Origin of the sequence: Streptomyces sp. NPDC051913, from assembly GCF_044593635.1 — a bacterium.
In the GTDB taxonomy this organism is placed as follows: domain Bacteria; phylum Actinomycetota; class Actinomycetes; order Streptomycetales; family Streptomycetaceae; genus Streptomyces.
Map to the genome: position 1 here is coordinate 627435 of NZ_JBIUCI010000005.1, position 56467 is coordinate 683901.

Sequence of the window (56467 nt, forward strand, 5' to 3'; positions counted from 1 at the left end):
GACGGCGGCGTGGTTCAGGCGCCGGCGCAGGAGCTGCAGGGAGTCGCCGTGATGCGGAACGAAGGTGACGTCTTCGAAGCGGCCCTGGATCTTTGCCCATTCGCGGATCTTGAGCTCACTGGAACGTGACGCGTAGTCCATGAACGACAGGTGCTGCAGGGTGACCAGGAAGACGGGCAGGCCGTTGGGCCCGGCGCTGTGCTCGGCGAGCTCCTGCAGGAGGAAGAGATCGTTCTCTGCGCCGGAGAATTCGTTGTGTCCGGCAAGGTGCTCCAGGGTCTTGCCGAATTCGTCGATGATCAGCAAGAGAGGCTGCTGATTGTCGGTCAGGGCCTTGATGGCGGCCATGACCTGCTTCGTCTTCGGCCCGGTCGTCGTCGGGTCTTCGCAGGCCGCGAGTGCTGCAACGACGTTCTTCGGGATGCGCTTGCCCCAGCGGCGCCTTGCCGCGGTGTCCAGTGCACGGGTCACGGTGGCGACCAGTGGTTCCCGCCGCGCGGTAGCCACGGCTCCGAGGAACCCGGTTCCCGTCCGCTCAGCCCGAGCTGTGGCGAGACGCTCGGCGAGGGCTGGGCTGGTGTCCGCAAGGATCCGGTGAGCCTCGTCGCGGCGGTCCTCGTCACGGCCGAGTAGCGCGTCGATCAGGTTAGCCAGTGTGGACTTCCCGGAGCCGTAGGGTCCGGTGAAGGACCAGGCTCGGGGACGCCGCAGGTCGCTGACAGCGTTGGCGATGCGCTCCAGTACGTCAACTGCCTTCGCGCCGACATACGGTCCGTGCAGTTCGTCCTCGACGTCGCGTTCGAGGTTGGTCGACCGCATCTGGGTGCCGACCAGTTCGATTCCGGCCGGGAACTGAGGGGTTGCCTCGTCCTGCGGGATGCGGGAGGTCCGCGTGGGAGCTGCGGTGGTCACGCGTTCTCCTGAGTCGTGAACTGCTGCTGGTGGTCCTGGGGCTTGCGTTCAGCCTTCTCGGCCTTCTCGGCCTTTTCTGCTTCGGCCAACTGCGGGTACTGCGCGCTCCATTCGTTCCGGGTGGGGAAGCCGGGGCGCCGGGTGACGTGGTCGTACTGCTCGTCGAGGATGTCCCAGGCGAGCGCCATCGGATCGCTGGAGAAGGACATGGTCCGCTGGCCGACGGCGTCCACCCGGTTGAGTTCCGGACGACCCGCGGCGACCTTGTCCAGGGCGGCGACGATCTCAGGCTCGCGGACCCGGAAGGCGCGGCCAGGCGCTCCGGGCTCGTTGGCAAGCCGCGCCAGGGAGATCGAGCCGGAACCCTCGGTGTCGCGGGCGGCGTAGTCGAGGCAGGCGTAGACCAGAACGTGGGCGGGGAGAGAGGTGCGCGTGCCAGTGGTGAACTGCCACTCCTGCTTGCCCCTGGTGCCCACGGAGGTCAGCAAGTCCAGCTCACGGAAAGGGCAGGCCAAGAGGTCTTCATAGGTGGCGCGGGAACCGCTTTGTTCGACCGGCGTGCGCGCGTACATCTTGGTCAGGCACTCGACATCCCGGGTGATGGACGCCTCCACCGGTCCATCGCTGAAGGAGAAGTTGACATGCCGCGTCACGACTTGCGTCATGTCCGCGACGGTGAAGCGCGAGAACGGGGCAAGGTGAAACGCCGTGTACCACGCGGGGGCCCAGCATTTGGCGCCCGGCCGCGACGATACGAGCCACCAGTGCAACAGCCACAGGCTGCCAGGTTCCTCAAGGTAGGGATCGGCGCCATCCTTCTCGTCGAGCAGCCATCGCGCTTCCCAAGTCGGGGACGCGTACTGGGCCTTCGTCTTACCCGCCGGGTCGGCGTGCTCACGGGTGAGCTTGAACGCCTTTGACCAGTACCGCATGGCATGGACCATGTTCTTACCCACGCCGAGCAGGACCGGGGCATCTTCGGCAAGGAAAGCAGCCGGATTGTCCTTGACCTGCATGTACGCCTTATGCAGCCAGCCGAAGCGGGGGGCGAAGGTCTCATGGCGCGCGAAGCTGGAATGTGCGGCTTCCGCGAGCCTGCTGTCTGCCATACGAAGGGCCTCTCAATGCAAGAAGAGATAAAGGGAACTGCTGGAGTCAGTGAGCAGCCGCGCCGGCTGTCGCTGCCATGGCGGCGCGCACCTGGTGGACCGCACGCACCACCGCCTCGGCGGCTGCGGCGGTCTCGTCTGCGGTGGTGGCGTAGCCGAGGGAGAAGCGCACAGTGCAATCTGCTTCCTCCCGGCTCAGCCCCATGGCGAGTAGGACGTGGCTGGGAGTTGGGGCTCCCGAGGCGCAGGCGCTTCCGTCGGATGCGGCTATGTGCGGCATGGCGGCCATGACTGCGTCGGCGGGGGCACCCGCGAAGGTGATGCTCGCCACACCGGGCAGGCGGGGGGCTTGTTGCCCGTTGATGCGGCATCCGCCCACAGCCGTAGTCACCATGTGCTCGAGCTGATCGCGCAGTTGGGTCACGCGGGCGACGTCATCGGCAAGGTCACGGCTGACGGCCGCTGCGGCAGCTCCGGCGCCGGCGATCCCGGGCACGTTGAGGGTGCCGGCCCTCCACCCCTTTTCCTGCCCGCCACCGGTGATCAGTGGCTTGAACGGCAGCGGTGTGCCGCGGCGGACGAACAGTGCGCCAACGCCTTGAGGGCCGCCGAACTTGTGGGCTGACAGCGACAGAAGATCGACGTCCACTTCGGAAAGGTCTAGGGGCAGCCGGCCGATCATCTGTGTGGCATCCGTGTGGACCAGCGCGCCTGCGGCATGCGCCGCCTTGACCACCGGCGTGAGGTCGGTGAGAACCCCGGTTTCATTATTGGCCGCCATCAGGGAGACGAGACCGACGTCGCCCCGGCCGAGCTCTTCCTCCAGGGCCACGGTTTCCACCAGGCCGTCCGCCCGCATCGGCAAGACGGTCAGTGATCCCGGCTCACTTTGGGCCAGATCCCGGGCTGTCTCCAGCACCGCGGGGTGCTCTGCACCACTCGTCACGATCCGGGCCTCGCGGCGGTGAGCCGCGCGCAGCGCGAGATTGTTCGCTTCGGTTGCCCCCGACGTGAAGATGATCTCCCCGGGCGAGCAGTTCAGCAGGTCAGCGAGGTGTCGGCGAGCGACGTCTACACGATGGGCGGCGTCCCGGCCGGGGTGATGCACACTCGACGCGTTACCGACGGCCTGCAGGGCTTCCACCACGGCCGCCAACGCCTCAGGCCGAATTGGCGCCGTCGCGTTGTAGTCGAGATACGCCGAAACCAGCCTATCTACCCCATCCGTCATGCCCCACCTCGTCTCGCTCAGCACCGCAGACAATCTACTCCTGGTGGAACCCGGACGTGCGCACCGGGGGCACCACCAGGAGTGAGTCGCGATCGTAACGATCGAGATCGATCAGTCAGCGAAACCGACACTCAACCCGGAACGCAAACTGCAACTCGAACTAATGTTCCCTATTGCTTGAGTGCCTGCAACCCATATCGGGAAAGGGCATCGACGCAGAGGCCGTACGAGAACCTCGGCGGAGCCTGCCGCACCCTCATCAACATCTCTGAGCTGCGAATATCAAGCGCTGAGACCCGAGTGTCAGTGCGTGGGTTTATGGTGATCAGGCACTGTAACCCTGGGGCGACTCAGAGTTGCGGGCAGCTCTGCATGCACAGAACTGAGGCGGGGGATCCGCAAGTTGACGGTCATTCAGACATCGAGGGGAAATCCCCCCTGTCCCGCAGGGGTGGTGAATCGATGACAGCGTGGTCGCCCGGCCTGTCCTTCCAAGCCGTGCTGGACAGCGCTCCCATGCCGTACATCCGCGAGCGGCTCGGCAAGCACATGTGCGCTCTGCTCGACCTCATCGACGGCGGAAGCGCCGGCGATGAGCGGCTCCGAGCAGTCGCCGCCGTGGCGGTGGACGCCGAGAAGCTCGTGTCCGATCAGACGGACCGCGAGGAGCTGCTGCGGCTCCTGCCCGCCGACAAGCAGACAGAGCTTGCCCAACGTCTTGGAGCGGACGGCGCAGGCACCGATGCCCTTCTCTACCTGAACGGTCTGAAGTGGGCGAGTGAGCAGCAGCGGCAATTGCTCGAGTTCTTCGGCTTCAGCGTCGACAGGGCGCCTGCGCTGCCCCCGCTCTTTCGGCAAGACGCCGAACCGGAGTACGGGCTGTTCCCCCACCAACGGCGCGCAGCCGCACGCGTGAAGGAGTTGCTGTACGACGGACCGCGGCGGGTTGTCCTTCACCTACCGACAGGCGTGGGCAAGACCCGCACCGGAATGAACCTGATCGCTGACCATCTGCGGCAGCACGAGCCCACCCTCGTGGTCTGGCTGGCGCGTGGGCAGGAACTGCTGGAACAGGCGGCTGCGGAGTTCGAGCGCGCATGGTCCAAGCTCGGCGACCGTCCGATTACGGTCGTCCGGATGTGGGGCGAGGCGCCCACCGATGTGCAGGCGCTGACAGACGGCCTTGTCGTCCTGGGGCTGGAGAAGGCCGTCTCCGCGGACAAGAGCGATCCGGAGCTTCTCCGCAAACTCGCATCGCGCAGCACTCTCACAGTCTTCGACGAGGCTCATCAGATCATCGCGCCGACCTACCAGCGAGTGGTGGACGCCCTCACCATCCGCCCCGATGCCAGCTTGCTGGGCCTGACGGCCACACCTGGCCGGACCTGGGCGGACGTCACGCAAGATGAGCGACTGTCGGACTTCTTCGCCCGCCAGAAGGTCATGCTGCAGATCGACGGATACAGCAACCCGGTCACTGCCCTCATCGAACAGGGCTACCTGGCCAAGCCCATCATGAGGACCGTCGCCTCTGAAGCCGGCCTGCAGCTGTCCGCGCGCGATCAGCAACTGCTCGCGAAGTCCTTCGACATCCCGTCGGACATCATCGCGTCGCTGGCCAGCGACGAGCAGTGGAACCTCAAGGTCGTCCAGACCGTGCTGGAGCTACTGGAACGCCAGCACCGCAGGATCCTGGTATTCGCGGCCTCCGTTGACCACTGCCGCCTGATCGCCGCCGTCCTGTCGGCCCTCGGCCTCGACGCTGACTTCGTCACCGGCGAGTCCACCCCCCGGCACCGCAACGACGCCATCAGACGCTTCAAGGGCGCCGGCCGACGCCCCATGATTCTGTGCAACTTCGGGGTCCTGACCACAGGCTTCGATGCCCCGGCAGCCAGTGCTGCCATCATTGCCCGACCGACCAAGTCGCTGGTCCTGTACAGCCAGATGGTCGGCCGGGTCATCCGCGGGCCCAAGGCCGGCGGAACCGCCACCTGCGAGATCGTCACCGTCGTCGACCCGGAGCTGCCCGGGTTCGGAGACGTGGCCGAGGCATTCACCAACTGGGAAGACGTATGGGAGACCGCGTGACCGGCGAGGGAAGCAAATACCGGATCGTCAGCCCTTCGCTGACCGTCAAGGCCATGCGCGACAGCGGCTACAAGAACACCGCCTACGCGCTCGCCGAGCTGATCGACAACAGCATCGACGCGGAAGCCACACTGGTACAGGTCTTCGCCTGCGAGAGCCCAGTGCAGGGCGCCACCCAGACCAGGCACCGGGTGGACACCATAGCTGTCCTTGACAACGGCAAGGGCATGGACGCCGAACGCCTGCGGCGCGCCCTGAAGTACGGCGACGGCCTCGGGGGCGACCGCAACCGCATCGGACGCTTCGGCATGGGGCTGCCCAACTCCAGCATGTCCCAGTGCACCAAGGTCGAGGTCTGGTCCTGGACCAATGGGTCCCCGAACGCCATGTACACCTACCTCGACCTTGAGGAGATCAACGGCGGACTCGACGACGTCCCCAGCCCCGTACACCACCCCGTGCCGGAGTACTGGAGCGACCTCAGCGAAGCGCCCCTGGGCACCACCGGCACCCTCGTGGTCTGGTCAGACCTCGACCGGGTCAAATGGCACGGCGCCGGCGCCACCCTGCGCAACACTGCCGAGCTGATCGGCCGTGTGTACCGGCACTACCTCCACGACGGCAGGGTGGAGATCAAGATGGCGCCGGTCCGCGAAGCAAAGGTCCTCGAAGGAGACAACGGAGCATACTTCGCCGAGCCCAACGACCCCCTGTACCTCATGGACTCAACGGGGACGCCGCCCCCGTTCGGGAACAAGCCCATGTTCGAGCCCTTCGACATGGGCAACGAGAAGGAACCCGGGGTCGCCTACTTCCCGATCACGGTCGAGGGGACGAAGCACAACGTGAAGGTGCGGGCATCCATCGCCCGGCCCGAGGCCCGCCGCGCCGACATCGAAGGTCACCCGTGGCCCGACAACGCGAACCCCAACGGGAACCCCGGTTTCCACCCGTGGGGTCAGCATGCTCGTCGCAACATCGGGATTTCCCTGGTCCGGCAGGGGCGCGAACTTGACCTCGATTCCAAGTGGGCCATCGGGTACGACCCCGTCGAGCGCTGGTGGGGCGTCGAGGTGGAATTCCCCCCGGAGCTCGACGACATCTTCGGCGTCACGAACAACAAGCAGACCGCCACGGTCTTCTCGTCTCTCGCCCACTTCGACTGGACGGCCGAGGCCGAGGGGGACGAGACGCCCAAGGCGTTCAAGGACCGCATCGCCGAGTTCGGCGACCCGCGTCTGCCCCTGATCGATCTCGCGGTCTACCTGGAGAAGAACCTCCTGCCCGCAATGCGGCGGAAGCTGAGGCAGCAGACGCTGGGCAACCGGGGAGGCAAGAAGCGCCACGACGACGTCGTCACGTCCAAGGCCACGGACGCGGTGAAGCGCCGGCAGGAGGACGGTCATACGGGAACGACCGACCGCCTGGCAGAGGAGGCCACCGAGAAAGACAAGCGCCAGGAGCAGTTCGCGGCGCTCACCGAGCGGCATCACCTCGACAAGGACACCGCCCAGTCCATGGTCGACGAGGCACTGGAGAAAGACTGGCGTGTTCGCTGGATTTCCAGCCCGCAGGACTCCACGGCGTTCTTCAACATCGACCTCATGGCCGGCATGCTGCAGGTGATCTTCAACACCGAACACCCGCTGCACAGCGAGCTGATGACCGTCCTTGAAGACGTGCCCGAAGACGCGAGCGAGACCGAACTCCGCCAACGTCTCGCCCGCGCCTCCGACACCTTCAAGCTGCTCGTCTTCTCCTGGGCCCGCATGGAGGACGAGATCCCCAACAAGCGGGACCGCGCCAGGATCTCGGACGCCCGGCGTGACTGGGGCCGCTACGCCCGCGACTTCATCGAAGACGGGAGCGATGACGAGTGACGCAGCCGGACCACGTCTGGCAGCAGATAGCCGACCTGATGAAGGGTGCCACCACGCGAGTGACCCTTGTGGCGCCCTTCATCAAGAAGACCGTCTTCAAGGAGACCCTCGCCTCGGTGCCGTCCTCGGTGGAGACGATCGAATGCGTCACGCGCTGGACTCCGGCGGAAGTAGCCGCCGGAGTCTCCGACCCCGAGATCATCGAGGCGGCGGAGCGGGACGAACGCGTACAGATCACTCTCTGCCCGTCGCTGCATGCCAAGATCTACGTCGCCGACGACCGATGCCTGGTCGGATCCGCGAACCTGACCGGCAAGGCCACCGGCCGAGTCCCCAACGCCAACGTGGAGCTCTTGCTGGATGTACCCCTCACGCACCCCGAAGTGCAGCGCGTCCTCAGCTTGATCGAGTCCCGCTCGACAGCTGCCACACCCTTGGTGGCCGCCCTTGTCCGGAAGCAGGCAGAACTTCTGAAGGAGGAACGCATCCCGCCTCCGGCCGAGAGCGAACCCGCCCCCCTTTGGTACCCGGAAACGAGACGCCCGGAGAACGTGTTCGCGCTCTACAGCGGGCGAACACGATTCACCTCCCCGGTTGAGGCCGGCATCATCCAGGACCTTGCCATGCTCGATGTCCCGGCAGGTTTGGCGGAGCACGACTTCAACACGGCGGTCGAGGCTCGGCTGCACGCCATCCCAGAACTCCACAAGCTGCTCGTCGGCGAGCGCCTCAGCAACATCGAGCTCCAGGAGGCCATCGTGGAACGGACAGGAGACCCGGAAGACCAGGCGCGGAGGACGACGGAGACCCTCGCGGCCTGGCTGCAGCACTTCGGCCGCTATTACACCGAGGTGGGCTCGTGGGAGCTGCGGCCAGGACGGGAGCACACCTAAGATCTGCGTGCACGGCGTAGAGCGGCGGAGCAACTCCCCCGCTCATCGCCACCCCCCGGAGACGAAGGTGATGGGAAGGCCCCCTCATGGCACAGGTGCGGGTCCCGTTCCTGCTGGGCCATGCCGAAATCGCCTCCCTCTATCAAGTGGAGCGCCAGACATCGCAGAAATGGCGGACGGAGGGCGCCCTCGCCGCACCTGACCTGGTCGCGTCCGGCAACCCGTACTGGCTACTGGCGACGGTAATGCGGCTCAACGGCGCCGGCGACCGCCACGTGGCGCAAGACCAGCTGACCTCCTACAAGACCAGCATCCCCCGCGGCTACGAGGTCCAGGACAAGCAGGACTTGCCCGTCGTCCTCGGCATCCAGGAGGTCGCCCGCATCCTCGCGAGGGACGCGCAGGCGATCTCCCGATGGCGTAACCGGCGACAGATCGCCGAGGCTGACCTGACCCTGTCCGGCTCCCCTCTCTGGCTGCTGGAGACCATCCTGGATGATGCGCAACAGCGGCAGCGCATCATCCTCCCGGCCGAGGTCGAGCTGCTACGTACAGGTCACCGCGCCCCGCAGAAACCACGTGGCCGCAGGCAAAGAGCGCCCCTCCCGCAGCCGCCGCACAAGGCCCCGCCCACAGCGCGAACGTTCACCGGTGCCGACCAGGCGGCAGCGGTCGAGTTCCTGGCAGCAGTCCTGGCAGAGGGACACTCTGTGGTCATCGAGCCGCGACCTTAGCCGGCCTTTCCCGTCCTGACTGGGACGGAACCCAGGACGCGATATCGCCTCTAGGCAGTGTTCGCCGACAGCTGTGAGAGAAACACTTGATACCCCACCCTTCAATCCATACTGTCTCTCACATGCCGATCTTGTCACGCACCCCCGGAGCCCACCACGACAACCCGACGAAAACGGGACCACAAGCCGACCTCGGCCTGGCCGGTCACCAGTCAAGTGAATGCCCGATGAGAGTCATCTCCTACGGAGGCGGGGTCCAGTCGACCGCGCTGCTGGTGCTGGCCGCCCAGCGCGAGATCGACTTCTCCACCTTCCTCTTCGCCAATGTCGGGGACGACAGCGAGCATCCTGCGACCCTCGCGTACGTTGGCGAGATCGCCATCCCTTATGCCGAGCGTGCGGGCCTGGACATCCACGAGCTCAAGCGACGCCGCCGTGACGGGGCCACGGAAACTCTCATGCAGCGGCTGAACCGGCCAGATACCCGGTCGATCCCCATCCCGGTCCGTATGGCCAACGGCGCCCCTGGCCGCCGCAACTGCACCGCAGACTTCAAGATCAAGGTGGTCGGGCGGTGGCTTCGAGAGCATGGCGCCACCGCGAAGGCGCCGGCGGCGGTCGGCATCGGCATTTCGCTCGACGAAATCCATCGCGCCAACCGTCGGCGGAGGGAAGCCCACGAGGTCATCGAGTACCCCCTCCTCGACCTCGGGCTGCGCCGAGACGACTGCGAGCGCATCATCACCGAGGCCGGCCTGCCAGTACCCCCCAAGAGCTCCTGCTTCTTCTGCCCCTTCCGAACCGTCGACGCCTGGCGTCACCAGCGCAGGCACGAGCCCGAGCTGTTCGCTCGGTCCGTCCAACTCGAGGAGACGATCAACCGCCGACGGGCCGCGCTCGGCCGGGATGACGTTTATCTCACGAGGTACGGCGTCCCGCTCAAACAGGCCATCCCCGATGAGAGCCCGGGGGAAGGTGACGTCGATGAGGATGAGGGAGCGTGCGACTCCGGCTGGTGCATGACCTGATACGTACCGAGCAAGCCACGATGGGTGGGGCCCGAAGCCATGGCGTCGGCCCCACCCATCGTTTGCCCCTGGGATGCCGGCGTGGCCACCACAGGGCACTGCAGATGCCGGAATCAGAGCTCAGGCGGCTCGCCGGGCTGGAGGTGGAGGACGGCGAGGTATTCGCCGTAGGGCATTTCTTCGTCCACCCATCGGTTGCCGCCTGCGGAGTCGGGAATCCACATGCCGTCGAGAAGGTACTTGTCGTCGAAGACGGCGACACGGTCTTCCTTCACCGCTGCCGCCATCAGCAGCTGCATCCCCAACAGCAGCACCGTGGAGGCTTCCTTGACCGTGCAGACCTCGGTGCGCCCCGTGGGAAAGACCTTCCCGTCCGCGTCGCTGCCCGGCTCGGGGATGGGCGCATGGCCCCGGACCGCCATCTCGTGCAGGGCAATCGCCTGAGTCACCGCTGCCGCCACCGGCGTGCCAGCGCCCGGCACGCCGTCCGGGGCATGCATCCGCAGATGGTTGGCGACCGCATGCGAGTGCACAGGCCATGTGTCAGGGTGTTGTTGCAGCCGCTGCTCAGCGGCCTCGACGGCGAGGCCGGGCTCCGTGGTGTCCGGGTGCAGCAGCCGGACGAATCCTTCGAGTGCTGCGCGCAGGTAGCCGAGACGGACCTGGTGCTGCTGCCACTCCTCCATCATCTCGGTCCAGACGGCGTCGAAGTCGAGGCCCGCTGAGCACATGCCGCCGTCGTCGTAGGACATGTCGAACGTCACCGTGCGCAGGCCCTGGGCGAGACGCAGCCACTTGTAGGCCGTGTCCCAGCCGTTCTGCGCCCCGGGGACTCCTGTGACGGCGGAGGCATGCTCCACCCAGTCGGTGAGCTCACGGACATGGTCCTCGGGCTCGGACAGCGCGAGGGTGGACAGCGTTCGGTATGAGGGCAGGCAGGAGCCCTCCAGCCGGGTGGTGGTCATGGGTGGAGCGTGGCACACGGCACTGACAATCACTGCGGTGCCGAGAGCCGGGGCGAGGCTCAGGTGCTGGTGGTGCGCCGTACGAGCCTGTGGCCTCGCAACTCCCGCTCGCAGCGAACGAGTTCGCGCTCCCATCCCTCTTCCGTGCCGATCAGGTGCGGGCTCTCGTAAAGACCGGCACGGACTTCGGCTTCGGTGAGCCGCCGGTACTTGGGTGCGTCGGGATCATCCTCGGCAAGAAACTCGTGCTTTCGGTGCAGCAGGGGACGGTTGGTGGAGTCCGCGTACGAGGTGAAGGAGGACTTGAGGGTCTTCAGGTCGACGGCGTACGAGGCGGCGATTCGCGGGTGGGGATCCGTGTCGAACTCGGGGTAGTCGAGCCAGCTGACGCCGCGGCCCTGGTGGCGGAGCTTGACGACGGACCACTCGCCAGGACGGCCAGCGGCAATGCTCGCGCACTGCTCGTACAGGCGCAGCACGGCCGGGATCCGGTGGAGTGCGCGGCGGTGCACGTACAGGGCGGTCGCGGTGAACTTGCCGGCGATCGATCCGTTCATCGCACGGCGGACGTAGGCGTCGTCGCGCAGTTTGAACAGCAGCCGATCCGCTCGGTGGCACGCCTCGGTGTACGACGGGAAGAAGGCACGGATGTCCAGTTGAACCGGCAGGGGCAGACTACTCACCGGGCCTCGGCCGTGAAACAGCTCCAGCGCGAGGAACTGCAGTGTGTCGAGGGCTCCGCGCTCGGCGCTTCGTTCTACCTTCGCGGGGTCGGCCTCCTGTTCGGCAAGGCGCTTGAGTTCAGCGGGGCGCAGGTGGCCAAGGAGGCTGATGATGGGTTGCGGCATTTCCTCCAGCTGAGGCATCCTGCCGCGCTGTTCGAAATGAGCGACGACTGAACTGATCGCCGAGGCGGTGTCCTCGGACGCCAGCCACCCCCCGTCAGGAGCCACCTGGCGGGCGAGATAACTCAGGCGGGCCACATCGTCCTTGAACGCGTAAACGATGCCGGGCGCCGCCGACACGCAGCGGACGCCGGTGGCCTCCTCGACGTAGTCGCGCAGCTCGCCAGCGGCGTAGAGGCGCTGGAAGGTGCGGCGCTGCGTGAGAATGCCGTCGCCGTACTCCGCGCCTTTGATCTGGTTGCGCTCCCACCTCAACCGCGCGGACACCACCAGCACGGATTTGGTGAGGTCCCAGGCCCGTAGGAGCGTCTCGCGTCGTTCGGTGGGATTCTCAATGACGTTCAGGACATAGGTGAGAAGGACGACCTCGGCCGGCCCACGCCGCCCGTCCGGGAAATGGACAGGGTCCCATCCCGCGGCATCGAGGCCGAGGTGCTGCAGTGCCCGTACATCGCCGCCGCGTCCGCACCCGTAGTCAAGCACTCCCGTGTCGGGTACCAGCTGGAGGTCGCCGACTGCGCGACGAGCCGGCAGTGAGAGGCCAACTCGGCCGATCGCCGTCCGATGCCTCTGGCTGCTCCAAAGCTGCTGTGTCATCGGTGTCCCCTGATTCCACGGACAGGCCAGCATGCGACAGCACCGAACCTTACGTGACGCCCGATCCGGTGACCCGGCTTACGCGAGTCGCGCCTCCCAGCTGACCTCGGGCGCCCCTGCTCTTCGTGATGGCCACGGGCGTGGCAGTCGTCCGGGCGACGATGCCGAGAGGTCCGCTCGGGTTACCCCTGCAGTCGGCAGGAGGGCAGGGCTGCCGCACAGGGTGGCTCCATCTCCGAAGATGTGTGCGATCGCTTCAGCGCAGGGTGATGGGGCGCCTGGGCACGCCGTTGGCGAGTACCCCAGTAATCAGGTCGAGGAGGCCGACGGGATAGATCGTCTCTGCGGTCTCCCGCAGTTCTTGCAACGTCCACCAGCGGTGGGCCTGGATGTTGTCGGGCTGAGTAGCTCGGGCAGAATCAGCATCCGCGGGCTCAAGGTGGGCTAGGAAGTACTGCTCAACCTGCCGGACTGCCTGTCCGCCGATGGTTTGGTCCTGGCTGCGCTGGGCCAGCTGCGTGCCCAGGGCGACGTTCTTTTCATCGACGCCGAGTTCTTCGTGGAGTTCGCGGAGCACGGCGGCAGCATGATCTTCCCCTGCCTCCAGGGCGCCCCCAGGGGTGGCCCAGTAACTTTCGCCCTCGCCGTGGTGGCGCAGCAGCAGGACCCGCTGGGCATCGTCGAGAGCGATGACGCGAGCGGCTTCCCGCACAGGTGGGCTGATCATGTTGCCCATTGTGGCGTTCAGACCCGCTCGGCGAGGCATTCACCAACCCACCTGGTGTCCTGATCTCTTGCCCGGAAGGGCGCGAGTGCATGGGCAGGTGCGTGCAGCCCGGCCACCCGGAGAGCGTCAGCCCTCGGCGCCGCCGGACAGAACGAGGTGCCCGAATACCTCGGGAACCGGCCCTGCGTGGTTGCTACGGTCCCCTGCATGATGCTGCCCGCGCCTCGTGCTGTTGATCTCCGCAGGGAATCACTCGATGGAGTGCTGGACCGTGTGGAGCGGTCGCTGCAGGTGCGTCTCAATCGGGAGACGGTGGTACGCAAGCGCCGTACGGTCGGGGCTAACAGTCCATCTCATTTGGATTGTTCGATAGCCTGCCGAGGTGGGGATCGTTGAGCGGCTGGTGCCGGATGAGCTGTGGGAGTTGTTCCAGCGGGTGGTGCCGGAGGCGCCAACGCGTCCGCAGGGAGGTGGCCGGCGCCGGCACGGCGATCGGGAGGTGCTGGCGGCGATCGTGTTCGTCGCGACTTCGGGGTGCACGTGGCAGCAGTTGCCGTCCTCCTCGTTCGGACCTTCTGGTGCGACAGCCCATCGGCGGTTCGCGGAGTGGTCGAAGGCCAGGGTGTGGGCGAAGCTTCACCGCTTGGTCCTCGACGAGCTCGGCGCTCGCGGCGCGCTGGACTGGTCTCGCTGCGCGATCGACTCCGTGAACATGCGGGCCCTGAAAAGGGGGGACTGACAGGCCCGAATCCTGTCGACCGGGGCAAGTACGGCTCGAAAATCCATTTGATCACCGAGCGGACCGGTCTGCCCCTGTCCGTCGGCATCTCGGGCGCCAACGTTCACGACAGCCAGGCCCTCATCCCGCTGGTGCAAGGCATACCGCCGATCCGGTCCCGTCGCGGCCGACGGCGACGCAGACCCGGCAAGCTCCACGGTGACAAGGGCTACGACTACAACCACCTGCGGCGTTGGTTACGAGCCCGCGGCATCACACCCCGCATCGCCCGCAAGGGAACCGACTCCAGCCAGCGGCTCGGCCGGCACCGCTGGACCATCGAACGCACCATGGCCTGGCTCGCCGGATGCCGACGCCTGCACCGCCGCTACGAACGCAAAGCCACCCACTTCCTGGCCTTCACCAGCATCGCCTGCACCCTCATCTGCTACCGCCGACTCGCCAATTGAGATGACTTGTAAGACGGACCGCGATAGCTGGGTACGCGTCGAACGGCGGGGATTCGACCGGATCGGGGCCCAGGGATGGAACGGCCCTGAATCCGCTGCTGTCCTGAGCGGGGTCGTCATGCCCTCGTGGTACGCAGGGTTGGCATGGCGCGAGCCGGGTGAACCAGTGATATGGCGGGCAGACGAGATGGAATTGGTCAACGCCGCTCCTGTAGGGCAAGCCGCCCTCGTGACCGAAGACGCTCGTCTCCCGGATGCATGGTGGTCCGCTCTGAACGCTTCCTTGGACGCGCTCGCTACTCAGTCCGCACCCCATGTCGCCACGCCGGACACCGAAACCATCACGCAGGAGCTGTTGACGGCAACCCTCGGGGAGGTCTTTCCCGAGGTGACCGAAACCACGGTCGAGGAGTGGCGGCCGGCCCATGCCGACCTGACGTGGGCGAACGTGACCGGCCCGGCCTTCTGCATGATCGACTGGGAGGACTGGGGTATGGCGCCACGCGGGCTGGACGCGGCAACGCTCTGGGGCAATTCCCTCGCCGTCCCGGCCTTGGCGGAGCGTGTGTGGAGCGAGCGTCGGTCGGACCTGGAGAGCAGGTCCGGCCTGCTGATGGCGCTGTTCTTCTGCGCGAAGGTCGCAGGGCCACACGCGCACTCCGAGGATCCCCGGCTGGAGCAGGCCAGGAAGGAAGCTGCGCGACTCATTGCTGAGCTTCACAACGCCGGGCAGCGCACCCACTGCAGCCGCCCTCACTGACCATCATCCCGCCCCTGGCCAGCCGTCGAACGAAAGGATCGGACCCCCGTCCAGGTACCGCTGCACGGCGACCAGAGTGGTGTGCGTAAAGGGTTGCGGAAGGTCGTTCGAAGGCACCCAGGCGATGGTGTCGTGCTTGTCCGGTTCCGCATTGTGGGGCGTACCGCTCCACCGGTCGGTATGGAAGATCAGGGCCATGAACATTCCTGGGGCCTCCGCGCCCCAGGAACCATGGACGACGTGGACGAGGCGCAGGTCTGCCTCGGCGACCACGACGCCCGTCTCCTCCTTCAGTTCGCGTACCGCGGTCGCGGTGATCGGTTCGCTGGGCTCGCCCTTGCCGCTGGGGACATCCCACTCGCCGGGCGCGAAATCTAGGTGGCTGCTCCGGCGCAGAATGAGGAGTCTGCCGCTGTCCGGATCCGTAACGAGTACGGCTGCGATGAGTCGCGTCGTCATCGGTTCGCTCTTCCACCTGGCCACTGGCTGGTCGGACTCAGTCAAGCGAAGTTCTCCAAACAATCTCGACGTCGTGGGAGCGATACGCTCTGCGTAGGGGACGTGCCAGTCTGACGCAGAAGCCGTACTCTCCGCCTCGTCTTTTCACAGCACGAACCACGCTGGCCACGCAACACGAGCAGCCCTCGCCCCATGGCTGCGTGCCGGCACGAACTGACACGCCGTCTCGGACACTTGAGGGGCCTCAGCCGTTGGAGCAATGATCCGCACGCATACGCCACGCCTTGGTCGCGGTCTGCTTCATGCTGGGGCCACCGGGTGGGAGATCCTGTCGCCGCATAGCGGCACTCCGACCCGGTGTTAGCCGCACTGCAACCAGAAGGAACCCAAGCCATGTCCGACGTCGTAAGGCGCAGCGCCCGCGCCATCCTCCTCGACGGTGACGAACTTGTGCTGATCAAGCGCACCAAGCCGGGCCGGGAACCATACTGGGTGACGGTCGGCGGCGGCGTGGAAGCCGACGACGACACCATCGAAGCGGCCCTACACCGCGAGGTGTTCGAGGAACTCGGTGGCACAGTGGGCCGCACTGAACTCGTCTACTTGATCACCGACAAGCTCGACGGCGGCATCGGCGTCCAGTACATCTTCGCCGCCCGTCTACTGACCATGGACCTGGCCGCGCGGACTGGCACGGAATTCAGCAACCCGGAACGAGGCGACTACGAGGTCGTCCGGGTCCCGTTCACCCCCGACGCCCTCGGCGAACTGAATCTGATGCCACCGCAGTTGGCCGATTTCATCGCCATCAACACCCAGGCACTCGCCTCCACTCTGGTTACGCCAGTACGAATGCCATGAGGATCGGCACCTACCTTTGTCAATCTCAGCGGCCCTGAGGATGAGCAAGACAATATAGCGGCGGAGTCCCGGTTACCGAAACCGGGACTCCGCCGCACCATTAGTAGTCCACCGCCACGTCCATTGCCGCCACTGTGAAGGGAAACCAACAACGACGACTCACAACCGAATACCTGACGTTGCTGTCTTTCCCGTCATGAAGCCGCTACGCCGCGGCATAGCTGAGGCGGAACAGGTCCTGGGCCCGCTCCAGATCCCGCTCCGTACGCAGCTGCACCTCCAGGTCACCAGTGCCGTGGTGGCCGAGCCCCGTCACGTCCCGGGTGAAACCGGGGACGATGTCGACCGCCTTCGGGTCGGCCTTGAGGTAGACGAGGAGCTTGGTCTGCTGCGGCGGGCAGACGCAGGCGAAGTTCCGCAGCCGCTGGTACGCCGCGTACTGCTTGCGCTGGACCCGGGTGATGCCATCCCCGAGGCCGAGCAACACCTCGTCGACCGCTCCGGCCAGCTCCGCCAGGACGCCGCCCTGCACACGGGCGGACCTCGCCCCGGCCACGCGGCGGCGGCCCCGCCTCCCCATGGCCGAATGTCCGGTGACGGAGGCCACGGTCTCAAGGCCGATGTGGTCGGTGCCGAAGTACCGGTAGCGGACCAGGTCGATCGAGCGCCGGTGCTCACGCACGGCGTGCGCGTCGTAGCGGGTGAAGTCGCCGGCGACACAGATCAGACGGGGTGCGCTCCACAGGATCTGGGACGCGGCCGACGCCCCGAATCGGTCGCGGACCAGGTTCCGGAAGGCGTCCTTGTGGGCCATGAGCCACGCCATGTAATAGAGACCCTGGTGAATCACCCCCGGATCAGTGCCGCGCTTGTACTCAACGACCACCGGTGCGAAATTCTCGTCGACTCCTAGTGAGTCGATCCGCCCGCCGTCAACACAGTCGATGACGTACTCGCTCGCCAGAAAGCGGACGCCCAGCAGCGTCTCCATATGTGCCTCGATGAGGCTCTGTACATCCGCCTCGATGCCAGCAAGACGCGGAGTGACCTCGCTCACACCGCTATTCGTCGTGTGGAACAGCTTCAGCCCCGACACCTTCCCCTCCTCGGCTCGAAGATCGAGAACGCCAGCGAGGGGTGCGATTGTTTCCATAGTAGCCTTCGAGCGCGTGAAGAGGGTGTGAAAGGCTACCGACCGAGCCACTGGGGCGCTGGCGTCCCACGACTCCCACGAGTCACCTGATCCCACATACGTCCCACAAAACGACTGACATCACGTCAGGCACCTGGAAAGCAGCAGGTCAGACCAAGTGGGCCATGGATGCAGCAGGCGCCTTCTAAGCGCTTGGCCGCAGGTTCGAGTCCTGCCGGGGGCGCCCTTCCTCGTCGTACGAGGCCTCGTCGCACCGAGGTGTTCAGGCCACCCGCCGGTAGATCCCCGCGCTCCGCCGCAGATGCTCCAGGTCGACCAGATAGCGCCGCAGCGTCACATGGTCGATGTCGCCGTCCTCGCACCAGCCGCGCAGCTTCTCGTCGACCGTCCGTTCCGGGTACTCGACGCCCGGCTCGAAGGTCTGCTCGGCGATGTACCTCAGCACCAGCTTCTTACGGCTCCACTGCGCGGGCAGCCGCACCAGCCGCCGCCCGTCCCGGACGAAGTTCCGCAGGACCAGGTCGGTGTCGGCGTCTCCCGACCCGGGGTTCCCGGCGTCCTGCGCCGCCCCCTCCCGGCTCGCGCGCGCCTCCCGCCGGAACAGGTCGTAGGCGACGGCGAGACCACTTCCGTCCTCGGCCGTCACCACCCCCTGCTCCCGCAGCTTCAGCAGTGCCAGGGCCGTCTCCTTCGCGGGCACCCCGGCCGCCCGGGCGACCTCCTCCGGAGTTCCGGCCCCCAGGGCGACCGCGGCGAAGACCCGCACCCGGTACTCGTCGGTGAACAAACGGATGAGTCGGTCGGTATCCATGCCCGGAGAGGCTAGTGGCATCCCCACACCCCGGCTGAGCGATTTTCCACCCCCGCCCTGTGTCCCCCTCTTCAAAAAGGGTGATCCGCACATGATCGCCGTTACCAGCCGTGAGCGGCGGCGTTGAAGGGGAAGTGCGGTGGCGCGTCCTGCCGCCGCGCGGTCATCGATCCAAAAGGAGAACGTGATGTCTCGCATCGCGAAGGCTGCCGGAGTCGCCCTCGGCGCCGGCGCCATGGCGCTCGGCGGCGCCGGTCTGGCCATGGCGGACGCGGGCGCCCAGGGTGAGGCCGTCGGCTCGCCCGGCGTCCTGTCCGGCAACCTCGTCCAGGTCCCGGTCCACGTTCCGGTCAACGTGTGCGGCAACACCGCCAACCTGATCGGTCTGCTGAACCCGGCGTTCGGCAACACGTGCGCCAACATCAGCGACGGTATCGACGACAAGGGCGGCTACGGCTACGGCGACTGACCTCCCGTCAGTCCCGAAGAGCCCCGGCACTCCGAGCGCCGGGGCTCTTCCCCTGCCCGCCTCGGGAAGGCGTCACGCGTACCGGTAGATCCCGCTGACGTCCTCCAGCGAGTCCGGCGTCACGCCCCACGGCGGCAGCTTCTCGTGCCGCGCCACGATCCGCCGGTACTGCGCGCTGCCCGGCGCGGCCGGCTTCGCGGGCAGATAGCGGGCGCCGCGGTGCCGAAGCTGCCAGCGGTACCACTGCAGGTCGACGAAGGCGTGGTGCATCCAGAAGACCGGGTCGTTGACGGACGCGCCACCGACCATGGCACCGCCGACCCAGCGGTGCACCCGGTTGTGATTGCGCCAGGCGACGGAGCCGCGTCCGCTCCCCCAGCCCTCCAGCCGGTTGCGGAACCCCTTCGCCGACGTCGAGTCCCAGGGCGAGACGTCGTAGACCGGGTCGGCGAGCGCCGACTCCAGCTCGGCCTTGGTGGGCAGCTCGATCGGGTCGCGGACGCGTCCGAGGTCGCGGGTGAGGAACTCCCCGTCGGTGACGCCCTCCTTGAGCGTCCAGTTGCCCGACGCGTAGGCGAACGGTCCGGTCGTCACCTGCCGGTCCGCGCGCCGTCCGGTGCCGCCGAGCAGGTCCTTGGTCCAGGGCGTCGCGCCGGCCCTGCGGTCCTTGGTCCAGTCCCAGTACGGCACGGTCACCGACGCGTCGACCCGGCGCAGCGCCCGCTCCAGGTCCAGCAGGAACCGCCGGTGCCAGGGCAGGAACGAGGGCGCCATGTGAGCCGTACGGAGTCCGCCCTCGCCGTCGGTGACGTAGTAGTCGATGTGCGTCCGGACGAACTCGTCGTACTCACCACGCCGTTTGATCTCCAGCATCGCCTTCACGAAGCGCCGCTTCTCCGCGCTCGTGAGCGTGCTCGCGTCCTTACGGACGTACACCATGACGTCCCCCCATATCACTCATACCGCCCATACCCCATGTGTCATCCAGGCCCCCCGTGTGCCCCATGTGCGTCTCGCGCAGCTGCTGCCCCGGGCCCAGTTCGTCGACGGCGGCGCGAGCGGCTTCGAGCGGGGTGTCGTACGACCGGTAGTGGTCGACCATGCTCAGCCAGGTGCCGTCGGCGCGGCGCATGAGTTCCAGCTGGCGGCCGTCGACGGTGACGTGCCACGAGTCGGCGCCGAAGGTGCGGCCCGCCGAGGTCTTGATGCCGCGGATGTGGCGGCCTCGGTAGGTCTCGTCGAAGGCGATCTCGCCGGGGTTGTCCGCGCTGTGCGGCGGCCGGGAGGCGGCGACGAGCGGCGCGAGCGCCAGCGCCCCGGCCGCGGCGAACAGCCCGCGCAGGACGTCCCGTCGGCCGCCACCGCGTACGGCGCCCCGTACGGCGTCCGGTACCGGGCCGGGTCTGGCCTGACCGCCCGCCACGGGATCGGCCCCCACGGCCACGCCGCTCGCCACGCCCCCGGCCACTCCACCGACACTGACGACCATCCTGTGCTCCTCCCGGTTGGGTTGATCCGTAGCGGTAACCGCGAAGGAGCCCGCACGGTCACCGTCCGGTGGTCCGGACGGAGCCGTACGGGCTCCCGGGGAGGGTGGATTTCCGCGCCGGTCTGCGGGGTTGAGGGTGCCGCGCCGCCGCTACAGGCCGGGTCCCGTCACCAGGTTCGCGCCCGGCACCGTCTGAAGGACCGGCGTGAGCACGCCCACCTGCGGCAGCTTGGGCTCGGGCAGGCCGAAGTTGTCTGCGTTCGGCGCCGTCAGCGGGGCGTCGAGGGTCAGGCCCGGGGCGAGGGTGCGCAGGTCGGAGGCCGGGGCGCCGACGCCGACGTGGTCGAAGTCGTCGCCGAGGAGGTGCGGCAGGGGTGCGTGCAGACCCGCGCCGGGCAGCCCGCCGGTGACCGGGAGCTGCGGGATCACGCGCTCGGGGATGAGCCGCCCCTCGACATAGCGCGGGCCTTCGGGGGCGCCGGGCATCGGCAGCGGGATCTCGCCGCCGATCTTGGGCAGCTCCACGTTGAGGGACTTCTCGACGCCGTCCAGCGGCACCGGGACGGGGACCGTGTCCACCGCCGCGGCGGGGGTCGCGGTGGCGCCCACCGCGGCAGCGACGCCCGTGATGACGGCGGCAAGGGTTCCTCGGGTGGTCGACTTCATGTCAGGTACGGTCCCTTTCAGGATTCGGTGGGCTCAACGTCCGTACCGCACAACGATGCCGAGGCGGCCATCAGCGCAAGATTCCCCCGACTGCCGCAGTAGTACGACGGCCTGTTGGTCAGCTTGTCCAGAAGTCCCACCATCGGGTCAGGATCAGCATCCCGACGATCCCGAGGTGCAACACCGGCAGTACCCAGGTGAACTCATCGAGGAAGGCCCGCAACCAGGTCGGCGCGGGCAGGAATTGCTGCCGTACGACGAACGAGACGACGTACCAGAACAGCAGGATCGTGGCGGCCCACGCCAGACAGCACCACAGGCACAGGGCGTTGATCCGGTACAGCGACTGGAACTGCAACCACGACACGAACCCGATGCCGAAGAGGCAGCCCGCGAGGAAGCCGAGCCAGTACCAGCCGGGAAAGCGCGCCCCGGCCAGCAGGCCGACCCCGACACAGATCACGACGGCGTAGGCGACCAGGCCCAGCATCGGGTTGGGGAACCCGAAGGCGGCGGCCTGGTCGCTCCGCATGACGCTGCCGCAGGACACCACGGGGTTCAGACTGCATCCGGGCGTGAAGTCCGGGTCCTCCAGCAGCTTGAACTTGTCGAGGGTGATGACCCAGGAGGCCAGCAGCCCGGCGGCCCCGGTGAGCACCAGCAGGACGGCGAACCCGCGGCTGCCCCCTGCGGTGCGCACGGTCAGCCGCGCAGGCTGCGGGCGGGCAGGACGACGTGCGCGGCGGCGTTCAGCGTCTCGTCGGCGCCGGCGAAGGCGGCGAGGGCCTCCGGCTCCACGGGCTTGCCCGGCTGGGCCTCGGCCCAGGGGCGGGTGGTGAACACGAAGTAGGCGAAGCCGCGTTCGGCGACCGCCTCCAGCCACTCCGGCGGCGGGGTGCACTGGGCGTTGAAGCCGGGCATGTTGACGACGGCCGTGCCGGACTCGACGAGCAGGCTGACCGGCAGGCTCGGGCGGGCGTTGCCGTCGACGAGGTCACCGCCGACGGGCAGGCCGTTGTTCTCCAGCAGCGCTTCCACGGCGGCCGTGGAGGCCTCCGGTCCGGCCGCGGCGTCCCCGAGGGTGTAGGCGAGGAGGTAGGGCATGTCGCCGTCGGGGGCCTCGCCGCTCCAGGCCATGACGACGAGCGTGCCGAGGTCGGCGGCGTTGAAGGGGCGGGTCTGGCTTGAGGTTGAGGTCACCGCGCGACCATATCGACGGGTCCGAATGGGTTCCGGTCCGTTCTCACCCGACCGGGCGACACCCCGCACACGGTCCACACGATCGAGGGATGTTTTCTCGAACACGCCGTGAAAAAACACACCGAGAAAACCCCGGGAAAAACAAAGGGCCGATTCCGTACGACGCGGAATCGGCCCCTGTGCGACAGGCACGGTCAGGCGCGGAACACCTCAGCCGCCCACGGGCAGTCCGCCGAGCAGCCCGCTGGAGTTCAGCGTGGCGGTCGCGCCCTTCACGGTGTTGAGCACGGAGTCCTTGTTCTCGGTGTCGAGCGCGTTCGACTGGTGCTGAAGCGGCATCACGTCGGCCGGGGCGAGCTGACCGCTGGTGAGCGTGTTCACGGCGCCGGTGAGGCTGGTGGGCGTGACGTCGGCGGTGCTGTAGGCGAACGCGGGCGCGGCGGCGCTCGCGAGGGCCACGGAACCGGCAACAACAGCGGCAGCCTTCAGGGACTTCATCGTGTTCCTTTCAGAGAGAATTCCGACGCCGTGCCTAACGATTGTTCTACGGCCCGGAAACCCCGTACGCAGAAATTTTCTGCAACCCGAAAGACCAAAGAAAAAACAATAGGAAAACAAAACAGCCGTGGCACGGGCCGGCGGGCCCGCACCACGGCTGAGGCGGCGGTCAGGAGGTGGGCAGCAGGCCGCCCACGGTGTCGGTGGCGCCGCCGACCGCGCCGGTCGCGGCGCCGGTGTCCACCGGCAGGGGCACCGGGAGCGGCAGCGGCAGTCCGCCGCCGAGCAGCAGCGCGAGGATGGCGTTGAGGAGCTTGCCGACCACCGCTGTCGCGGCCGGGACCACCTTGGTGGGGTCGCCGCCGGTGGCCGCCGCGAGCAGATCGCTGACCGCCTGCTGAAGGGCGGTGAGCGCGTCGCCGACGGCGTCCGCGGACGGCGCCTTGGAGTCGTCGCCGCTCTTGGTCGCGGGCAGCGGCAGCAGCCCGGTGACCGGGGCGGTCGCGGCCGGCGGGGTGGTCGGGGCGGCGGCGGTGGCCGGCGGGGTCGTCGGCGTCACGGGGGTCTCCGGCACCGGGACCGGGGCGGCGGCCGTGATCTTGGCGATGGCCGCCTTCACGCCGTCGAGGAGCTGGGTCGCCTGTTCGGGCGTGATCTGGCCGTCGTCGGCCTTGAGCACGGTGTTCAGTACGTCGGTGACCGGGGTGAGCAGGCCGCCGAGGTCGCCGAGGGCCTTGAGCTGGGTGAGCAGACCGTCGACGCCGGGGAGGGGTGCCTTGGCCGCCGCCTCGATGCGCTCGGCCTTCGACTGGTTGTCGACCGCCACGGCGGCCGGAGCCGCGATGCCGATGAGGAGCGTGGCGCTGAGGGCCGTGGACGCGATACGACGTGCGGGCATGGAGATTTCCTTTTCGGTGGGGACGGATCCTGTGCCCACCGTGAAAGCGCTCACCACGGCCTGCAACCGAATGAACGCGTGCGGTGATCGTCCGCTTCGGGCGTCCTCCCTGGTGAGACGGCCTGTCAAGCCCCGTCGACCGTGTCGCCGCCCGGTCCCCCCATTCGGGGCAACGCGAACCGGCCGCCCTCCTGCGGGGGAACCACAGGAGGACGGCCGGCCAAGGGCTGCGAGCCGACGTCAGTCGTTGACGCAGGTGTTGCCGAAGGCGGGGTTCAGCAGACCGATGACGTTCACGGTGTTGCCGCAGACGTTGACCGGAACGTGGACCGGAACCTGGACGACGTTGCCCGACAGGACGCCCGGGGAGTGGGCGGCCGCGCCCTGCGCGCCGGCGTCGGCGGCGGCGATGCCGGCACCGCCGGCGACGGCCGCGACAGCAGCGGAGGTAAGGACCAGGCCCTTCGCGATACGCGACATGGAGAGGTGCTCCTTGGGTTGACACAAACACCCGGGCGGATGCCCGGCGCTGTGTCAACGCGCGGCACGCGCGGGAGTTGCGCCGCCAATGGGGTGATCTCGCGAGAGGCCCTGCTTCACCATTCCGACACACTTGTCCGCTTTCGCAGGATTAATACGCATAGCAGCTAGAGTTGCGGACCCCACGACGCACCCCTATAGCCAGCAAATCGCACTCATTTGACGCCCTGGCATCACGACCCGGGTGTCCCACCCCTCCCCGCAACCTCCCGGAAGGGCAACCCCGGTCATGCGCCAATCCCTGCGTCCGCTGCTGCGCCGAGCGACGGTGGGAGCCCTCACCCTCGCCACGCTCTGGGTACCCGGCGGCGCCCTGGCCACCGCACCGCCCTCCCCCGAGGCCGGGCGGATCCCGTTCGCGCAGCGGTACCGGGCCCTCCAGCACGGCGGCATCGTCCGCGCGGCGAACGCCTCGATCAGCTGCCGGGCGACCGCGGCCCAGCCCTCCTGCCCGGCCGTCCGCGAGGGCGGCGCGGCGGTCAACGGCGACTTCGACATGTTCTACGTCGACGTCGACACCGACCCCAACACCTACAACTCCTCCCGCGCCGAGGTCCGGCTGCCCGAGGGCGCCCGGGCCACGTACGCGCGCCTGTACTGGGGCGGCAACCTCCGGGTCGGCGAGCAGAAGCCGCCGAAGGACAACGGGCGGGTGCTGATCGCCGAGCCCGGCGGCCAGTACAAGGAGGTCCTCGCCGACACCCTGGTGGGCCATCGGACGGCCCGGGGCGCGGACGCCTTCCAGGCCTCGGCGGACGTCACCAAGCTGGTGCGGGAGAGCGGTTCGGGGCTGTACACCGTCGCGCAGGTCAATGTGGCGATGGGGAGGTCGACGGCCGGCGCGTGGGGCGGCTGGACGCTCGTGGTGGCGTACGAGAAGGCGGCGGAGCCGCTGCGGCACCTCGCCCTGTGGGACGGCTTCGACACGCTCGGGACGGGCCGGGATCTCGGCCCGCGCGGACTGCGCTTCCCCAAGGGCGCCTCCGGCCGGGTGGGTCTGGTCGCCTACGACGGCGACCGCGGCCGTACGGGCGACACCCTCACCCTCTCGGCCGATCGCCGGGCCCCCGTCGCGCTGACCGACGCCGCCAACCCCCGTTCGGACGTACTGAATTCGACGATCAGCGAGCCCGGCGAGCGGCCGGCGGCGCGGGTCCCGTCGTACGTGAACACGCTCGGCTACGACTCCGATGTGTTCGATCTCGGCACGGCTCTGCGACGCGGTGGTGACCAGCTGGCCTTCCGGCTCGTTTCCCAGCGGGACGCGGCGTGGGCCGGCGCGCTCTTCGTCGCCGTCGACGCCCAGAGTTGAGGCGCGTTCCCGCCCGTCCCGAGTGCCGTCCGTGAGCGAGGAAACCGCGCAATGCACCAGTCAGCAACCGACCCTCGGCCGCGGGTCCTGCATGTGACGCAGCCTGTGGACGGCGGGGTCGCCCGGGTCGTGACGGACCTGGTCCGGGCCCAGCTCACGGCCGGGACGCGGGTCACGGTGGCCTGTCCGGGCGGGGCCTTCGCCGACGGGCTGCGGGCGCTGGGCGCCGAGGTACGGCACTGGTCCGCGACACGGTCCCCGGGACCGTCGCTCCCGGGCGAGGTCCGGCGGCTCGCACGGGTGATCGAAGAGGTACGGCCCGAACTGGTGCACGTGCACAGTGCGAAGGCCGGTCTCGCCGGTCGGCTCGCGGTGCGCGGACGGATCCCGACCGTGTTCCAGCCGCACGCCTGGTCGTTCGAGGCGGTCGGCGGGACCACCGCGGCGCTCGCCCTGAAGTGGGAGCGGTGGGGGGCGCGCTGGGCCTCCCGGGTGGTGTGCGTGAGCGAGGCGGAGCGCACGACCGGCGTACGCGCCGGGATCGCCGCCCCCTGGAGTGTCGTTCCCAACGGCATCGACCCCGCCCGCTTCCACCCGGCAGCCGTGGGCACCGTACGAGCTTCCCTCCTGCCCGATGTCGACCCCGCCGCCCCGCTCGTCGTGTGCGTGGGGCGGCTGTGCCGGCAGAAGGGCCAGGACGTCCTGCTGAAGGCGTGGGAGGCAGTGCTCGGGCGGGTGCCGCGGGCCCGGCTCGCGTTGGTCGGTGACGGCCCCGACCGGGACCGACTGCGGTCCCTGGCACCGGATTCGGTGCTGTTCGTCGGGGACGTCCCCGACACCGCCCCCTGGTACCAGGCCGCCGATCTGGTCGTCCTGCCCTCGCGCTGGGAGGGCATGGCGCTCGCCCCGCTGGAGGCGATGGCGTGCGGGCGACCGGTGGTGCTGAGCGACGTGGACGGGGCCCGGGAGAGCCTGCCACCGCAGCTCGCACCGCACTGCCTCGTCCCGCCGGAGCGTCCCGCGCCGCTCGCCGCCGCCGTCGCCGAGCTGCTGCTCGATCCCCTGCTGTGCGAGTCGCTCGGCCACCAGGGGCGTCGGCACGTGCTGGCCACGCACGACGTGCGGCACACCACCGAGGCGGTGGCGGACCTGTACCGCGAACTGCTCGGTACGACAGGCCGCGTCATGCCCTCCGAGTACAGGGAGTCGATCCACTCGTGACCGCGGAAAGCACCCTCCCCTCGCCCGGCGGGCAGCCACGCGACCCCGGCTTCTCGCCCGTCTCGGTCCTCGCCTCGCGCGGTGTCACCGGCGGCTTCCGGTTCCCGCACCGCCGCCCGCAGCCCCGGCCCGCCTCCCCCGTGCCGCTGCTCGCCGCGGACCTGGCCGCCGCCCTGCTGGGCGCCCTCGCCCTCACCGGCACCGCGCACCAGCCGCTGCTCGCGGCCCTTCTGGTCGCCGCGTCGATGCTGCTGCGCCCGCAGCTGCCGCGCGCGGTGCCGGGCGTCCTCGACGAACTGCCCGCCGTCTGCGGCCGGATCGCGGTCGGCTGGCTGGCGCTCGGCGCGCTCGTCGCCGCGTACGCCCCGCAGCACGCCCTGGACGCCCGCGCCCTCGCCGCCGGCTTCCTGCTCCAGACGGTCGCGGCCTGCGCGACCCGCGGCACCGTGCACTGGCGGCGCCGCACGGTCCTGCGCGGCCGGCCGCGCGCGGCCCTCGTCCTCGGCCCGGCGGCGACCGCGCAGCGCGTGGCCGCCGGCCTGCTGCGCCACCCGCGCTGCGGGGTACGGCCGGTGGGCGTGGTGGCCGAGCAGCCCGACGGCAGCGACGGCCTGCCCGTGCTGACCACCGGCGGGGAGGTGGAACGGGCGCTCATCCAGAACGGCGTCCGGGACGTCCTCGTCGTCCATCCCTCCGTGCGGACCGGGCAGGGGCCGCTGCTGCGGGCGCTCGCCGAGTCGGGCTGCGCGGTGTGGGAGGTCGACGCGGACGCCCCGTCGTACGCCTCCCGCGACCAGCTCGCCGGGTACGCCTGCCGGCGTCTCGACATGGGCGGTCGGCGGCCCGGCAGCTTCGGCAAGCGGCTCCTCGACGTGCTGGTCGCGGGGACGCTGCTGCTGCTGGTCAGCCCCTTGCTGCTGGTGTGCGCGGTGGTGCTGCGGCTGACCGACGGGCCCGGTGTCGTCTTCCGCCAGGAACGCATCGGCAAGGACGGGCGCCCCTTCACGCTGCTGAAGTTCCGCACCCACCGCCCGGTCGACGAGCACGAGTCGGCGACCCGCTGGAGCGTGGCGAACGAACGCCAGATGTCCTGGTTCTGCCGCTTCCTGCGACGCACCTCCCTGGACGAGCTGCTCCAGCTGTGGAACGTCTTCTGGGGCGACATGAGCCTGGTCGGCCCGAGACCCGAACGGCCCTACTTCGTCGGCCAGTTCAGCCAGATGTATCCCGGCTACGCGGCCCGTCACCGGATGCAGACCGGCATCACCGGTCTCGCCCAGATCCACGGCCTGCGCGGCGACACCTCCATCGAGGACCGGGCCCGCTTCGACAACGCGTACATCGACAACTGGTCGCTGTGGCAGGACATCTGCATCCTCGCCCGCACCGCCGCCGCGCTCGTCCGTCCGACGGGGAGCTGACGATGAGGCTGCCTCGGGTACTGCCGGTGCTCCCGGCCATCGTGGTGATCGCGCTGCTGGGGCTGCCGCTCGGACCGGGCGGCGAGGGCGGCGCGGGTCCGGCCGACGCGGTCTCCGCGCTGATGGTGCTGTACTGCGGGATCCGTCTCGTACGGGACCGGCGGCGCCCCCTGTCCCGTACCGCCGCCGTGATCCTGGGCCTGCCGGTGCTCGGGCTGGCGATCGCCGCCATGGGCGCCGCGACGCCGGGCGCCGGGATCACCGGCATGGGCCGCTACCTCCAGATCTTCGTCCTCGTCCCCGCCGCGGTCCTGCTCCTGATCCGGGACCGCGGCGACTTCCGCGTCCTCGCCTGGTCCTTCGTCGGCCTCGCCCTGTGGCAGGGGGCGATCGGCGTGCACCAGTTCCTGACCGGGACCGGCGCCTCCTACCAGGGCCAGGAGATCCGCGCCGTCGGCACCTTCGGGGCGCAGGACGTGATGGGGATGGCGACCGTCGTCTGCTTCGGGCTGATCTGCGCGGTGGGCCTCGCGCTGGGCACAACCGCCGTACGGCAGCGGACGGTTGCCGCGTGCTGTGCGCTGGCGCTGCTCGTCCCGCTGGCCCTGTCCTTCAGCCGCGGGGCGTGGATCGCGACCGCGGTGACCTGCTCGGTGCAACTGATGCTCGCCGGGCTGCGGCGGGCGCTGCGGGTGGGCGCCGTGGTGGCCGCGCTCGGGGTGATCCTCGTCGGCGGCTTCGGCGTCGGCTCGGCGATGCTCCAGGAGCGCGTCAACAGCATCACGCAGGTCACCGACGCGCCCGACCAGTCCGTCACCGACCGGTACACCATGTGGGCGGCGTCGGTGGACATGTGGCGCGAACAGCCGCTGACCGGCGTCGGGTTGAAGGGTTTCCCCGAACACCGGGACGCCCACGCCTCACTCGCGCTGTCCGCAGGCAGCGACACGGAGGGCGCGGGCACGGCCTTCCGCAAGCAGCCGCTGCTGTCCCCGCACAACATGTACCTCCTGATCCTCGCCGAACAGGGCCTGATCGGGCTGCTCGCGCTGGCCGGGGGCTGGCTGGCGCTGCTGGTGTGCGGGCTGCGGGGTCTGGTGCGGGTACGGCGGTTGGGCGCCGGGGCCGTCTCCGGTCACGCGACCCTGGGCGGCGGAGCCGTCCTCACGCGCGGGCTCGACTGTGGGCTCGTCGCCTGCGGGCTGTTGGTGTGGCAGTTGACCGACTTCGTGTACGCCGACATCGGCGGGCCTTCCACCGTGCTGACGGCCGTCTGCTTCGGGCTGGCGGCGTGGTGGGGGCTGGCCGGGAGCGGCCTGCGGGAACCCGCGACGGTGCCGCTCGCGGTACCCGTCCGCGCCGAGGAGGCCGCCGCGCGATGAGGGTGACGCGCTCCCGGCCGTCCCGGGCCGACACCGACGCCGGTCCGGTGGCCGTCCCCGCGGCACGGGCCGCCGCACCGGCCGACACCCCCGACGTCGCCCCCGCCTCCCGCGGCTTCCTCGCCAGGGCCGCCCTGATCACGGCCGTCCTCACCGCGGCCGGCGCCCTGCTCGGGCTCGTCCGGGACCAGGCGCTGGCGCGGCTGTTCGGGGCGGGGAGCGAGACGGACGCCTTCCTGGTCGCGTGGACGATCCCGGAGTTCGCCTCGACGCTGCTCATCGAGGACGGCCTGGCCTTCGCGCTGGTCCCGGCGTTCAGCCTGGCGCTGGCCCGGCGGGCCCAGGGCGCTCCCGGCGACCCCGTGCGCGCGCTGGTCGGCAGCACGCTGCCGCGCCTCTCGCTCGCCTTCGTCGCCGTGTCCGCGCTCATCGCCGGCACCGCCCCCTACCTCGTCGAGGCCCTCGCGCCCGGTCTGCCCGACCCGGCCCTCGCCGTCGACTGCACCCGCCTCACCGCCCTGTGCGTGCTCGGCTTCGGTCTCGCCGGGTACGGCAGCGCGGCGCTGCGGGCCCACCGCAGGTTCCTCGCGCCGGCCGCGATCTACGTGGCGTACAACACCGGCATCATCACGGCGATGTTCGTGCTGGGCGGCCACTGGGGCGTGCGGTCGGCGGCGATCGGGGTGGCCGTCGGTGGCGGGTTGATGGCGCTGGTTCAACTGCCCTCGTTCATCAGGCAGTTGCGCCGCAAGGCCGGCGCCCCCGCCGTCGAGCAGCCGTCCACCGGGGTCTCCGAGCGGGCCGTCACCGGCGCCCTCGTCGCCTCCGTCCTGCTCTTCGCCCTGTGCCGGCAGTCGCAGACCCTCATCGAGCGCTTCCTCGCCTCCACGCTCGACGCCGGGGCCATCTCGCACCTGAACTACGCGCAGAAGGTCGCCCAGATCCCGATGACGCTGTCGATGATGCTGTGCACGGTCACCTTCCCGGTGGTCGCGCGGGCGCTCGCCGACGGGGACGTCGAGCGGGCCCGCGACCGGGTGGAGCGGGACCTGGCGCTGACCTGCTGCATGCTGCTGCTCGGTGCGGCCGTGGTGATCTCCTGCGCCCCGCAGATCGTCGAACTCCTCTTCCAGCGGGGCGCGTTCACCGCCCGGGACACCTCCGCGACGGCGGACGTCATGCGGGTCTACGCCCTCGGGCTGCTCGGTCAGACCCTGACCGGCGCGCTCGTGCGGTCGTACTTCTCCGCCGGCCGGCCCAGCTGGTACCCGGTCGCCGCGATGGCCACCGGCATCGTCGCCACGTCCTGGATCGGCGCCTGGACCGTGGGCAGCTGGGGTGTGCTCGGCATCGCCGCCGCCAACGCCTCCGGCATCACCGTGACGGCCGTGGTGCTGCTCGCCGGGATGGGGCCGCGCAGTGTGCCGATCCGCGTCCGGAGCGTCCTGGGCGAGCTGAGCAAGCCGGTGCGGGCCGCGGTGGTCGCGACCATCGCCGGGACGTTCGTCGCCGAACAGGTGCCCGCTGCCGTCCCCGGGCTCGCCGCGGGCGGCACCACCGTGGTCGCCGTGTTCGTCCTGCTCGCCTGGGCGCTGGACGCCCAGGGCGTCGTACCCGCACTCCGATCCGTACGCACCCTCACGCGGAGGCTCACCCATGGCCGCACCCGTTGATTCCGCCGCTCCCGTCGGACCGCGCACCGTTCCGTGGATCGCGATGTACCACTCGGTCGGCGACTGCACCGACGACCCGTACCGCATCACGGTCACCCCGGACCGCCTCGACCGGCAGCTGACCTGGCTCGGCCGCCGCGGTCTGCGGGGCGTGTCCGTGGCCGACCTGCTGGCCGCCCAGGACCGCACGGGCCTGGTCGGGCTGACCTTCGACGACGGGTACGCCGACTTCCTCGCCGACGCCCTGCCCGTCCTGCGGCGGCACGGCTTCGGCGCCACCCTGTTCGTCCTGCCCGGCCGGCTCGGCGGCGACAACGCCTGGGACCCGCTGGGCCCGCGCAAGCCGCTGCTCACCGCCGACGGCATCCGCCGGGCGGCCCGGGCCGGCGTCGAGATCGGCTCGCACGGCCTCACCCACGTCGACCTCACCGGCGCCGACGACCTCCAGCTGAAGTCCGAGGTCGTCGAGAGCCGGGCCGCGCTGGAGGAGATCACCGGCGCGGCGGTCGACGGGTTCTGCTACCCCTACGGCACCCTCGACCAGCGCGCCGTCGACGCCGTACGGGACGCCGGATACCGGTACGCCTGCGCCATCGACCCCGGCCCGTTCGACAGCCCCCTCGCCCTGCCCCGCGTCCATGTCGGGCAGAACGACACCGCCGTCCGCCTCTTCCTCAAACACCGGCTGCACCGGCTGCGGCGCCGCCCCGTGGAGGGGATCTGAGGTGAAGGTCCTCCATGTCATCACCGGCCTCGGCGTCGGCGGTGCCGAGCAGCAACTGCGGCTGCTGATCGGACACTTGCCGGTCGACTGCGAGGTCGTCACGCTCACCAACCCGGGCGCGGTGGCCGACGGCCTGATCGCCGACGGGGTGCCGGTGACGCACCTCGGGATGGCCGGCAACCGCGACCTGGCCGCGCTGCCCCGGCTGGTGCGGCTGATCCGCTCCGGCGGCTACGACCTCGTCCACACCCATCTGTACCGGGCCTGCGTCTACGGCCGGCTCGCCGCCCGGCTCGCCGGGGTCCGCGCGGTCGTCGCCACCGAACACTCCCTGGGCGACTCCCAGATGGAGGGCCGCCGCCTCACCGCCGGGGTCCGCGGCCTCTACCTGGCCAGCGAGCGCCTGGGCCGCGCCACGGTCGCCGTCTCCCCCACGGTCGCCCAGCGCCTGCGGAACTGGGGCGTACCGGCTCCCCGCATCGAGGTCGTCCCCAACGGCATCGACCTGACCCGCTTCCGCTTCGACCCCCTCCAGCGCCTCCACACCCGCCGCCGCCTCGGGCTGCCCGAGGACGCGTACGTCGTCGGCGGCATCGGACGCCTCACGGCGGGCAAGCGGTTCGGCACCCTCATCCACGCGCTCGCCCAACTCCCCGCGGACTGCTGGCTGTTGTTGGTCGGCGGCGGCCCGGACGAGAGCGTCCTGCGGCGCACCGCGCAGGAGGCGGGGGTCGCCGACCGCGTCCTGTTCACCGGCGAACGGCCCTATGTGGCCGACGGTTCACCCGGCCCGGACCTGCCCTCCCTCACCTGGGCGATGGACGTGCTCGCCTCGCCCTCACCGGAGGAGGCGTTCGGCCTCGCGGTCGTCGAGGCGCTCGCGTCCGGGCTGCCGGTGCGCTACGCCTCCTGCCCCGCGATCGAGGACCTGCCCCCCGAGTCGGCCGCCCTCGCCCGTCAAGTCCGCGGCGGCGCCGACGAGTTCGCCCGCGCCCTCGCCGCGGCCCGCGCCGAGGGGCCGCGTCCGCGGACCGCCCCCGACGCCGCCCACCACTACTGCATCACCCGCAGCGCCGCCCGGTTGATGGGCGTCTACGCGGACGCGTCCTCGTCGTCACCGTCATCCCAGGGAGTCAGTTCCTCATGACCGAGAACCCCACCGGACCGCGCCGCCCGGCGGCCCTCACCCGCGCCAAGGCGCTCCCCGCCTGGTCCCTGCTCGCCGCCGGCGCCGTCGCCGGCGGCCTGCTCGGCGGCGGGTACGGGCTGGCCAAGACCCCGTCGTACACGGCCACCAGCTATGTCATCGTCGTCCCCACCGAGAAGTCCGACCCGGCCTCCGCGCTCGGTTTCGCGCAGGCCTACGGCCGGGTCGCCACCCAGCTGGCGGTGCTCGGGGACGCCCAGGTGTGGGCGGGTGTGCCCGTGAAGACGCTCAAGTCCAGCGTGCAGACGGCGACTTCGCCGGACGCCCCGATGGTGGCGATCACGGCGACCTCGGCCCGCCCGGACCTCGCCGCCGACATGGCCAACGCGGTCGCCCGCGCCCTGACCCGGCACGCCGACAACACCGAGTCGACCACCAACGTCGAGCTCCAGCAGTTCGCCCGTGCCACCAAGCCCATCGAGCCCTCCTCGGCCTCCGCCGCCCTGACCGGACTGGTCGGCGCGAGCGCGGGCGGACTCCTCGGCGGCCTGGTGCTGCTGGTGCGGCCGCGCCGGACCACCGGGGAGCCGGGCGGACGCCCCGCCTCCGTGCCCGGTCCGGCCGTCGCCGCCGACGCCCACGGCCAGCTGTGACGTACACGACGGAACTCGTCACCGACGACACCGTCTTCGCCGCCCTCGCCCCCGACTGGGCCCGTCTGTACCGCCGCTGCTCCGCCGCGACCCCGTTCCAGAGCCACGCCTGGCTGCACTCCTGGTGGCTCTCCTACGGGCGTCGCGGCCGGCTGCGGGTCCTCGTCGTCCGCGACCACGACGACCTGGTGGCCGCCGCGCCCCTGATGCGGGTGGGAAGCCCGGTGCCCTCGCTGGTGCCGCTCGGCGGGGCGATCTCCGACTACGGGGACGTCCTGCTGGACGACGAGCGCGGCGAGGAGGCGGTGGCCGCGCTGACCGACGGGCTCGCCCGGGCGGCCCGCACCGCGCTGGTCGACCTGCGCGAGGTGCGCCCGGGGGGCGCGGCCGAACGGCTGTACGACCACTGGCCGGGCCCCCGGCGCCGGGTCGGCGACTCGCTGTGCCTGGAGCTGCCCGCCGTACCCATGGCGGAACTGGTGGACCGGCTGCCGTCCGCCAAGGCCCAGCAGCGGGTGCGCGCCAAGCTGCGCAAGCTGACCTCGCTCGGCGTCGAACGGCATGTGGTCGAACCGGACGAGGTCGACAAGGCGCTGCGCCGGCTGCTGGAACTGCATCAACTCCAGTGGCAGGGCCGCAAGGTGACCAGCGAGCATCTGCGGCCCCGGTTCCGCGACCACCTGGTGCGCTCGGTCGCGCCGATGGTGCACTCCGGGGACGCGGTCGTCACCGAGTTCCGGCTAGACGACGACGTGGTGGCCGTCGATCTGACGCTGCTGTCGCGGCGCCTGGCGGGCGGCTATCTGTACGGCGCCCATCCCTGTCTGCGGGAACGCAAGGCGGACGTGGCGGTGATGCTGCTGGACGCGTGCACCGGGCACGCGCGCGGCACGCTGAGCCTGCTGCGCGGCAACGAGCCGTACAAGCACCACTGGAAGCCCGAACCGGTCGCCAACCAGCGGCTGCTGCTGGCCCGGCGGCACACCGCCCCGCTGCTGGCGGCGGCGCTGTGCGACGTCGCGGCCCGGCGGCACGGCAAGGAGGCGTTGCGCAAGTGGCGCGCACGCGGCGGTGGCGGCGGATCGTGACCGACCCGCCGCCACCGGGGCCCGCGTCCGTCACCGGCTGCGCGACCACCAGTCGAAGCGCATGCACAGCTTCCCGCCGATCCAGTACTCCACCCACTCGCCCAGATCCATCGGCGAACAGTTGGGCGGGTTGGTCGGGGTGGGGTCGGGCGTCGGCTCGGGCGTGGGGTCGACCGGCGTCGGTTCCGTCGTCGGCTCGTCCGGGGTGCGGCCGAAGAGAATCGACCGGTAGACGTCGGACGCCTTCGGGTTGTCCTCGCACTGCCACACGCCGTGCGGGCAGTAGTCCGTCAGCGTGTTGTACAGCGGCTTGTGCTCGTCCATCCACGCGAGCATGCGCCGCATGTACTCGGCGTTGTCTCCGTTGCGGAAGAGTCCCCATTCAGGATAGGAAATTGCCTTGCCGTGGGCTTTGGCGAAATCCACGTGCTCCTGAAGTCCGTAGGGCTCCTTCACCTGTTCGTCGAACGAGAGTCCTTCCGGCTGGTCGTACGAGTCCATGCCGATGACGTCGACCGTGTCGTCGCCCGGATAGCACTTCGTCCAGGCAATGGAGTCCCGGCCGCGGCTGGGCGTGAAATCGAAGCGGAATTTCTGGCCCGGCACCGAACGCATGGTGGTGACGATCCTGTTCCAGTACTTCTTCCAGGCCTCCGGGTCCGGCCCGCAGCGATGGGTGTACGTGATGCCGTTCATTTCCCAGCCGAGCACGAGCACCGTGTCCGGCACCCCGAGCTCGACCAGGCGCTCGGCGAGGCGGCGGAAGTGACCGTCGAACTGCCCCGCCGCGCCCCGGCGCAGCAGCAGCCGCACCTCGGCGTCGGAGACGTGGTCCTCGTTGCGCTCCAGCATGGGGACGTTGAGGACCAACATCCGGTCGTTCTTCTGGTTGCGCCAGTCCGCCCACACGTTGAGGAAGCCGGGGGCACCCTCGATGTTGCTCCAGCGGTCACCGGGCAGATAGGTGTGGCCGACGCGCAGTTCCGCGCCCCCCAGCCAGCGGCTGAGCTCGGCCATACGGGCCACGCCGCGCGGACCGTAGTCGAGGTAGGCGCCGAACGCGGGCGCCTCCGCGGCCGGCCGGGGCTCGGGATCGGTGACCGGCGCCGGGGTCTGCGGCGTCGAGGGCGCCGCCGGGACCGCGGGCTCCGTGGGCACCGCGGGCACCGCGGGTGTGGGAGCGGGCGGATCGGTGGCCCGTACCACCCCCGCGGCGAATCCGGGCCCGGCGGCCAGGGCGGCGGACGCGGCGACTGCCACCGCGATGAACGCCAGCCGACCGGTCCGGGCCTTTCGCTGCTGTGAGTCCATGCCTGCTCCTTTCTCACACTCGCGCTGTGGGGACAGGTGAAACGCGATACCTGACACTCAGTCATACGAATATGAACTACGCCACCGAGCTTGCGGCTTTCGGGTGGCCCGATCGCCCGCACGGGTGAAACAACCGAAGGAATGGAATCCGTGTCGCTGTTCGACACCCGCGTCCCCGCCGTTCTGCTGCGGATCGACCCGAATCCCTTTCACCACGGAACGCTGGGAGCCGTGCGCTCGCTCGGCCGGGCCGGAGTGGAGGTGCATGTGATCGCGGATTCCGCCGGAAGTCCGGTGGCCCGATCGCGTTTTGTACGACAGATCCATCCCCCGCCGCCACCGGGCGCGCCCGCGGCCGACATCGCCGTGGCCCTGCGCCGGGTCGCCGCCCGGATCTCCCGCCCCGCGGTACTGATCCCGATGGACGACGCGAGCGCGGTCGCGGTGAGCGCGCTGCGCGCGGAGCTGGCGCCCTCCTATCTGCTGCCGGCGACACCGGGCCCGCTGGCCGAACGGGTCGCCGACAAGGCGGAACTGGCCGCGCTGTGCGCGTCCGTGGACGTACCGCACCCGCTCACCCTGATCCCGGACAGCCCCGCCGACGCCGCGAGCGCCGCCTGGCACCTCGGGCTGCCGGTGGTGGCGAAGTGGAGCAGGCCCTGGCTGCTGCCGGCCGGGAGCGGGCTGCGCAGCACGGTCCTGCTGCGCTCCGCGCACGAGGCGCGGGAGCTGTACCTGCGTTCCGCGGAGGCGGGCAGCCGGCTGCTGCTCCAGGCGTTCCTGCCGCCCGGCCCCGACGGCGACCGCTTCTGCCACGGATACGCCGGCCGCGCGGGCGCCGTCCGCGGCGGCGGTGCCGGGGTGAAGCTCGCGTCCTGGCCGCGCGGCGCCGGGTTGACGGCGGTGGGGCGGTGGACGCCGGACGCGACGGTGCAGGCGCTCGCCGAGCGGATCACCGGTGAGCTGGGCTACCGCGGCATCTTCGACCTCGACTTCCGCCACGGCGCCGGGGGCGTTCCGCACCTCCTGGACTTCAACCCGCGCCCCGGCGCCCAGTTCCGGCTGTTCTGCGACTCCGCGGGCCTGGACGTCGTACGCGCGCTGCACCTGGACCTGACGCACCGTCCGCTGCCGGACGGGGTGCCGCGGGTCGGGCGGGAGTTCGTGGTGGAGAACTACGCCCCGTTGACCGCGCTGCGCCCGGCGGCCCACGGCCGGGAGCTGGCCTGGTGCGCCCCGGACGACCGGCGGCCCGGCTGGACGATGTGGGCCTTGTGGGCCCGGCACGTGTCCCGGCGCGTCCTGGAACGGTTGCGCAGGCTGTGCACCCCACCCGTCGACCTGGCACGCGCGCGGGTGGTGCGCCAGGGATCCGCGCCGGAGCTGAGCGACCTGTCGGACGACGAGAAAGCGAGCAGTCACTGATGTACGACCTGCTGGTGGTGGGCGCGGGCCCGTACGGCCTGTCCATCGCGTCCCACGCCGTGGCCGCCGGGCTGCGGGTGGGCGTCTTCGGGCGGCCCATGGCGTCCTGGCGCGACCACATGCCCCGCGGGATGTTCCTGAAGTCGGAGCCGTGGGCGTCCAACCTCTCCGACCCCGGGCGCCGCTGGCGCCTGGACTCCTACTGCGCCGAGCGGGGCATGACCGTCCGGCACGGGGAGCCGATCCCGGTGGAGGTGTTCGCCGAGTACGGCCTGTGGTTCGCCCGCAACGCCGGGCCCGAGGTGGACGAGCGCATGGTCACCCGGGTCGTCCGGTCCGCCGGCGGCTTCGAGGCGGTCACCGACGACGGGGAGGTGCTGTCCGCCCGTACGGTCGCACTCGCCGTCGGGGTCATGCCGTTCGTGGCGATCCCGACGGCCCTCACCGGCCTGGACGCGTCCCTCGTGACACACAGCAGCCACCACGGCGACCTGGACCGCTTCCGGGGCCGGGACGTCACGGTCGTCGGCGGTGGTCAGGCGGCGCTGGAGACGGCCGCGCTGCTCTCCGAACAGGGCACGCGGGTACGGGTGCTGGCCCGCGCCGGTGAGCTGCGCTGGAACGACGTGCCCCCGCCCTGGGAGCGCCCGTGGTGGCGGTCGGTCCGCTCCCCGCTCAGCGGCCTGGGCTGCGGCTGGCGCAACTGGTTCTACGCCGAGCGCCCCGGCCTCTTCCACCGGCTCCCGGAGCCGACGCGGGCGAGGATCGCGGCGACGGCACTGGGTCCGGCCGGCGCCTGGTGGGTGCGGGACCGGGTGGAGCCGGCCGTGGAGGTGCTGCTGGGCCACGAGGTGGCGGCGGCGCGTGCGGTGCCGGGCGGGCTGCGGATGGACGTCACCGACGGCACCGGATCCCTGGGCACCCTGGAAACGGAACACGTCGTCGCCGCGACGGGTTTCAAGCCGACGGCCGACCGCCTCGCCCTCCTCTCCGCCGATCTGCGCACGGCCCTGGCGACGGGCGCCGACGGCACTCCGGAGGTCGGCCGGGACTTCGAGTCGCCCTCCCACCCCGGCCTGTTCCTGGCCGGCCTCACCACCGCCTCCGGCTTCGGCCCGGCGATGCGCTTCGTCCACGGCGCGACCTACACGGCGAACGCCCTGGTACGAGGCGTCCAGCGCCGCCTGCGCACGGGCCCCGCCCTGGTCCCGGCCCCGACCCGCCACGGGGCATCGGAGACGGCACGACGGTGAGGCCGAGGGAGCGGCTGCGGGTGCCTGGCGCGGGTGCCGGACGGGGGGTCCGGCACCCGGCGCGTCAGCGGCGGGACGCGGCTCGGCCTCGGCGGTACAGGACGGCCCCGGCCGCGATGAGCGCGGCGCTGGCACCGGACGCGGCGAGCAGGGCCTCGCTGCTGCTGCCGGTGTCGGCGAGCTGAGGCGGCGGACCGTGCGGCCCGGGGGGCGTGGGCTGCTCCCCGTTGGTGGGCGGCGTGGGCGTGGGCGTCCACGGGTGGTCGCCACCGTTCGGCGGGGTCGGCGACGGCGTCGAGGGCGGCGACGGTGTCGGCGACGGGTGGCCGCCACCGTTGGGCGGGGTGGGCGTGGGCGTGTCCTCCCCGCCGTACGGCGGCGCGGTGTGCTCGTCGCCGTAACCACCGCTGTCGCAGTCGTTGCCGAACGCGGGGTTGAGCCCGCTGATCACGTCCGCGGTGTTCCCGCACGCGTTCACCGGCACGTCGACCGGCACACCGGCGTTGTTGCCGGAGCCCACACCGGGTGAGCCCGCGGTGTGGCCGTGCGTCGAGGAGCCGGAGCCGGACGTGCCGTGCTCGGAGCCGTGACCGGAGTCGCCGCCGCCGTACGGTTCGCCGTACGACCCGCCCCGGGGTGAACCCGAGTCGTTGGCGCAGGAGTTGCCGAACGCGGGGTTCAGCAGTGCCACGGCGTCGATCGAGTTGCCGCACGCGTTCACCGGCGCGTCGACCGGGACCTGGACGTTGTTGCCGGACAGGACACCGGGCGAGTCCTTGGTCGTCCCGCTCGCGTCCGAGTCGGCGAGGGCGGGACTGCTGCCGCACAGGGACAGAATGCTTGTCGCGGCGGCGGCCGCGACCATTCCCCTACTCAGGGTCTGTCGCAATCTCGTTGTCTTCCTGCTTGAAGAAGTGGGAAAAGCCGACCCTGGACGGCGAGGAAGCAGTCCAAGGCCGGCTGTCACACGGCCGGAGCGGCCGATGCGTTACGACGTCAGTCGTTGATGCAGGTGTTGCCGAACGCGGGGTTCAGCAGGCCGATGACGTCGATCGAGTTGCCGCACACGTTGATCGGCACGTGGATCGGGACCTGGACCACGTTGCCCGAGAGAACGCCCGGCGAACCGACAGCGGCGCCCTCGGCACCCGCGTCGGCGAATGCGGGGGCGGCCATACCCAGGGCCATGATCGCGCCCGCGACGACAGCAGCGGTCTTCTTCATGAGCTATCCCTTCTCTGCGGTCATGCCCCAATGACGTGACCTGCAGGCTGTAAACGAGGGATAGACAGCCGAAGAAACTACGGAACGTGTGGCGTCTGGTAATTCACTCGAACGCCTTCACAGAATTGACACCGGTCCCCCATATGAGGAGAAACGCTTCGCCTGGGTGGCGGAAAAGGCTCGGGCAGCCCGCGGGGAAACAGGCGGCCCGAGCCGTTCAGATCCGAGCTCCGTCGAGCCGACGGATCAGTGGTTGCCCGTTCCGTTGCCCGCCAGGAGGGAGATGTCGTCCAGGATGTGCGAGACCGGCTCGTCACCCTTGGCCTGGGTCGCGTTCTCGGCGCACTGCTGGTTCTGCGCGGCCGACAGGACCGGCACGTCCTGGGCCACCCCGACGGCGGCGATGATACCGAGGATGGCCTGGGCGTTCGCCTTGGCCGGCAGGCCGACACAGAGCTTGTTGGCGGTGCCCTGCACCAGCGTGGCCTGCGGGCTCATGTCGCCCTTGGTGATCGAGTTCCCGAACTTCGAGCCGGCCTCGTTGCCGCTCGCCGAGGTGGTGCCGTCGTTCCCGATGGCCATGGCCGGGGAGGCCGCACCGACGACGGAGGCGGCGACCGCCGCAGCGGCCATTGCCTTCTTCAGCATTTGGGTTTCCTTTCCTGGCGTGCATCACCACGACGCATGCTCTGCTTCCGCATCAACCCGCTGCACGGGGAATGGTTTCGAGGCTTCACTCGATCGGGCCGCGTACGCACGGCGAATTCACGGAAAGGTCCCGGCGCCCCCGAACTCCGCCCCCCAGGACGCCTTTGTGGGCCATCGGAGTGAATGCCAGGAACCAAGCGGAGTCCGGGGAGTTGACCAGTGCGCTCCGGTGGACGGGGTTTCCTCAGAAGGGACTAGCAAGTGATCAAGAAGGTTCTGGCTACCGCCGCGGTCGCCGCTTCCGTCGTCGGTGTCGCCTCCCCCGCCATGGCCATCGGGAACGACGGCACCACCTCCGCCAGCGGCAACGGTGCACACCAGTCGTTCGGCAACTCGGCCACGTACGGCAACATGAGCCCGCAGATGGCGCTCATCCAGGGCTCGCTCAACAAGCCCTGCATCGGCCTGCCGGCCAAGGCGAACCTCCAGGGGATCCTCGGCCTCGCCGCCGTCGGCGTTCTGCAGGACGTGCCGATCCTGTCGGCCCCGCAGAACCAGCAGTGTGTCGAGAACTCCACCCAGGCCAAGGGCGACGAGCCGCTGTCGCACATCCTGGACGACATCTCCGTCCTGGCGGGCAACGGCACGGGCAACCACTGAGCCGTCCTCAGGGGCTCCGTTCGCTGAGCCCTGGGGCTGCAATCTGAGCCCCCATCAGCGGGCCGCCGGTCTCCCGGCGGCCCGCTGTTCTAGCGTGCGTCGCGTGACGACGAAGAGAACCCTTTCTTCCCTGGCCATCCCCGTACTCGTCCTCGCTGCCGCCTCGACCCTGCTCGGCGCCTCGCCCTTCCCCGAGCGGCAGGCTCCCCGCCCCCTGAACATCGTGCTGATGGGCACGGACGGCCGGGACACCATCACGGCCGCCGAGAAGCGCAAGTTCCACGCCGGCGGCATCGCCTGCAACTGCACCGACGTCCTGATGCTGATCCACGTCTCCGCACGCCGGGACCGGGTCAGCGTGGTGAGCATGCCCCGCGACTCCTACGCGGACATCCCGCCGTACCGCGACGAGTCCAGCGGCGAGGAACGCGGGACGCATCCCGCGAAGATCAACGGCGCCTACGCCGAGGGCGGTCCCGCACTCACCATCGCCACGGTCGAGTCGATGACCGGGGTACCGGTCGACCGGTATCTCCAGGTGGACTTCCGGCGCTTCATCGACGCCGTGAACGACGTCGACGGGGTGCGGGTGTGCACGCCGCGGACGCTGAAGGACTCGGCCACCAAGCTGAACCTCAAGCCCGGCAAGCACCGGCTGACCGGGGGGCGGGCGCTGCAGTACGTGCGCTCCCGGCACGTCGACCGCAGTGCCGACCTCGGACGGATCCAGCGCCAGCAGCGGTTCCTGGTGAACGCCCTGAGCGGGCTCAGGGCGAAGAAGGCGCTGACCGATCCGGTGGGCATGGCGCGCGTGGTGAACACCTTGGTCGGGTCAGGGCAGGTCGAGCAGGGCTTCGACGCGGGCGAGCTGGTGCAGTTGGCGGCGGCGCTGGACAAGGTGCCGGCGCGGGCCCTGGAGTTCACGACCGTGCCGATCGCCGGATTCAACGAGACCAGGCCCGACATCGGATCGACGCTGGCCTGGGACCGCAAGCGGGCGGACGCGATGTTCGCGAAGCTGCGCGCCGACCGGCCGCTGATGAAGGCCGACGCCGATCCCAAGCCCAAGGACCCGCCCAGCCTGATGGGCTACGCCCCGGTGCGCGGCAGCCGGTTCACCTGCGGGTGAGCGCGCGGCAGGGGCGCCCGGGCGGCCCGCGTGCGCGCTGGGCCAATCGGGGCAAAGAGCGCAACCCCGGCCGGGGTCCCGCCGTTGATGATCACGCAGCTCCTCACCGGAGTCCGCTTTTCGAAGGGAATGAACATGAAGAAGCTGTGGGCAACCGCGGCTATCGCCGCCACCGTCGTCGGTGCCGGCTCGCCCGCCATGGCCATCGGCGACGACGGCACCACGTCCGCCAGTGGCAACGGCGCCTCGCAGGAGTTCGGCAACTCGGCGACCTTCGGCGACATGAGCCCGCAGCTCTCGCTGGTCCAGGGTTCGCTGAACAAGCCGTGTGTCGGCCTGCCGGCGAAGCTGAACCTCCAGGGCCTCGTCGGCGTCGCCGCCGTCGGTGTGCTCCAGGACGTGCCGATCCTGTCGGCGCCGCAGAACCAGCAGTGTGTCGAGAACTCCACCCAGGCCAAGGGTGACGAGCCGCTGTCGCACATCCTGGACGACATCTCGGCCCTCTCCGGCAACGGCCAGGGCAACGGCTGATCCTCGGATCTCCCGCCACGGCGGGTCACCGGTTCCTCCGGTGGCCCGCCGTTCGGCTGTTCCGGCGTGTGCGGCTACTTCTGCTTGCGGTAGATCGCCTCGATCTCGTCGGCGTAGGCGGCGAGGACCGCGTGCCGCTTGACCTTCAGGGACGGGGTGAGCAGGCCGTTGTCCTCGGTGAACTCGCCCTCGACCAGGGTGAAGGCGCGGATCGACTCGGCGCGGGAGACGGCCCCGTTGGCGTGGTCCACCGCCTTCTGGACGGCGGCGCGCAGCGCGGGGTCGGTCACGAGCCCGGACAGCGGGGTGTCGGCGGGGCGTCCGCGGACCGCCAGCCAGTGGGCGACGGCCTCCGGGTCGAGGGTGATCAGGGCGGCGACGAAGGGGCGGTTGTCGCCGACGACGAGGCATTGGCCGACCGGTGAGCGACTGCGCAGCCGGTCCTCCAGGACGGCCGGGGAGACGTTCTTGCCGCCGGAGGTGACGAGGATGTCCTTCTTGCGGCCGGTGATGGTGAGGTAGCCGTCCGCGTCCAGGGAGCCGAGGTCGCCGGTGGCGAACCAGTCGTCGGTCAGGGCGGCGTCGGTGGCGGCCGGGTTGTTCCAGTACGCGCCGAAGACGATGCCGCCCTTGACGAGCACCTCGCCGTCGTCGGCGATGCGCACGGCGGTGCCGGGGACCGGGACGCCGACCGTGCCGGGGCGGGGTGCGAGGGGCGGGACGATGGTGGCGGCGGCGCTGGTCTCGGTCAGGCCGTAGCCCTCGTAGACGATGATCCCGGCCGCGTAGAAGAACAGGTTGAGGTCGCGGTCCAGCGGGGAGCCGCCGCTGATGGCGTAGCGCATGCGGCCGCCGAGTTCCTTGCGGACCCGGCGGTAGACCAGGAGGTCGTACAGGGCCCAGGCTGCGTAGAGGCCGGGTCCTGGGCCCTTGCCGCGGCCGAGGAACTTCTCCAGGTACCGCTCGCCGAAGCGGACGCCGATGCGGTGGGCGCGGTCGAAGGAGGCGGCGCGGCCGAGCTTCTCGGCGGTGGCCCGGCCGGTGTCGTGGATCTTCTCGAAGAGGTAGGGGACGCCGACGAGGAAGGTCGGGCGGAACTCCTTGAGCGCGGGCCGGAGTTCGTCGGGCTTGATGCTCGGACAGTGGCCGATCTCGATGCGGCCCATCAGACAGGCGATCTGGAGGGTGCGGCCGAGGATGTGGGCGAGGGGGAGGAAGAGGAGGGTGGAGGCGGTCTGGCGGGTGACCTCCTTGAAGATGGGGTGGAGCAGTTCGACGGTGTTGGCGGCCTCGGCGTACAGGTTGGCGTGGGTGAGGACGCAGCCCTTCGGTTTGCCGGTGGTGCCGGAGGTGTAGCAGATCGTCGCGACGGTGGCGGGGGTCAGGCTCGTGCGGCGTTTGGTGACCTCCTCGTCGGGGAGGTCACGGCCGAGCTCCTTCAGTTCGGCGAGGCCCTGGGGCTCCAACTGCCAGATGTGCGGCGGGTCCTGGTGGCGGGCGGAGCCGGTGGTCACCGTGTCGGCGTTCTCCGCGGTCTCCGTGACGACGAAGCGGGCGCCCGAGTCGCGGACGATCCACTCCACCTGCTCCGCCGAGGAGGTGGCGTAGATCGGGACGCTCTGGCCGCCGGCCGCCCAGATCGCGAAGTCCAGGACCGTCCACTCGTAGCGGGTGCGGGACATCACCGCGACCCGGCCGCCCGGTTCGAGGCCCGCCGCGATCAACCCCTTGGCCACGGCGGTGACTTCGGAGGCGAACGCGGCGGCCGTGACGGGCTGCCAGGTGGTGCCTTGCCTGCGGCGCAGGACCACGGCGTCGGGGGCCTCGGCCGCGTTGGTGTACGGGATGTCGGCGGTGCTGCCGGTCGGGGCGGTCGGCGCGAGGGGTGCGGTACGGGCCTCGCGGATCACTCCGTGCTCGTCCCTGACGGTCTCGACCCTGGTGCGGACCGCCAGGTCGGTGCGTTGTCTCGCCCGCTTCAGATCCTTGCGTACGCCCATGACGGCTCCCCGGTCGGCGCTGACTGGGACGTCAACTTACTCACGCGTAAGGAAAGGTCAATGGGGCGTGCGGCACTTGGACGGGTGTGCGAGTCAGTCGCGGAGGCGGCGGGCGTCACTGATCGCGTCAGCCAGTTGTGTCACGTCCTCGTCTTCGGTGCTGTGGGCCAAGTCCTGCGCCTGGTCGCTCAGTTCGGACAGGGAGGGGCAGCCGGGCAGGGAGGTGCGGTCGCCGTTCGTGGCGCGCAGGGTGTCGGCGAAGTAGGCGGCCAGGGTGGTGACCTGGAAGCGGGAACTCGCCCGGTGGACCGAGGAGTCCAGCGCCTCGGTCTCCAACTGGCCCGATTCCTCGTGGGGATCGCGGGTCTCGGGGTCGAGCCAGCGGACACTCGCCGTCGCGAGGTGGCCGTCGGCGCCCTCCCTCGTGCGGACGGCGTAGAGGGCGGTGACGGTGTGGCCGGGGCCGATCTCGCCGCCGTCGACGCTGTCGTCACGGAAGTCGTCGTCGGCGACCTGGCGGTCGTCGTAGCCGACCAGGCGGAACTCCTTGACCGTCTCTGGGTCGAAGGCAACCTGGGCCTTGGCGTCGCGGGCGGTCAGGTCGACGTTCTGCGGGAGTTGCTCGACGAAGACCTTGCGGGCGTCCTCCTCGTCGGAGACGTAGGCGGTGTGGCCGTCCCCCCGGTCGGCGAGCTGTTCCATCAGTTCGTCGCCGTAGTCGCTGCCGACGCCGACACCGAAGAGGGTGATGCCGTGCTCGCGGCGTTCGCCGGAGACGCGTTCGAGGATGGTGTCCGCGTCGGTGTCGCCGGTGTTGGCGAGGGCGTCGGAGATGAGGACGACACGGTTGGTGGCCCCGTCGCGCAGGCCGTCCTCGGCGGTCTCGTAGCCGGTCTCGACGCCCGCGCCGAGGTTGGTGGAGTCCTGGGGTTCCAGGCTGTCGATGGCGTCGTGGACCTCACCGCGGTTGCCGTCGAGCCGGGTCATCGGCAGGACCTTCTCGGCCTCGTCGCTGAAGGTGACCAGGGCGACCGAGTCGTCGTCCCGGAGCTGGTCCGTCATCGTGTCCAGGGATTCCTTGGCGAGGTCGAGGCGGCCGGGCTCGTCCATGGATCCGGAGACGTCGATGACGAAGGTGAGGGCGGCGGGCGGGCGTTCGTCGGTGTCCTCGGCGGTGCGGGTGGCGAGGCCGACGCGGACCAGGGACCAGTCGTCCTCGGTGGTGCGGGCGCCGTCGACGGTGACCGTGAAACCGTTGCCGTCGGGGCGGTCGTAGTCCTGGCGGAAGCTGTTGACGAACTCCTCGGGCCGGACCGTCGAGGGGTCGGGCAGCCGGCCGTCGGCGAGGGTGCGGCGGGCGTAGCCGTAGGAGGCGGTGTCGACGTCCAGGGCGAAGGTGGAGAGGTAGTCGGGGGAAGGAGCGACCTCTCGGGAGTCCTCCTCCGAGCCGTCCGGGGTGCCCTTCTGTTCGCCCTCGGGCGCGGGGGCGTATCCGCCGCTGCGGGAACCGTCCGACGCCTTGCTGCCGCTGTCGTCCGATCCGCTGCACCCGGTCAGCAGCAGGCCGCTCACCGCGGTCACCGCGAGCAACGCCGCGCGCAGGCGTCGTATTCGATACTGCTCCATCTTCCGTGCCCCCTTGGTCCGTTGACGTCGACTTCTGTGACTGTGACGGGCCAGGGGGCCGGAACGTGCGCTACGGAGCGTTGCGGAAGCGTCTCGAAGAGGGCACGAAGGCGGGATGTCGAGACCGGTAGGTGATCTTCCGTTGACCTAGGACACCACGTCCTTGCGGGCGAAACCGCGGAAGGCCAGCGCGAACAGCACGAGGGCGTACGTTACCGAGACCGCGGTCCCCTGGATCATGCCGGACCACTCCATGCTGGGCTGTACGGCGTCCGCCCACGCGAACTGCCAGTGCGCGGGCAGGAAGTCGCGCCAGTCGCCGAGGGCGGTGACGGCGTCCAGGACGTTGCCGACGATCGTGAGGCCCACCGCGCCGCCGACCGCGCCGAGCGGGGCGTCGGTGCGAGTCGAGAGCCAGAACGCCAGTCCCGCGGTGACCAGTTGGGAGACGAAGATGAACGCCACGACGATCACGAGGCGTCCGGCCGCGGTGCCCGGTGCGAGGGAGCCGCCCGTCGGGATCTCCAGCGGGCCCCAGCCGTAGGCGGCCGTACCGACGGCCACCGCCACGAGCGGCAGCAGGATCATCGCGGCCAGGCTGAGGCCGAGGCCGACGACGAGCTTGGACCAGAGGAGGCGGGCCCGGGGTACGGGGGCCGCGAGGAGATAGCGCAGGGAGGACCAGCCGGCCTCCGACGCGACCGTGTCGCCGCAGAACAGGGCCACCGGGATGACGAGCAGGAAGCCCGCCGACACGAACAGGTTGACGGCGGCGAAGTTGGCGCCGGACGCCGTCGCCGTGTCCATCAGGGAGACGGTGTTGTTGCGGCCGCCGGGCTCGCCGCCGATCGCGAACGCGATCAGCAGCACGAACGGGAGCGCGGCGAGGATGCCGAACATCACCATCGTGCGGCGGCGTTTGAGCTGGCGGATCAGTTCTACGCGGAGGGGGAGGGTGTGGCGGGGCTGGTAGCCGGAGGCGGTCTCGGTGAGCGTGGTCATGCGGAGCCTCCGATCAGGGTGAGGAAGGCGTCCTCCAGGCGGCGGTGGGGGGTCAGGGAGGCGACCGGTACCTCTAGGCGGACCAGGTCTACGAGTAGGGCGGCGGCTGGTTGTTGTTCGTCTGCGGGTTCGTTGGGGCTGGTCGCGCGGTTCCCCACGCCCCTTTGCGGCGTTACCGCCAGGCGTACCAAGAGGCCGGCCTCTGTTCTTGTCGCCGAAGCGATCTGGGGTAGGGCCTCCACCTTTTCCAGGAGGGGGTCCGTGATGTCTGCTGCCAGGCCGATCATCAACGTGTCGCCTGCGCCGATGATCTCGCTTACCGGGCCCGCCTGGACCAGTTGGCCGCGGTCCATCACCACCAGGTGGGTGCAGGTCTGTTCGACCTCCGCCAGGAGGTGGCTGGAGACGATGACCGTGCGGCCGGCTGCCGCGTAGCGGATCATCACCTCGCGCATCTCGCGGATCTGGGGCGGGTCGAGGCCGTTGGTGGGTTCGTCGAGGATGAGGAGGTCGGGGAGGCCGAGCATGGCCTGGGCGATGGCGAGGCGCTGGCGCATCCCCTGGGAGTAGGTGCGGACCGCGCGGGCGAGGGCGTCGCCGAGGCCGGCGATCTCCAGCGCCTCGTCCAGGTGGGCGTCCTCGGGCGGGCGGCCGGTCGCCGCCCAGTACAGCTCCAGGTTCTCCCGGCCGGAGAGGTGCGGCAGGAAGCCGGCGCCCTCGACGAAGGCGCCGACCCGGGAGAGGACCGGGGCGCCCGGGCGGATGGCGTGGCCGAAGACGCGGATCTCGCCGTCGTCCGGCTTGATCAGGCCCATCAGCATGCGCAGGGACGTGGTCTTGCCGGCCCCGTTCGGGCCGAGGAGGCCCAGGACCTGGCCCTTCTCGACGCGGAAGGAGAGGTCGCGGACGCTGTAGCGGTCGCTGCCGGGGTACTTCTTGCTCAGGTCCGTGATCTGGAGCGGGACGTCGGACAGCTCCGGGTCCGGGGCGGGGGTGGCGGTGCGGCGGCGGGCCGTGAGGAGGAGGGCGAGGGCGAAGGCCGCGCCCGCGAGGGGCAGCCACCACACCCAGGAGGGCAGCGGGGCGGCGGCGGTCTTCACGCCGGGGGCGGTCGGGACCGTCAGGTCGCCCTTGAGGGAGACGGTGTACGTCGCCGGGGCCGCCGGTGAGGCGTAGCCGAGGTCCGTGGAGGCGAGGACCAGGCGCAGGCGGTGGCCCTTCTCGATGTGGTGGTCGATCGCCGGCAGGGTGACCGTGACGTCCTTGCCGGACTTGGCGTCCTCGATGCGCAGGGGGGTCACCAGCTGGGACGGCAGCACCTGTTGGGTGCCGTCGGCGCCGACGTCGTACAGCTTGGCGAACAGGACGGCGTCGTCGGACGTGGACTTCACGTGGACCGTGGCCGTCGGGGCGCCGGTGATGCGGAGGTCGTCGGTGACGGGCGCGGAGTCGAAGCGGGCGTACTGGCCCGGGAAGTCGAGGGAGACGCCGACGCCGAGGGAGGAGAGCTGGGAGAGGCCGCCCGCGCCGCCGAGGCCGGGGAGGGCGGAGACGCCGGGCGGGTTGGCCCCGGCCGGGTTGGTGACCTGCTGTTCCTGGCGGCCGGTCAGGGCGATCCGGCGGTCGCCGCTGTGCAGGCCGGGGTAGGTGTCGGAGCTCGCGCCGCGCAGCTGGGCGGCGCCGTCGGTGGAGTCGACGCCGCCGGTGCGGGTGACGCGGAAGGCGGGGCCGGTGTCCGTGGACTTCTCGTTCTTGAGGTAGCGGTCGAACCAGGATTCGACGCGGGCCTGGACGCGGCTCGTCTCCATGTCGCCGCCGTCGTGGCCGCCCGCGATCCAGTCGACGTCCACGGGGGCGCCGTTGGCCTTGATCGCCTTCGCGGCGGCGTCGGACTGGTCCAGGGTGAAGAGGGAGTCGGTCTGGCCCTGGAGGAGGAGGGTGGGGACGTCGATCTTGTCGCCGACCGCGGAGGGGGAGCGTTCGGTGAGCATCCGCTCGGCCTGGGCGTCCGGGGTGCCGGACTCCGCGACGCGGTCGTACATCTGGCAGAGCTGTGGTTCGAACTGGTCGCAGCCGCCGCCCGTGTTCACGAAGATGCCGGCCCAGAGCTTCTTGAAGACGCCGTTCGGGAAGAGGGCGTCCGAGAGGTTCCAGTAGGTGATCGCGGGGGCGATGGCGTCGACGCGGTCGTCATGGCCCGCGGTGAGGAGGGCGATGGCTCCGCCGTAGGAGCCGCCGGCCATGCCCACCCGCGGGTCGCCCGCCTTGTCGAGCTGGACCTGGGGCTGCTTCGCCAGCCAGTCGATCAGCTTCGAGACGTCGGCGACCTCGGCGTCGGGGTCGTTGAGACCCACCTTGCCCGTCGACCTGCCGAAGCCTCTCGCCGACCAGGTGAGGACCGCGTAGCCGTCCCGGGCCAGGTCCTCGGCCTGTTGGCGTACGTCGTCCTTGGAGCCGCCGAAGCCGTGGCCCAGCAGGACGGCGGGGCGGCGTCCCGAGGTGCCGGACGTGAAGTACGAGGTGTCTATGCGGACGCCGTTCACCGCCATGACCTGGTCGGTCGCGCGTACCGGGGACGGGTCGTCGTCGGCGACCGCCGTCCAGGTACCGGCCCCCGCGAGTACGACGACGGCGGCCCCGGCGGCCAGCAGTCGCCGGGGCCGCCGCGGCAGCCCTCGCAGTCGAAGATCCATGCTTCAACGGTACGGGCTGAAGCTGTCGGGGAGTTATCGACCACAGACCGAACCCGCCGACCTCCTACGGGCGTACGCCGGTCCTCGCGCATACCGCGCTCGAAGTACTTCGATGGACGAGGAACAGTGTTCGAGGTACCACCCGATGCATTGAAAAGCCGCGAAAGTGGGCGTGTCCGCGGCAAGCGCCGTCTTCGCTTGAGGGTCCGCCCCTTTGCGAATGGAGACGCCCTCGTGCGTATCACCGACATCCAGCGCTGTGAGATCCGGCCCGGACGGCTCGTCGAGTGGACGCTCAGTCCGGCGACCGTGGCGGCGGCGCGGGGGCTGCCGGAGGACACCCGGCCACCGGCGTACATCCAGGAGTCGCACATCAGGACCGCCCGGACCGTGCGCGAGGACGGTCTCTTCGTCCCGACCTGGCTCGGTGCCGCCTTCGACCTCCCGGGGCCGGTCGACCTCGACGCCCTGGAGGGCGCCCTGCGCGCGTGGACGCTGCGGCACGAGACGCTGCGCAGCGGGTTCCGGACGGACGGGGACGCGCTGCGGCGGTTCACGCTGGACGCGCGGGACGTGTCCCTGCGCCGGGAGGAGGCCGGGGAGTTCACGGACGCGACCGCGCTGGTCCGGCACCTCCAGGACCGCTTCGACGTCACCGCGGACGCGCTGCGCTGGCCGAACCTGATCTACGCGGCGGTCGTACGGGACGACTCGACGAGTGTGTACATGGCGTTCGACCACAGCAACGTCGACGCGTACTCGATCTACCGGATCCCGTCGGAGATCCATGAGCTGTACGCGGGCGGGGGCGTGGCCGACGGGGCGCCGGTGAGCAGTTACATCGACTTCTGCCGGATCGAGCGGGCCGACGCGGACCGGATCGACGCCGACCACGAGGCGGTCGGGCGCTGGCGGGAGTTCATCCGGCGGTGCGACGGGACGCTGCCGAACTTCCCCCTGGACCTGGGGGTGGAGCCAGGTGGTCCGCTGCCCGAGCAGAAGATGATGTGCGAGATGCTCGTGGGTCCCGGGGAGGCGGCAGCCTTCGAGGCGTACTGCCGGCCGTACGGCGGGAGCCTGGTCGGGGTCCTCGCCGCCACCGCGCTGATCGCCGGGGAGATCGGGGGCGCGTCCGTCTACCGGACGGTGGTGCCCTTCCACACCCGGGTGAAGTCCCAGTGGTCCGACTCCGTCGGGTGGTACGTCGGCGGGGCACCCATCGAGGTGCCGGTGCCCGCCGACTTCCCGAGCGCCCTGCCGGCCGTACGGGCGCAGTTGCAGGCCGCCCGGCCGCTGTCCCGGATGCCGCTCGCCCGCATGCTGCGCCTGCTGGGCACCGACTTCCGGCCCACCTCGCCCGACCTGTACTCCATCGTGTCGTTCACCGACGCGCGCGCCCTGCCGGGGGCCGAGCGGTGGGACGCGCTGTCGGCGTACGGGCTGATCCGGGTGTCGTACGGGGACCAGGTGTGCGTGTGGCTGAACCGGCTGCCCGACGGGGTGTGGTTCGCCTGCCGGTACCCGGACACGGACGTCGCCTACAAGAACATGCGGCTGTACGTGGAGAGGCTGCGGGCGTTGATGGTGTCGGTGGGCGACTGAGAACGCCGGCGGCCCGGTCTAGGGCCTGTCCGGCGGATCAGGTCGCAGACGCGGGGCCTGGGACGCCCAGCCGCGGCGTTGTCGTCGGTTGCCGACGCTCCGCGTCGCCGCCCTCCTCCGCCTTGCAGCTGGACGCCCCAGGCCCCGCTCACCGGCGTCAATGAGATGCCGCGCTTTCCTGCGACCTGATCCGCCGGACAGGCCCTAGGCGAGTTCGTCCTCGGGGATCTCCACCAGCCAGCGGGTGTCCCTGCGCGGGCGCAGATAGAGGGCCCAGTAGAGGGTCGCCGCCGCCGTGATGCCGCCCGTCCACAGGAGGTACTGCGTCTCCTGCTGGCTGAGGATGTACGCCAGGACTCCGATCAGCAGGACGGGCACCGCGGGCCACAGGGGCATCCGCCAGGCCGGCGTGTGCCGGTGGCTGCCCCTGCGGGCCAGCAGGGCCGCCACCGCCACCAGCAGGTACATGCCCGTGACCGAGACGCCGGTCACGCCGTACAGGGTGTCCAGGTTGACGAAGCAGAGGGCCGCGCCGGGGATGCCGACCGCGAGGGTGGCGACCCACGGGGAGCCGAAGCGGCCGAGCTTGGAGAAGACGTTGTTGACCGGCTGGGGCCAGGCCTTGTCGCGGGCCGAGGCGAACAGGACACGGGAGTTCTGGATGACCATGACGATGCCCGCGTTGATGATCGCGAGGGCGACGCAGAGGCTGACGAAGGTGCCGACCGCCGAGTTGGACCAGGCCGTGACCATGCCGCTGATGTCGCCGCCGGTCAGTTCCGACAGGTCGCTCGCGCCCATGGTGATCGCCACCACCGGGACCAGGATGATCACCGAGGAGATGGCGAGGGTGGCGAGGACCGTGCGGGCGACGTTGCGGCGCGGGTTCTCCAGTTCCTCGGAGAGGTAGACGGCCGTGGAGAAGCCCTGGGTGACGAACAGGGCGATCGCCAGACCGGAGACCACCAGCATGGCCGTCACCGTGTCCGTGCCGCCTCCCGACCCCGCCACCTGCATCGACACCAGGCTGCCGGCGCCGCGCTCGGCGTGGGCGAAGCCCAGGACCGCGACGACCGCCGCCGCGATGACCTCCAGGACCAGGAAGACACCGGTGATCCAGGCGTTGGCGCGCAGGTCGAGGAGGCCGGCGAGGGTGGCCAGGAGCATCACTCCGGCACCCGCGAGGGACGGGTCCAGGTGGATCACGGGGGCCAGGTAGTCGGCCGTGCCCATCGCGATCACCGGCGGCACGATCATCACGACCAGGAGGGACAGGACGAAGACCAGCCAGCCCGCGAGGCGGCCCGCCATCGTCGAGACCATCGCGTACTCGCCGCCCGCGCTCGGGATGAGGGTGCCGAGCTCGGAGTAGCAGAACGCCACGGCGATACAGAGCAGGGAGCCGATCGCGATCGTGAGGGCGGTCGCGGTGCCGAGGGAGCCGAAGAGGTCGGGGACGACCACGAAGAGCGTGGAGGCGGGTGTCACGCAGGAGAGCGTGAGGAGGGTTCCGCCGACGACCCCGATCGAACGCTTGAGCTTCCGCTGCCCGGCCTCCGGGGCGTCGGGGAGCGCGGTGGTGTCGACAGGGCGGAGCGTGTCGGTCATACGGCGGTTCCCATCGACGTCGGCGTGCAGTGGATTGCGCTGCATCGAACCCTGACGAAACCAGCACGTCAATAGGTGTTTGCCTACGGAATCCGTAGATCGAAGTCGCCCCAACTCGCCTTTACGTCAATTCGAGTCAAGCTATTCCGCTTTTTGCGGCTGTACGGGAATCGCAGCTCGGGCGTCAAAAAATCGTTAGTGCGTCCGGAATGCGAACAAGTCAGTGGCTCCCGCTAGCATCACCAGTCACAGTTGACGCACAGATTGCACAGCGTGGGGTGGGGACAGATGAAGGTGAAGCACACGGCTGCCTGGGTGGGGTTCACGGCGGCGGCACTCGTGGCCACGTCGGCCTGTGGCGCCGACTCCGTGAAGCAGGCGGCCGAGGCGGTCGACAAGACCGACGCGATCATGGCGGCGCTCGCCCGGGCCACGGACCGGACCGAGGAGCTCGGGTCGGCCCAGGTGAAGATGTCGACCGACATAGGCACCGGCACCCCGATCGCCATGGACGGCACGTACTCGTGGGGCGACGGATTCGCCTACGACGTCGAGATGGACACCAAGGCCGCCCAGATGCAGACGCTGACCGACGACCCGTCCGTCCGTGTCCTGTTCGTGGACGGCGCCTACTACTACGACGTGGACCCGCAGCCCTCCGGCCCGCTGGAGGGCAAGGAGTGGATGAAGATCGACGGCTCCGCCGTCTTCGGCGAGTCCGGCGCCCAGGCCCTCAGCGGCAGCAACGGCAGCCCGTCGGCGTCCATGAAGGGCCTCAAGTACGCCAAGGACGTCGAGAACCTCGGCAAGGAGACCCTCAACGGACGGAGCACGACCCACTACCGGGCAGTGCTCGGCAAGGACCAGCTGGGCAAGTTCGCGGAGGCCCTCGGCGACGAGAACACCCTCGCGGGCTCGGCGACCGGCGGCATGACCTCGATCTCCATGGAGGTCTGGGTCGGGGCCGATGATCTGCCGGTCCGGCTCAAGCAGGAGATGGGGGCCATGAAGGTCACCATGGACTTCGAGAAGTTCGGCAAGACCGCTGAGGTCAAGGCTCCCCCGGCCGCGGAGACCGCCGACATGACCCAGGCGATCAAGGACATGCAGGAGCAGCAGTAGGCATGACCGAGCCCGGGCACCTGCCTTCAGGTGCCCGGGCTCGGTGCTCACTCGCTCAGTGGTTGCGCGGGAAGCCCAGGTCCACGCCCGCCGGGGCGTCGGCCGGGTCGGGCCAGCGGGTCGTGACGACCTTGCCGCGGGTGTAGAAGTGGGTGCCGTCGTTGCCGTAGATGTGGTGGTCGCCGAAGAGCGAGTCCTTCCAGCCACCGAAGCTGTGGTAGCCGACGGGGACCGGGATCGGGACGTTCACGCCGACCATGCCTGCCTCGACCTCCAGCTGGAAGCGGCGGGCGGCGCCGCCGTCCCGGGTGAAGATCGCGGTGCCGTTGCCGAAGGGCGAGGCGTTGATGAGGGCCAGGCCCTCCTCGTACGTGTCGACGCGCAGGACGGTCAGGACGGGGCCGAAGATCTCGTCCTGGTAGGCCTTCGCGGTGGTCGGCACCTTGTCGAGGAGCGAGATGCCGATCCAGTGGCCGTCCTCGAAGCCCTCGACCGTGTAGCCGGAGCCGTCCAGGACGACCTCGCAGCCCTCGGCCGCGGCGCCGGTGACGTAGGACGCCACCTTGTCGCGGTGGACCTTGGTGATGAGCGGGCCCATCTCCGAGGTCGGGTCGTTGCCGGGGCCGATCTTGATCTTCTCGGCGCGCTCGCGGATCTTGTCCACCAGCTCGTCGCCGATCGAGCCGACGGCGACGACGGCCGAGATGGCCATGCAGCGCTCGCCCGCGGAGCCGTAGGCCGCCGAGACGGCCGCGTCCGCCGCCGCGTCGAGGTCGGCGTCCGGGAGGACCAGCATGTGGTTCTTGGCGCCGCCGAGGGCCTGGACGCGCTTGCCGTTCGCCGAGGCCGTGGTGTGGATGTAGCGGGCGATCGGGGTCGAGCCGACGAAGGAGACGGCCTTGACGTCCGGGTGCTCGAGCAGGCGGTCGACGGCCACCTTGTCGCCGTGGACGACGTTGAAGACGCCGTCGGGCAGACCGGCCTCGGCCAGCAGCTCGGCGATCTTGAGGGAGGCCGACGGGTCCTTCTCGGACGGCTTCAGCACGAAGGTGTTGCCGGTCGCGATGGCGATCGGGAACATCCACATCGGGACCATCGCCGGGAAGTTGAACGGCGTGATGCCGGCGACGACACCGAGCGGCTGGCGGATCGAGGCGACGTCCACGCGGCTGGCGACCTCGGTCGACAGTTCGCCCTTCAGCTGCACGGTGATGCCACACGCCAGGTCGACGATCTCCAGGCCGCGCGCGACCTCGCCCAGCGCGTCGCTGTGCACCTTGCCGTGCTCGGCGGTGATCAGCTCGGCGATCGCGTCCCGGTTCGCCTCCAGGAGCGCCCGGAACTTGAAGAGGATGGTGGTCCGCTTGGCGAGGGACGAGGTGCCCCAGGTGGCGAACGCGTCCTTGGCGGCGGCGACCGCGGAGTCGACCTCGTCGACGGAGGCGAACGCGACCTTGGTGGTGACCGCGCCGGTGGCGGGGTCGGTGACCGGCCCGTAGTTGCCCGACGCGCCTTCGACGGTCTTGCCGCCGATCCAGTGGTTGACGATCTTCGTCATGCCCAGTTGCTCCTTCACAGATGGCGGCGTCGGGTAGAGACGTGCCGGTCGTACAGCTCTCGTGCCTTCACCGCGGACGGTCGGGTCGCGGTCTCGGCCACAGGTACATCCCACCAGGCTTGCGCCGGAGGCGCGCCCGACACTGTGTCTGCCGTTTCGGTCTCGACGTAGACACATGTGGGAGTGTCCGCCGCGCGTGCCTGCGCGAGGGCCTCGCGCAGGTCACCCACGGTCTTCGCGCGCAGCACGCGCATGCCCAGACTGGCCGCGTTGGCGGCCAGGTCCACCGGGAGCGGGGCCCCGGTGTAGGTACCGTCGTCCGACTGGTACCGGTACGCGGTGCCGAACCGCTCGCCGCCCACCGACTCCGACAGGCCGCCGATCGAGGCG

Annotated in this window: 52 protein-coding genes, 1 tRNA gene and 1 pseudogene (2 of these 54 only partly in view); 26 read left to right on the forward strand and 28 right to left on the reverse strand. The window is 70.2% G+C overall.

Going from position 1 to position 56467, the window contains the following annotated elements; genetic code table 11:
* The 3 genes in view from ACIHIX_RS19000 to ACIHIX_RS19010 are tightly spaced (at most 46 nt apart) and all read right to left on the reverse strand, a layout consistent with a single transcriptional unit that may run on beyond the window.
* Window positions 1-912 carry the 5' end (the start) of an ATP-binding protein gene (locus ACIHIX_RS19000; RefSeq protein WP_399957091.1) on the reverse strand. The gene continues 2688 nt to the left of window position 1, outside the view, so only the first 912 of its 3600 coding nucleotides appear in the window; its start codon is at window positions 910-912; the stop codon falls past the left edge of the window.
* Window positions 909-2021, reverse strand: a complete 1113-nt coding sequence (locus tag ACIHIX_RS19005; protein WP_399957093.1) for a DUF4007 family protein — start codon at window positions 2019-2021, stop codon at window positions 909-911. The genes ACIHIX_RS19000 and ACIHIX_RS19005 overlap by 4 nt, the downstream gene beginning before the upstream one ends.
* 46 nt (window positions 2022-2067) lie before the next feature.
* Window positions 2068-3276, reverse strand: a complete 1209-nt coding sequence (locus tag ACIHIX_RS19010; protein WP_399957096.1) for a cysteine desulfurase family protein — start codon at window positions 3274-3276, stop codon at window positions 2068-2070.
* A gap of 438 nt (window positions 3277-3714) precedes the next feature.
* Between ACIHIX_RS19010 and ACIHIX_RS19015 the strand changes: the two genes are divergently transcribed.
* From ACIHIX_RS19015 to ACIHIX_RS19035, 5 genes are all read left to right on the forward strand, one after another.
* Complete coding sequence (locus ACIHIX_RS19015) at window positions 3715-5343, forward strand: DEAD/DEAH box helicase (RefSeq protein WP_399957099.1); 1629 nt, start codon at window positions 3715-3717, stop codon at window positions 5341-5343.
* The gene (locus ACIHIX_RS19020; RefSeq protein ID WP_399957102.1) at window positions 5340-7223 is read left to right on the forward strand and encodes an ATP-binding protein; all 1884 of its coding nucleotides are present in this window, start codon (window positions 5340-5342) and stop codon (window positions 7221-7223) included. Before ACIHIX_RS19015 ends, ACIHIX_RS19020 begins: the two co-directional genes overlap by 4 nt.
* The gene (locus tag ACIHIX_RS19025) at window positions 7220-8116 is read left to right on the forward strand and encodes a phospholipase D family protein (RefSeq protein WP_399957105.1); all 897 of its coding nucleotides are present in this window, start codon (window positions 7220-7222) and stop codon (window positions 8114-8116) included. The genes ACIHIX_RS19020 and ACIHIX_RS19025 overlap by 4 nt, the downstream gene beginning before the upstream one ends.
* Before the next feature lie 86 nt (window positions 8117-8202).
* Window positions 8203-8850: a hypothetical protein gene (locus tag ACIHIX_RS19030; protein ID WP_399957108.1), complete on the forward strand. Its 648-nt coding sequence runs from the start codon at window positions 8203-8205 to the stop codon at window positions 8848-8850.
* 227 nt (window positions 8851-9077) lie between these two features.
* Window positions 9078-9878 carry a phosphoadenosine phosphosulfate reductase gene (locus ACIHIX_RS19035; RefSeq protein ID WP_399957342.1) on the forward strand — a complete coding sequence of 267 codons (801 nt, stop codon included), beginning with the start codon at window positions 9078-9080 and terminating at the stop codon, window positions 9876-9878.
* Window positions 9879-9991: 113 nt separating this feature from the next.
* Here ACIHIX_RS19035 and ACIHIX_RS19040 read toward each other — a convergent pair whose 3' ends face one another.
* From ACIHIX_RS19040 to ACIHIX_RS19050, 3 genes are all read right to left on the reverse strand, one after another.
* Window positions 9992-10843 (reverse strand): hypothetical protein, encoded by an 852-nt coding sequence (locus tag ACIHIX_RS19040; protein WP_399957111.1) that lies wholly within the window; start codon window positions 10841-10843, stop codon window positions 9992-9994.
* A 59-nt stretch (window positions 10844-10902) separates the two neighbouring features.
* A complete protein-coding gene (locus ACIHIX_RS19045; RefSeq protein ID WP_399957114.1) occupies window positions 10903-12345 on the reverse strand; it encodes a DNA phosphorothioation-associated putative methyltransferase in 1443 nt (480 codons plus the stop codon).
* Between the two features lie 256 nt (window positions 12346-12601).
* Complete coding sequence (locus ACIHIX_RS19050; protein ID WP_399957117.1) at window positions 12602-13072, reverse strand: NUDIX hydrolase; 471 nt, start codon at window positions 13070-13072, stop codon at window positions 12602-12604.
* 388 nt (window positions 13073-13460) lie between these two features.
* Between ACIHIX_RS19050 and ACIHIX_RS19055 the strand changes: the two genes are divergently transcribed.
* Window positions 13461-14260, forward strand: a protein-coding gene (locus ACIHIX_RS19055) for an IS5 family transposase (RefSeq protein WP_399957345.1) whose coding sequence is annotated in 2 segments (ribosomal slippage) — window positions 13461-13796 and window positions 13799-14260 — 798 coding nt in all. Because the reading frame shifts where the segments join, the coding sequence is not laid out codon by codon here.
* Window positions 14261-14270: 10 nt separating this feature from the next.
* Window positions 14271-15020: pseudogene (locus ACIHIX_RS19060) on the forward strand (hypothetical protein); the annotation flags it as partial.
* A gap of 3 nt (window positions 15021-15023) precedes the next feature.
* Here the strand turns inward: ACIHIX_RS19060 and ACIHIX_RS19065 are convergent.
* The gene (locus ACIHIX_RS19065; RefSeq protein ID WP_399957120.1) at window positions 15024-15479 is read right to left on the reverse strand and encodes an NUDIX domain-containing protein; all 456 of its coding nucleotides are present in this window, start codon (window positions 15477-15479) and stop codon (window positions 15024-15026) included.
* A 393-nt stretch (window positions 15480-15872) separates the two neighbouring features.
* Between ACIHIX_RS19065 and ACIHIX_RS19070 the strand changes: the two genes are divergently transcribed.
* Complete coding sequence (locus ACIHIX_RS19070) at window positions 15873-16340, forward strand: NUDIX domain-containing protein (RefSeq protein ID WP_399957123.1); 468 nt, start codon at window positions 15873-15875, stop codon at window positions 16338-16340.
* 205 nt (window positions 16341-16545) lie between these two features.
* Here ACIHIX_RS19070 and ACIHIX_RS19075 read toward each other — a convergent pair whose 3' ends face one another.
* A complete protein-coding gene (locus ACIHIX_RS19075) occupies window positions 16546-17436 on the reverse strand; it encodes a DUF5655 domain-containing protein (RefSeq protein WP_399957126.1) in 891 nt (296 codons plus the stop codon).
* A 186-nt stretch (window positions 17437-17622) separates the two neighbouring features.
* On the opposite strand from ACIHIX_RS19075, the gene ACIHIX_RS19080 reads away from it, so the two are divergent.
* Window positions 17623-17716 (forward strand) — tRNA-Arg (locus tag ACIHIX_RS19080).
* 39 nt (window positions 17717-17755) lie between these two features.
* Here the strand turns inward: ACIHIX_RS19080 and ACIHIX_RS19085 are convergent.
* Window positions 17756-18304: a DUF2087 domain-containing protein gene (locus ACIHIX_RS19085; protein ID WP_399957129.1), complete on the reverse strand. Its 549-nt coding sequence runs from the start codon at window positions 18302-18304 to the stop codon at window positions 17756-17758.
* Between the two features lie 187 nt (window positions 18305-18491).
* On the opposite strand from ACIHIX_RS19085, the gene ACIHIX_RS19090 reads away from it, so the two are divergent.
* Window positions 18492-18773 (forward strand): chaplin, encoded by a 282-nt coding sequence (locus ACIHIX_RS19090; protein ID WP_399957131.1) that lies wholly within the window; start codon window positions 18492-18494, stop codon window positions 18771-18773.
* Between the two features lie 72 nt (window positions 18774-18845).
* Here ACIHIX_RS19090 and ACIHIX_RS19095 read toward each other — a convergent pair whose 3' ends face one another.
* The 8 genes from ACIHIX_RS19095 to ACIHIX_RS19130 form a co-directional block, all read right to left on the reverse strand.
* Complete coding sequence (locus ACIHIX_RS19095) at window positions 18846-19712, reverse strand: tyrosinase family protein (RefSeq protein WP_399957134.1); 867 nt, start codon at window positions 19710-19712, stop codon at window positions 18846-18848.
* Window positions 19696-20262 (reverse strand): tyrosinase family oxidase copper chaperone, encoded by a 567-nt coding sequence (locus ACIHIX_RS19100; RefSeq protein ID WP_399957136.1) that lies wholly within the window; start codon window positions 20260-20262, stop codon window positions 19696-19698. Before ACIHIX_RS19100 ends, ACIHIX_RS19095 begins: the two co-directional genes overlap by 17 nt.
* Before the next feature lie 150 nt (window positions 20263-20412).
* Window positions 20413-20928 carry a hypothetical protein gene (locus ACIHIX_RS19105; protein ID WP_399957139.1) on the reverse strand — a complete coding sequence of 172 codons (516 nt, stop codon included), beginning with the start codon at window positions 20926-20928 and terminating at the stop codon, window positions 20413-20415.
* A gap of 118 nt (window positions 20929-21046) precedes the next feature.
* A complete protein-coding gene (locus ACIHIX_RS19110) occupies window positions 21047-21628 on the reverse strand; it encodes a vitamin K epoxide reductase family protein (RefSeq protein ID WP_399957142.1) in 582 nt (193 codons plus the stop codon).
* A 2-nt stretch (window positions 21629-21630) separates the two neighbouring features.
* The gene (locus ACIHIX_RS19115) at window positions 21631-22128 is read right to left on the reverse strand and encodes a DUF5949 family protein (RefSeq protein WP_399957145.1); all 498 of its coding nucleotides are present in this window, start codon (window positions 22126-22128) and stop codon (window positions 21631-21633) included.
* A 210-nt stretch (window positions 22129-22338) separates the two neighbouring features.
* Complete coding sequence (locus ACIHIX_RS19120) at window positions 22339-22626, reverse strand: hypothetical protein (protein WP_329339066.1); 288 nt, start codon at window positions 22624-22626, stop codon at window positions 22339-22341.
* 169 nt (window positions 22627-22795) lie between these two features.
* Window positions 22796-23524: a hypothetical protein gene (locus ACIHIX_RS19125; protein WP_399957148.1), complete on the reverse strand. Its 729-nt coding sequence runs from the start codon at window positions 23522-23524 to the stop codon at window positions 22796-22798.
* Window positions 23525-23764: 240 nt separating this feature from the next.
* Entirely contained in the window at window positions 23765-24004 is a 240-nt protein-coding gene (locus ACIHIX_RS19130; protein ID WP_059191878.1) for a chaplin, read from the reverse strand.
* Window positions 24005-24293: 289 nt separating this feature from the next.
* Between ACIHIX_RS19130 and ACIHIX_RS19135 the strand changes: the two genes are divergently transcribed.
* The 9 genes from ACIHIX_RS19135 to ACIHIX_RS19175 are packed head-to-tail and all read left to right on the forward strand — an operon-like array spanning window position 24294 to window position 34685.
* The gene (locus ACIHIX_RS19135) at window positions 24294-25376 is read left to right on the forward strand and encodes a DUF3344 domain-containing protein (protein ID WP_399957150.1); all 1083 of its coding nucleotides are present in this window, start codon (window positions 24294-24296) and stop codon (window positions 25374-25376) included.
* Window positions 25377-25427: 51 nt separating this feature from the next.
* Complete coding sequence (locus ACIHIX_RS19140; protein ID WP_399957153.1) at window positions 25428-26597, forward strand: glycosyltransferase; 1170 nt, start codon at window positions 25428-25430, stop codon at window positions 26595-26597.
* Window positions 26594-28018, forward strand: coding sequence for an exopolysaccharide biosynthesis polyprenyl glycosylphosphotransferase (locus tag ACIHIX_RS19145; protein ID WP_399957156.1), 1425 nt, complete (start codon window positions 26594-26596; stop codon window positions 28016-28018). The genes ACIHIX_RS19140 and ACIHIX_RS19145 overlap by 4 nt, the downstream gene beginning before the upstream one ends.
* A gap of 2 nt (window positions 28019-28020) precedes the next feature.
* Window positions 28021-29400: an O-antigen ligase family protein gene (locus tag ACIHIX_RS19150; RefSeq protein WP_399957159.1), complete on the forward strand. Its 1380-nt coding sequence runs from the start codon at window positions 28021-28023 to the stop codon at window positions 29398-29400.
* Window positions 29397-31073, forward strand: a complete 1677-nt coding sequence (gene murJ / locus ACIHIX_RS19155) for a murein biosynthesis integral membrane protein MurJ (RefSeq protein ID WP_399957162.1) — start codon at window positions 29397-29399, stop codon at window positions 31071-31073. The genes ACIHIX_RS19150 and murJ overlap by 4 nt, the downstream gene beginning before the upstream one ends.
* Window positions 31057-31797, forward strand: a complete 741-nt coding sequence (locus ACIHIX_RS19160) for a polysaccharide deacetylase family protein (protein ID WP_399957165.1) — start codon at window positions 31057-31059, stop codon at window positions 31795-31797. Before murJ ends, ACIHIX_RS19160 begins: the two co-directional genes overlap by 17 nt.
* A gap of 1 nt (window position 31798) precedes the next feature.
* Window positions 31799-32944, forward strand: coding sequence for a glycosyltransferase (locus tag ACIHIX_RS19165; RefSeq protein WP_399957168.1), 1146 nt, complete (start codon window positions 31799-31801; stop codon window positions 32942-32944).
* On the forward strand, window positions 32941-33597 hold the full coding sequence (locus ACIHIX_RS19170) for a lipopolysaccharide biosynthesis protein (RefSeq protein ID WP_399957171.1): 657 nt from the start codon (window positions 32941-32943) through the stop codon (window positions 33595-33597). Before ACIHIX_RS19165 ends, ACIHIX_RS19170 begins: the two co-directional genes overlap by 4 nt.
* Window positions 33594-34685: a GNAT family N-acetyltransferase gene (locus ACIHIX_RS19175; protein WP_399957174.1), complete on the forward strand. Its 1092-nt coding sequence runs from the start codon at window positions 33594-33596 to the stop codon at window positions 34683-34685. Before ACIHIX_RS19170 ends, ACIHIX_RS19175 begins: the two co-directional genes overlap by 4 nt.
* A gap of 30 nt (window positions 34686-34715) precedes the next feature.
* Here the strand turns inward: ACIHIX_RS19175 and ACIHIX_RS19180 are convergent, their stop codons facing one another.
* A complete protein-coding gene (locus tag ACIHIX_RS19180; protein WP_399957177.1) occupies window positions 34716-35996 on the reverse strand; it encodes a glycoside hydrolase family 26 protein in 1281 nt (426 codons plus the stop codon).
* A gap of 150 nt (window positions 35997-36146) precedes the next feature.
* Here ACIHIX_RS19180 and ACIHIX_RS19185 point away from each other — a divergent pair, with 150 nt between their 5' ends.
* Window positions 36147-37421: an ATP-grasp domain-containing protein gene (locus ACIHIX_RS19185; protein ID WP_399957180.1), complete on the forward strand. Its 1275-nt coding sequence runs from the start codon at window positions 36147-36149 to the stop codon at window positions 37419-37421.
* Window positions 37421-38674: an NAD(P)-binding domain-containing protein gene (locus ACIHIX_RS19190; RefSeq protein WP_399957183.1), complete on the forward strand. Its 1254-nt coding sequence runs from the start codon at window positions 37421-37423 to the stop codon at window positions 38672-38674. The genes ACIHIX_RS19185 and ACIHIX_RS19190 overlap by 1 nt, the downstream gene beginning before the upstream one ends.
* A 64-nt stretch (window positions 38675-38738) precedes the next feature.
* On the opposite strand, the gene ACIHIX_RS19195 is transcribed toward ACIHIX_RS19190, so the two are convergent.
* The 3 genes from ACIHIX_RS19195 to ACIHIX_RS19205 all read right to left on the reverse strand — a co-directional run bounded on the left by ACIHIX_RS19195 (window position 38739) and on the right by ACIHIX_RS19205 (window position 40546).
* Window positions 38739-39563 carry a chaplin gene (locus tag ACIHIX_RS19195; protein ID WP_399957185.1) on the reverse strand — a complete coding sequence of 275 codons (825 nt, stop codon included), beginning with the start codon at window positions 39561-39563 and terminating at the stop codon, window positions 38739-38741.
* A gap of 107 nt (window positions 39564-39670) precedes the next feature.
* The gene (gene chpD / locus ACIHIX_RS19200) at window positions 39671-39898 is read right to left on the reverse strand and encodes a chaplin ChpD (RefSeq protein ID WP_399957188.1); all 228 of its coding nucleotides are present in this window, start codon (window positions 39896-39898) and stop codon (window positions 39671-39673) included.
* A gap of 246 nt (window positions 39899-40144) precedes the next feature.
* Window positions 40145-40546: a rodlin gene (locus tag ACIHIX_RS19205; protein WP_399957191.1), complete on the reverse strand. Its 402-nt coding sequence runs from the start codon at window positions 40544-40546 to the stop codon at window positions 40145-40147.
* Window positions 40547-40807: 261 nt separating this feature from the next.
* Between ACIHIX_RS19205 and ACIHIX_RS19210 the strand changes: the two genes are divergently transcribed.
* From ACIHIX_RS19210 to ACIHIX_RS19220, 3 genes are all read left to right on the forward strand, one after another.
* Window positions 40808-41206 (forward strand): rodlin, encoded by a 399-nt coding sequence (locus ACIHIX_RS19210; protein ID WP_399957193.1) that lies wholly within the window; start codon window positions 40808-40810, stop codon window positions 41204-41206.
* A 103-nt stretch (window positions 41207-41309) separates the two neighbouring features.
* The gene (locus ACIHIX_RS19215) at window positions 41310-42335 is read left to right on the forward strand and encodes an LCP family protein (protein ID WP_399957195.1); all 1026 of its coding nucleotides are present in this window, start codon (window positions 41310-41312) and stop codon (window positions 42333-42335) included.
* A gap of 135 nt (window positions 42336-42470) precedes the next feature.
* On the forward strand, window positions 42471-42866 hold the full coding sequence (locus ACIHIX_RS19220; RefSeq protein WP_126277034.1) for a rodlin: 396 nt from the start codon (window positions 42471-42473) through the stop codon (window positions 42864-42866).
* 74 nt (window positions 42867-42940) lie between these two features.
* On the opposite strand, the gene ACIHIX_RS19225 is transcribed toward ACIHIX_RS19220, so the two are convergent.
* The 4 genes from ACIHIX_RS19225 to ACIHIX_RS19240 form a co-directional block, all read right to left on the reverse strand.
* A complete protein-coding gene (locus tag ACIHIX_RS19225) occupies window positions 42941-44866 on the reverse strand; it encodes an AMP-dependent synthetase/ligase (RefSeq protein WP_399957197.1) in 1926 nt (641 codons plus the stop codon).
* 93 nt (window positions 44867-44959) lie between these two features.
* Window positions 44960-46492 carry a von Willebrand factor type A domain-containing protein gene (locus ACIHIX_RS19230; RefSeq protein ID WP_399957200.1) on the reverse strand — a complete coding sequence of 511 codons (1533 nt, stop codon included), beginning with the start codon at window positions 46490-46492 and terminating at the stop codon, window positions 44960-44962.
* 147 nt (window positions 46493-46639) lie between these two features.
* Entirely contained in the window at window positions 46640-47494 is an 855-nt protein-coding gene (locus ACIHIX_RS19235) for an ABC transporter permease (protein ID WP_399957203.1), read from the reverse strand.
* Entirely contained in the window at window positions 47491-50187 is a 2697-nt protein-coding gene (locus ACIHIX_RS19240; RefSeq protein WP_399957206.1) for an alpha/beta fold hydrolase, read from the reverse strand. The genes ACIHIX_RS19235 and ACIHIX_RS19240 overlap by 4 nt, the downstream gene beginning before the upstream one ends.
* Before the next feature lie 234 nt (window positions 50188-50421).
* On the opposite strand from ACIHIX_RS19240, the gene ACIHIX_RS19245 reads away from it, so the two are divergent.
* On the forward strand, window positions 50422-51789 hold the full coding sequence (locus tag ACIHIX_RS19245) for a condensation domain-containing protein (protein ID WP_399957209.1): 1368 nt from the start codon (window positions 50422-50424) through the stop codon (window positions 51787-51789).
* A 204-nt stretch (window positions 51790-51993) separates the two neighbouring features.
* Here ACIHIX_RS19245 and ACIHIX_RS19250 read toward each other — a convergent pair whose 3' ends face one another.
* Entirely contained in the window at window positions 51994-53397 is a 1404-nt protein-coding gene (locus tag ACIHIX_RS19250; RefSeq protein WP_399957212.1) for an APC family permease, read from the reverse strand.
* 288 nt (window positions 53398-53685) lie between these two features.
* Between ACIHIX_RS19250 and ACIHIX_RS19255 the strand changes: the two genes are divergently transcribed.
* The gene (locus tag ACIHIX_RS19255; RefSeq protein ID WP_399957215.1) at window positions 53686-54519 is read left to right on the forward strand and encodes a hypothetical protein; all 834 of its coding nucleotides are present in this window, start codon (window positions 53686-53688) and stop codon (window positions 54517-54519) included.
* Window positions 54520-54574: 55 nt separating this feature from the next.
* On the opposite strand, the gene mmsA is transcribed toward ACIHIX_RS19255, so the two are convergent.
* Both mmsA and iolD read right to left on the reverse strand, forming a co-directional pair.
* Window positions 54575-56077, reverse strand: a complete 1503-nt coding sequence (gene mmsA / locus ACIHIX_RS19260; RefSeq protein WP_399957218.1) for a CoA-acylating methylmalonate-semialdehyde dehydrogenase — start codon at window positions 56075-56077, stop codon at window positions 54575-54577.
* Between the two features lie 14 nt (window positions 56078-56091).
* Window positions 56092-56467: the final stretch of a 3D-(3,5/4)-trihydroxycyclohexane-1,2-dione acylhydrolase (decyclizing) gene (gene iolD, locus ACIHIX_RS19265; protein WP_399957221.1), read on the reverse strand. The gene runs 1511 nt beyond the window's last position; the window shows 376 of its 1887 coding nt (coding positions 1512-1887); its start codon lies beyond the right edge, outside the window; it ends in the stop codon at window positions 56092-56094.

Bases quoted from the DNA above. Each gene is read 5' to 3' on its own strand.
- ACIHIX_RS19050 (WP_399957117.1), bottom strand. From the start codon at position 13,072: ATGATCAGCCCACCTGTGCGGGAAGCCGCTCGCGTCATCGCTCTCGAC.
- ACIHIX_RS19255 (WP_399957215.1), top strand. From the start codon at position 53,686: ATGAAGGTGAAGCACACGGCTGCCTGGGTGGGGTTCACGGCGGCGGCA.
- chpD (WP_399957188.1), bottom strand. From the start codon at position 39,898: ATGAAGAAGACCGCTGCTGTCGTCGCGGGCGCGATCATGGCCCTGGGT.
- ACIHIX_RS19120 (WP_329339066.1), bottom strand. From the start codon at position 22,626: ATGAAGTCCCTGAAGGCTGCCGCTGTTGTTGCCGGTTCCGTGGCCCTC.
- ACIHIX_RS19180 (WP_399957177.1), bottom strand. From the start codon at position 35,996: ATGGACTCACAGCAGCGAAAGGCCCGGACCGGTCGGCTGGCGTTCATC.
- ACIHIX_RS19125 (WP_399957148.1), bottom strand. From the start codon at position 23,524: ATGCCCGCACGTCGTATCGCGTCCACGGCCCTCAGCGCCACGCTCCTC.
- ACIHIX_RS19140 (WP_399957153.1), top strand. From the start codon at position 25,428: ATGCACCAGTCAGCAACCGACCCTCGGCCGCGGGTCCTGCATGTGACG.
- ACIHIX_RS19230 (WP_399957200.1), bottom strand. From the start codon at position 46,492: ATGGAGCAGTATCGAATACGACGCCTGCGCGCGGCGTTGCTCGCGGTG.
- ACIHIX_RS19040 (WP_399957111.1), bottom strand. From the start codon at position 10,843: ATGACCACCACCCGGCTGGAGGGCTCCTGCCTGCCCTCATACCGAACG.
- ACIHIX_RS19035 (WP_399957342.1), top strand. From the start codon at position 9,078: ATGAGAGTCATCTCCTACGGAGGCGGGGTCCAGTCGACCGCGCTGCTG.
- ACIHIX_RS19205 (WP_399957191.1), bottom strand. From the start codon at position 40,546: ATGCTGAAGAAGGCAATGGCCGCTGCGGCGGTCGCCGCCTCCGTCGTC.
- ACIHIX_RS19085 (WP_399957129.1), bottom strand. From the start codon at position 18,304: ATGGATACCGACCGACTCATCCGTTTGTTCACCGACGAGTACCGGGTG.
- ACIHIX_RS19005 (WP_399957093.1), bottom strand. From the start codon at position 2,021: ATGGCAGACAGCAGGCTCGCGGAAGCCGCACATTCCAGCTTCGCGCGC.
- murJ (WP_399957162.1), top strand. From the start codon at position 29,397: ATGAGGGTGACGCGCTCCCGGCCGTCCCGGGCCGACACCGACGCCGGT.
- ACIHIX_RS19150 (WP_399957159.1), top strand. From the start codon at position 28,021: ATGAGGCTGCCTCGGGTACTGCCGGTGCTCCCGGCCATCGTGGTGATC.
- ACIHIX_RS19065 (WP_399957120.1), bottom strand. From the start codon at position 15,479: ATGACGACGCGACTCATCGCAGCCGTACTCGTTACGGATCCGGACAGC.
- ACIHIX_RS19045 (WP_399957114.1), bottom strand. From the start codon at position 12,345: ATGACACAGCAGCTTTGGAGCAGCCAGAGGCATCGGACGGCGATCGGC.
- mmsA (WP_399957218.1), bottom strand. From the start codon at position 56,077: ATGACGAAGATCGTCAACCACTGGATCGGCGGCAAGACCGTCGAAGGC.
- ACIHIX_RS19160 (WP_399957165.1), top strand. From the start codon at position 31,057: ATGGCCGCACCCGTTGATTCCGCCGCTCCCGTCGGACCGCGCACCGTT.
- ACIHIX_RS19240 (WP_399957206.1), bottom strand. From the start codon at position 50,187: ATGGATCTTCGACTGCGAGGGCTGCCGCGGCGGCCCCGGCGACTGCTG.
- ACIHIX_RS19135 (WP_399957150.1), top strand. From the start codon at position 24,294: ATGCGCCAATCCCTGCGTCCGCTGCTGCGCCGAGCGACGGTGGGAGCC.
- ACIHIX_RS19225 (WP_399957197.1), bottom strand. From the start codon at position 44,866: ATGGGCGTACGCAAGGATCTGAAGCGGGCGAGACAACGCACCGACCTG.
- ACIHIX_RS19100 (WP_399957136.1), bottom strand. From the start codon at position 20,262: ATGGTCGTCAGTGTCGGTGGAGTGGCCGGGGGCGTGGCGAGCGGCGTG.
- ACIHIX_RS19105 (WP_399957139.1), bottom strand. From the start codon at position 20,928: ATGAAGTCGACCACCCGAGGAACCCTTGCCGCCGTCATCACGGGCGTC.
- ACIHIX_RS19190 (WP_399957183.1), top strand. From the start codon at position 37,421: ATGTACGACCTGCTGGTGGTGGGCGCGGGCCCGTACGGCCTGTCCATC.
- ACIHIX_RS19030 (WP_399957108.1), top strand. From the start codon at position 8,203: ATGGCACAGGTGCGGGTCCCGTTCCTGCTGGGCCATGCCGAAATCGCC.
- ACIHIX_RS19015 (WP_399957099.1), top strand. From the start codon at position 3,715: ATGACAGCGTGGTCGCCCGGCCTGTCCTTCCAAGCCGTGCTGGACAGC.
- ACIHIX_RS19220 (WP_126277034.1), top strand. From the start codon at position 42,471: ATGAAGAAGCTGTGGGCAACCGCGGCTATCGCCGCCACCGTCGTCGGT.
- ACIHIX_RS19235 (WP_399957203.1), bottom strand. From the start codon at position 47,494: ATGACCACGCTCACCGAGACCGCCTCCGGCTACCAGCCCCGCCACACC.
- ACIHIX_RS19250 (WP_399957212.1), bottom strand. From the start codon at position 53,397: ATGACCGACACGCTCCGCCCTGTCGACACCACCGCGCTCCCCGACGCC.
- ACIHIX_RS19090 (WP_399957131.1), top strand. From the start codon at position 18,492: ATGTCTCGCATCGCGAAGGCTGCCGGAGTCGCCCTCGGCGCCGGCGCC.
- ACIHIX_RS19170 (WP_399957171.1), top strand. From the start codon at position 32,941: ATGACCGAGAACCCCACCGGACCGCGCCGCCCGGCGGCCCTCACCCGC.
- ACIHIX_RS19130 (WP_059191878.1), bottom strand. From the start codon at position 24,004: ATGTCGCGTATCGCGAAGGGCCTGGTCCTTACCTCCGCTGCTGTCGCG.
- ACIHIX_RS19095 (WP_399957134.1), bottom strand. From the start codon at position 19,712: ATGGTGTACGTCCGTAAGGACGCGAGCACGCTCACGAGCGCGGAGAAG.
- ACIHIX_RS19070 (WP_399957123.1), top strand. From the start codon at position 15,873: ATGTCCGACGTCGTAAGGCGCAGCGCCCGCGCCATCCTCCTCGACGGT.